The sequence below is a fragment of the Streptomyces cucumeris genome (assembly GCF_024295805.1).
In the GTDB taxonomy this organism is placed as follows: domain Bacteria; phylum Actinomycetota; class Actinomycetes; order Streptomycetales; family Streptomycetaceae; genus Streptomyces; species Streptomyces cucumeris.
This window is the reverse complement of the sequence record NZ_JANCLX010000012.1, coordinates 1-57,671: the sequence shown is the minus strand read 5'-3', so window position 1 is coordinate 57,671 and position 57,671 is coordinate 1. Positions and strand designations below refer to the sequence as shown.

The window sequence follows — 57,671 nt, the reverse complement described above, 5'->3', positions numbered from 1 at the left end:
CGTGCTGAAGAACGGGTCGCGGAGGGCGAAGACATTGTCGGCGGTGACCGCGAAGAACCACTCCCACTGGTTCTGGTCCTCCCCGCCGTCGACGAGATAGCGGTGCTGAGGGTCGCGCCACAGCCCGTGGAACAGCACTACGGACAGCAGCAGATAGCCCAGGCACACCAGCCGGTCGGCGGTCCGGACCCGCCGCCATCCGCCCGCCACCCGCAGCCGCACCAGTTCCAGCAGCACCCGGGCGTAGTCCGTGGCGCGGATCTTGGAGCCGGGCTGGTGGGCCCAGCGCACCGGCACCTCGGCGACCGGCCAGCGCGCGCCGTGGAACATCCGCAGGATCTCCACATCGATGCACCAGCCGTCGAGCCGGGAACGCCCGAAGACCGCCCGTGCCCGGTCGCCCTCGAAGAGCTTGAAGCCGCACTGGGTGTCGCGGACACCGGGTACCGCCACCGCCCGGATGATCCGGTTGCCCGCCTCGCCGAGCAGATGCCGCAGCGGATGGCGGCGCACCGCCCCGGCGGCCTCCGGAGGGTGGGCGCGGGAGCCGATGGCGGCGGCGTAGCCCTCGTCGAGCCGGTCGTGCAGGGCCGCCAGTTCCTCGATGGGGGTGGCCAGATCGGCGTCGGTGACCAGCACCCGGCGGCCGCGCGAGGCGAGCACACCGAGCCGTACCGCGTGGCCCTTGCCGTGGTTGCCGGTGACGGGGGTGGCGCGGAGGGTGCCCGGGGGCGGACCCAGCAGCCGGATCCGGGGCTCGGTGGCCGCGGCCGCGCGGACGGCGTCGGCGGTGCCGTCCGTGGAGCCGTCGTCGACGACCACGACCTCCCAGCCCGGGTGCCGGCCGGGCGAGGAGCGCAGATAGCGGCAGATCGCGTCGAGGGTCCGGGGCAGCCGGTGCTCCTCGTTGTACGCGGGGACGACGACCGTCAGATCGACGGTGTCCGGGGCGCGCGGAGGCGTCGGCGTCGGCCGGCGGCCCGCGGTGGGGGTGGGCGGAGAAGGTGGCACGCGTGGGGGACCACCTCGGACCCCCGTGGCGTTGCGTGTTCTGCGTCACACTCCGCCGCGGCAGTGTCCGGGGCGCCGGATCAGCGCGCTCCCGACTCCTCCGCCAGCCGCTCGATCAGGGTGCGGAAGTGGGTGTTGTACGCCTCTATCAACCGCTCGGAGGTGGCCGGATCGCCCCGGGTCACCGCCGCGGTGAGCTCGCAGTGGCCCGCCCACAGCAGTCCGCGCAGATCGGGCACCCGGCGCAGATACGGCACGGTGAACACCCAGGTCTGCACCCGCAGCCGCTGAAGGAAGTCCAGGATGTACGGGTTGCCGACCAGACCGCAGATCTCGCGCCAGAAGCGCAGGTCGTAGCCGATCAGGATGTCCAGGTCACCGGAACGGGCGGCCCGTTCGGCCTCCTCGGCCCGGCGCCGCACCGAGGCCAGCGCCGTCTGGTTCATGGTGCGCAGCGTCTGGTCGCCGTAGTGGCGGAACACCCCCTCGACGACCATGGTGCGGGCGGCGACCATATGCCGGAAGTCCTCGATGGTGTACTCGTGGACCTTGAAGCCGCGGTGCTCCTCCACTTCCAGCAGCCCCTGCGAACACAGGTCGAGCAGGGCCTCGCGGACTGGGGTGGCGGAGACGCCGTACTGGTCGGCGATCTCCTTGACGGTGAACTGCCGGCCGGCCGGGAGGCGGCCCGCGAGCACCTCGTCACACAGCGCCTCGGCGATCTGCTGCCGCAGGGTGTTCCGCTTGACCGGGCTGGTGCCGGGCACGGGCATCGAGGACCGTCTCCTTCCGCGGCCGTCATGATCACTGAAAAGCGGACGGCCCTCGCATCACGATATGCGAGGGCCGTTGCGGACAGTGCCCGGAGTGCGGCAGTGGTCTACACCGGATGCCCACACGAGGCCGTCCGGGGCCGCAGGGCGTCTGACTTGGTCAGACCGGGTGCGAGGGCGGTCAGACGGTGTGGGCGTCGGCCGCGGACAGCGCCTCGTCCAGCACGGCCAGACCCTCCTTGGCCTCGGTCTCGGTGACGGTGCACGGCGGCACCACATGGGTGCGGTTCATGTTCACGAAGGGCCACAGACCGCCGCGCTTGCAGGCGGCCGCGAAGTCGGCCATGGGCTGGTTGGCCGGGCCACCGGCGTTGTACGGCACCAGCGGCTCGCGGGTCTCCTTGTTCTTCACCAGGTCCAGTGCCCAGAAGACGCCCGTTCCGCGCACCTCGCCCACCGAGGGGTGGCGCTCGGCGATCTCGCGCAGCCCGGGGCCGATCACGTTCTCGCCGATGGCGGCGGCGTTCTCCACGATGCCCTCCTCGGCCATCGTGTTGATGGTCGCGACGGCGGAGGCGCAGGCCAGCGGGTGGCCGGAGTAGGTGAGACCGCCGGGGTAGGGCCGCTGGTCGAAGGTGGCGGCGATCTCGGCGGAGATCGCCACACCGCCCAGCGGCACATAGCCGGAGTTGACGCCCTTGGCGAAGGTCAGCAGGTCGGGCACGACGTCGAAGTGCTCGGCGGCGAACCAGCGGCCGGTGCGGCCGAAGCCCGCCATGACCTCGTCGAGGACGAAGACGATGCCGTGGCGGTCACAGATCTCGCGGACACCGGGCAGATAGCCGGGCGGCGGGATCATGATCCCGGCGGTGCCGGGGATGGTCTCCAGGACGATCGCGGCGATGGTCTGCGGACCCTCGAAGGCGATGGTGTCCTCGAGGTGGCGCAGGGCGCGCTCGCACTCCTGGGCCTCGTTCTCCGCGTGGAAGGGCGAGCGGTAGAGGAACGGCGCCCAGAAGTGCACCACTCCGGCCGAGGCGGAGTCCGACGGCCAGCGGCGCGGGTCACCGGTCAGGTTGATCGCGGTGGAGGTGGCGCCGTGGTACGAGCGGTAGGCGGAGAGCACCTTGGGGCGGCCGGTGTGCAGCCGGGCCATCCGGACCGCGTTCTCCACGGCCTCGGCACCGCCGTTGGTGAAGAAGATCTTGTCGAGGTCACCGGGGGTGCGCTCGGCGACCAGCCGGGCGGCCTCGGAACGCACGTCCACCGCGAAGCCCGGGGCGATGGTGCACAGCTTGGCGGCCTGCTCCTGGATCGCGGCCACGACCTTGGGGTGCTGGTGGCCGATGTTGGTGTTCACGAGCTGACAGGAGAAGTCGAGGTAGCGGTTGCCGTCGTAGTCCCAGAAGTACGCGCCCTCGGCGCCGGCGATGGCGAGCGGGTCGATCAGACCCTGCGCGGACCACGAGTGGAAGACATGCGCACGGTCCGCGGCCTTGACGGCGGCACCGGCGACGGGGTCGGGAGTGGGCTGCACGGACACGTTCGCTACCTCTGATCGCTCACGGGGCGGGGGTGCGACCAGCGTACGGACCGGGGTCCGGGCCCGTCACCGACATGCTGTCCGGCATTTCCCGTGGCTCTCGACACACTGCCGGGCGTGGTCGGCCGTCTTCCCACACCGGGCCCCCATTGACAGCACGCTGTCGATACGACAGTCTACTGTCATCGACGCGGGGCCGAACGGGGAGCCTCGCGCATCGGACCGAGGAGAGACCATGGGACGCCGTACCGTGCACGTGGCCGTCTACGACACGCTCGCCGACTGGGAGATCGGGCACATCACCGCCCACCTCCGCGAGACCACCTTCCACCGACCGCCCCGCGAGGGCTTCACCGTCGCGTATGTCGCGGCCCGGCCGGGTCCGGTGACCACGATGGGCGGGATGCGCATCCAGCCCGATCTGACACTGGCGGAGCTGCGGCCCGAGGACAGCGCGATGCTGATCCTCCCCGGCGCCACCGCCTGGGAGGGCGATCCGGAGATGTCGCGCTTCACCCGCGCCGCACGTGAGTTCCTGGAGGCGGGGGTACCGGTCGCGGCGATCTGCGGCGCCACGGCGGGGCTGGCGATGGAGGGGCTGCTGGACGAACGGGAACACACCAGCGCCGCCGCCGAGTTCCTGGCCGCCACCGGCTACAAGGGCGGTGACCACTACCGCGAGGCGGACGCGGTCACCGACGCGGAGAGCGGTCTGATCACGGCCGGGCCGACCGAGCCCGTCGCGTTCGCCCGGGAGATCCTGGCCCGGCTGGAGGCGTTCGAACCCGAGGTGCTGGACGCCTGGTTCCGGCTGTTCTCGGCATCCGACGCGACCGCGTACGGCGTCCTCGAGGCGGCGGCCACGCGATGACGGACGGCACCGGCGGGGGCGATGAGGTGCCCGCGTTGCTCAGCGGGACGGCGCTGTCGGTGTTCCGGCTGAACGGGCAGTTCCTCGCCGTCTCCGAACGGCTCTCCCGTCCGGCCGGACTGACCGCCGCCCGCTGGCAGGTGCTCGGCGCGGTCCTGGAGGAGCCGCTGCCGGTGGCCGGGATCGCCCGCGCCATGGGCATCACCCGGCAGAGCGTGCAGCGTGTCGCGGACCTGCTCGTCGACGCGGGGCTCGCGGTCTACCTCCCCAACCCCGCCCACCGCCGGGCCAAACTCCTCGCCCCCACCGAGGCGGGCCTCACCGCGGTGCGGGCGATCGTTCCCGGCCACCGGGAGTTCGCCGGACAGCTCGCCGAACAGCTCGGCGGGGCGGCCGGATTGGCGGAGGTGAGGGAGGCCCTGCGCCGGCTGACGGAGGCCCTCGACGCCCTGGAGCCCGGCGCCGCGGACACCCCCGGGACCTGACCGGCCGCCGTCGCGCGACAGGTCCCGGTCAGATACGGAACCGATAACGGATCCCATGCGTCGTCCATTTCGCTCCCAGCCCCCCTTTATTCTCTCGGGGGGCTGATCAGGGGGATCAGGGGAAGGGACGACGACGCATGGAAGACCTGGGGGCCGAGGACCCTCGCTGGATCGGCGACTACCGGCTGCTGCGGCGGCTGGGCGCGGGCGGTATGGGCCGGGTGTTCCTGGCCCACTCCTCCCGCGGCCGCACGGTGGCGGTGAAGCTGGTCCAGACGGAGCTCGCTCAGCAGGCCGAATTCAGACGGCGGTTCAAGCAGGAGGTGCGGGCCGCCCAGCGGGTCGGCGGGGAGTGGACCGCGCCGGTCCTCGACGCCGATACCGAGGCCGCCACTCCCTGGGTCGCCACCGGCTATATCGCCGGACCCTCGCTGCACACGATCGTCGCCGAATCGGGGCCCCTGCCCGAACGGACGGTACGCGTCCTCGGCAACGGACTCACCCGCGCGCTGCATGACATCCACACCGCCGGTCTGGTCCACCGCGATCTGAAGCCTTCCAACATCCTGGTCACCATCGACGGTCCGCGCGTCATCGACTTCGGTATCGCGCGGGCCCTGGAGACCGTGACGGACGGTCTGCTCACCCGCAGCGGCGCCGTGGTGGGCTCACCCGGCTTCATGTCGCCCGAGCAGGTGCGCGGTGAGCGGGTCACCCCGGCGAGCGATGTGTTCTGCCTGGGTTCGGTGCTGGCCTTCGCGGCCACCGGGCGCCAGCCGTTCGGCACCTCCGACAGCGGTGTGCACGCGGTGATGTACCGGATCGCACAGGAGGAGCCGGACCTCGGCGGTCTGCCCGAGAACCTGCGCGAGCTGGTCACCGACTGTCTGCGGAAGACGCCGGAGGACCGGCCAGGCCTGGACGCCCTGCTGGAACGCACCGGCGGGGACGCGCCGGACGTGGACGAGGACGGCACCGGGGCCGGTGAACCCTGGCTGCCCGGCACCCTCGTGGCACAGCTCGGCCGGCACGCGGTGCAGCTCCTCGAGGTCGAGACGCCCGCCGCGCCGCTGACCCCGGGGATGCCCGCCCCGCCGTCGGCGCCGCCGGTCGCCGGACCGGCGCGGCCCCCGCTCCCGGCACCGCCGTCGACCCCGCCGCCGCCCACCGCGCCGCCGTCGGCCACCTCCTTCCCGCTGGCACCGGCGGAGCCGCCGAAGCCTCCGCAGCCCGCCGCGCCGCCCATGCCCCCGGCCCCGGCCACTCCGCCGAAGCCGGACTCGGCACCGGCACCGGCACCGGCACCGGCACCGGCTCCGGAGAACGACGCACGGAACGCCGAGACGCCGGACGCGGCGGTACCGGGCCCGGACGCACACGCCGCCGACGCCCGGAACACCGACGCCCAGGACACCCCCGGCACCCCGGCCGCCGGGACACCGTCGGCTCAGCCATCCGCCCCGCGGGCCACATCCGACCCGCGCCGCCAGGACGGCGCACCCGCGCCCACTCCGGACGCACCGGACGCCCAGCGGGCGGAGCAGCCCGCGCCACGGCCGGCGGCGGCTGCCGCACCCACCCCGCCGCAGGCCTTCGGGCCGCCGGCGGTCACCTCGTTCGACACCCCGCCGCGGGGCGGCGGCTCCGGCGCCCCGCACCTCCACGGCTCCACCGGCTTCGGCCCCGCCGGTCCGGCGGGTCCGGGCGGGCCCCAGGGCCCGGGTGGCCCCGGCGGTCCGGCCGCGCCCCAGCCGCCCAAGCGCCGCCGCCGCAAGGCGCTGATCATCACCTCGGCCGCCGTGGCCACCGTGCTGATAGCCGGGGTGGCCGCCGTCGCCGTCCTCAAGGGCAACGACGGCAAGGGCGACAAGGCCGGGCCCGACCACGACAAGGCCACGCACACCGCCCCCGCCGATCCCGGTGGCGCCGACACCGGCGGCACGCCCGGTGGCGAGCCCGGCGGTTCGGGCTCCCCCGGCCCGTCCTCCACCAAACTGGGCTCCACCGGCGATGTGCCCAAGGAGTATCTGGGCGCCTGGGAGGGGGAGATCACGGAGAGCGGTGAGACCACCGGCAAGATCCGCCGGATCGTGCTCTCCCAGGGGCAGGTGGGCGCACCCGTCGCCGACACCCTGACCTCGACCGAGGACATGTTCTGCCAGACCTCGGCCACCCTGAAGTCCGCCGACAGCCTGCTGCTGATCGAGGACGAGGAGGTGGACACCAGCGTTCCCGACGACGCGTGCAGCGCGGTCGGTGAACAGACCCTGCGGCTGGGCAACGATGGGTCGATCGCCTGGAGCACCACCGACGGTTCGTCCGAGGCCACGCTGCGCCCCGCGAAGTCCGGCGGCAAGCCCGTCCCGGCCACCTACGAGGGCACCTGGCTGGCCAAGAGCGCGTTCGGGAAGGACGACGCCACCCTCAAGATCACCATCCGTCAGGGCGCGGTCGGCACCGCGGTGGCCGAGGAGGTCGGCGACAGCAAGAAGTACCACTGCGAGGGCAAGCGGATGCTGGCCTCGGTCTCCAAGGGAGTGGTGCTCAGCCCGACCAGGGTCACCGACGGCAACCCCAAGGATCTGTGCACACCGGGTGATTCGCTGACATTCACCGCCTCCGGCAAGGACAAACTCCGAGTGGAGTACGACGACCCGGATGACTACAGCGATGAGACGATGACCCAGACATTCACCCGACTCAACTGATCGGCCGATCGGCAGACGGACCGTCGGCACACGGACAGGAGCCACACCGCGATGGAGAACCTCGGGGCCCAGGACCCGCGGTGGATCGGCGAGTACCGGCTGCTCGGCAAGCTGGGCGAGGGCGGTATGGGCAAGGTCTTCCTCGCCCGTTCCGCCCGCGGCCGTACCGTCGCCGTCAAACTGGTACAGGCCGAACTCGCCCGCCAGGCCGACTTCCGCGGCCGCTTCCAGCGGGAGGTGGAGGCGGCGAGACGGGTCGGCGGGCAGTGGACCGCGCCCGTCCTGGACGCCGATACCAACGCCGAGGTGCCGTGGGTGGCCACCGGCTACATCGGCGGGCCCTCGCTGCACGATGTGGTGGCCGAGGGCTTCGGGGCACTGCCCGAGCATTCGGTGCGGGTGCTGGCCCACGGACTGTCCCTGGCGCTGCGTGACATCCACGGCGCCGGGCTGGTCCACCGGGACCTCAAACCGTCCAACATCCTCATCACCATCGACGGCCCGCGGGTCATCGACTTCGGGATCGCCCGCGCCCTGGACGCGGTGGACAGCACGGTGGGCGGCAATCTGACGATGACCGGCGCGGTCGTCGGCTCCCCCGGGTTCATGTCGCCCGAGCAGGTGCGCGGCGAAGTGGTCACCGCGGCCAGCGATGTGTTCTGTCTGGGCTCGGTGCTGGCCTTCGCGGCCACCGGGCGCCAGCCGTTCGGCAGTGTGGCCAGCGGTATCCACGCCCTGATGTACCGGATAGCCCAGGAGGAGCCCGATCTGACCGGGCTGCCCGAGGGGCTGCACGGCATCGTCTCCGCCTGTCTCAACAAGGACGCGGCGCTGCGGCCCTCGGTCGAGGACCTCGTGGCGTACACCGAGCGGACCGGTCCGGAGTCCGAGACCTGGCTGCCCGGTGAACTGCTCGCGCGGCTCGGCCGGGACGCGCTCCAACTGCTGGAGGTGGAGGCGGAGAACGCCCAGCAGGGCCCGGTGGGCCCGCATGCCACCGCCTACGCCCACCCGGCCGCCCCCTCGACGCCCACCCCTCCCACGGCCCACACCGGACACGCGCCCCACTCGGGGTACGCCACGCCCTCCGCGTACGGCTCACCCCCGCACGCCGGATCGCCCGGCTATCCGGTGACCGGGGTGGGCGCGCCCGCACCGCAGTACGGCCAGCCCTGGCCGGGCGGCCATCAGACGCCGTTCCCGTACCAGGGGCGGACGGCCGCGGTGCTGAAGTCGGCGCGGGGGCTGTGCACCGGGGTGCTGACGGTGTTCGGCATCTGGATCGTGCTGACCGTCATCCACCTGTATCTGAATCTGTCGCTGTTCGGCGCCTACCGCGATCTGCTCGACGGCAGCGGCACCAGGGCGGCGGTCGACCACCGCAAGGACGCGGTGGAACCCATGGATATGTTCCTGCTGTTCAGCGCGGTGGCGGTGCTGGTGATGTGGCTGGTCTGGTTCCGCCGCGTCTACCTCAACGCCACGGTGCTGGCACCGGGACGGCAGCGGTTCAGCAGCGGCTATGCCGTCGGCTCCTGGTTCATCCCGGTCGCCCAGCTATGGCAGCCGAAGCAGATCGCCAATGACATCTGGAACTCCAGCGTGGCCCCGGGCCCCGGACGGGTCTCCCGGTCGGTGCTGCACTGGTGGTGGACGCTGTTCGTGGCGATGTTCTGGATCGAGCCGATCACCGGACTCGTCGAGCTCGGGAGCGAGACCGACAAGGAGCTGCAGGTCGCCGCCGCCTTCCTGATCGTGGACGACATCGTCTCGCTGCTGTGCGCGGTGCTTGCCCTCACCGTGGTGGTGCGGATCACCAGGATGCAGGAGCAGCGGTCCCCGGGCCCGGCCGGGCGGCAGCCCGCGCCGCCCGCCGGGATGTTCGGTCCGCCCGCCGGGCACTGACCCGGACGGTCATATACGAAGTCCCCGGCCGTATCGCGGATACGGCCGGGGACTTCGTCGTCCTTGGACCCCTGGGCTCAGAGGAACGAGTTGATCTGGATCGTCTCGTCGCGGCCCGGACCGACACCGATCGCCGAGATCGGCGCGCCCGACATGTCCTCCAGCGCCTGGACATAACGCTGCGCGTTCTTCGGGAGGTCGTCGAAGGTCTTCGCCTTGCTGATGTCCTCCGTCCACCCCGGCAGCGTCTCGTAGATCGGCTTGGCGTGGTGGAAGTCGGTCTGGCTGTACGGCAGCTCCTCGACCCGCTTGCCGTCGATCTCGTACGCCACGCAGACCGGGATCCGCTCCCAGCCGGTGAGCACGTCCAGCTTGGTCAGGAAGAAGTCGGTGAGCCCGTTGACCCGGGTCGCGTAGCGCGCGATCACCGCGTCGAACCAGCCGCAGCGGCGGTCACGGCCGGTGGTCACACCGCGCTCACCGCCGATGGTGCGCAGCTTCTCGCCGTCCTCGTCGTGCAGCTCCGTCGGGAACGGACCCGCGCCGACGCGCGTGGTGTACGCCTTCAGGATGCCGATCACGCGGTTGATCTTCGTCGGGCCCACACCCGCGCCGGTGCAGGCACCGCCGGCGGTCGGGTTGGAGGAGGTGACGAAGGGGTACGTGCCGTGGTCCACGTCCAGCAGGGTGCCCTGGCCGCCCTCGAAGAGCACGACCTTGCCCTCGTCGATGGCGTCGTTGAGCACCAGGGTGGTGTCCGCGACGAAGCCCCGGAGCTCGTCCGCGTAGCCGAGCAGCTCCTCGACGACCTGGTCGACGGCGATGGCGCGCCGGTTGTAGAGCTTGGCGAGGACCTGGTTCTTCATGTCCAGGGCGGCTTCGACCTTCTGCCGCAGGATGGACTCGTCGAAGATGTCCTGCACCCGGATACCCACGCGGTTGATCTTGTCCGCGTAGGACGGTCCGATGCCCCGGCCGGTGGTGCCGATCTTGCGCTTCCCCAGGAAGCGCTCGGTCACCTTGTCGAGGGTGGTGTGGTACGGCGTGATCAGATGCGCGTTACCGCTGATCATCAGCTTGGACGTGTCGACGCCGCGTTCGTTCAGCCCGCTCAGCTCGGAGAGCAGGACCGCGGGGTCCACGACGACACCGTTGCCGATGACCGGGGTGCATCCGGGCGAGAGGATGCCGGACGGGAGAAGGTGCAGCGCGTACTTCTGGTCGCCGACGACGACCGTGTGGCCTGCGTTGTTGCCGCCCTGGTAGCGCACCACATAATCAACCGAGCCGCCGAGCAGGTCGGTGGCCTTTCCCTTGCCCTCGTCACCCCACTGAGCACCGAGCAGCACAAGTGCGGGCACAGGCGTACACCCCTTCCGGGCGGGGCATGTCCAACGTGCGTGGGTGGCGCGCGCCACCACCAGAGCCGTCGAACCGGTGCCCCGGATAGACGAAGCCCCTGGCGCAACAGCGACAGGGGCTCTTGCACCGAGAGATTACCTGAGGAAGGACCGAGGTGTCGGCTCCAGACCCCTGGCACTCTCCGCCGGACACCGTCCGGGAGCGCCCCCTGCTTGTGGTCATCGACCCCGCTGCCCGGCGAACGGACGGGGAGTCGGTGCGCATCGCGAAGGATGTGCTGTGCGCGGGCGCACAGACGAAAATCTGTCTCCCGGACGGCCCGGACGAAGTCGAGCGGGCCCTCGCCCGCCGTGGCGCCCGCCGTCCGGTGGTGGTCGGTGACGACCGCGCGCTGCTGCGCGTGGTCGAGGTGCTCCACCGCCGCCGGGAGCTGGCGGACGCCACGCTGTCGGTGGTCCCGGTCGGCGGACCGGCCACGGTCGCCCTGGCCCGGTCGCTGGGGGTGCCGACCGATCCGGTCACGGCCGCCCGTACCGTCCTCGACGGTGTCGCGCACCCGCGTGACCTGCTGGTGGACGACAGCGGCGGGGTGGTGCTCGGCGGACTGCGGATCCCGTCCGGGCCGCGGACCGACCCGGCGGTGCGGCCCGCGGGCCAGGAGCCGTACGACGCGGACGGGGCCGGGCCGGGCCCGGCGTCCGAGCCCGGTCCACCGGCGGGCCACGCATCCGGCCCTGGCCGGCTGAACGGCCACCGGGACCACCGCGAGAGCCCGGGCGCGGGCCCGCCGGGCGATGGCTCCCCGCCGTGGTGGACTCCGGCGGCGCGCACCGCGCGCACAGCGCTGACGCTGCTGTCGCTCCCGGTCATCGGCCTGACCGGGGGCACCCGCCGCCGTGTCCACCCGCCGCCCCCGCACCGACTGCGGGTCGAGGCGGACGGGGTCCTGCTGACCGATCTGGACCGGCCGGTCACCCGGGTCTCGGTGGCCACCGCGGCCGGCCCGGGCGACGGCGGACTGGCCGAGGTCGTGGTCCATCCGCACGCGGCCGGTGGTCCGGTGCGCGCGCTGGCGCGCGCGGTCACCGTCTCCGGCCAGGACTTCCGCTATCGCGCGGACGCCCTGGTCCGCGGTCCGGTCCGCAGCCGCACCTGGACCGTCCTCACCGAGGCCTGGACCCTGATCCTGCCGCACCGCACCTGACCGGCACCGGAGCCCTGCTCGACCGCATCGGGCGGAGACGCCCTAGAGGTCGGCGGACTCCCGGCGGGCGGCCTGGTGGGCCCGCCAGCGGTCGAGCATCTTGGGGAGTTCCTTCTGCATGAAGTCGAAGAAGTCGGCGGTCTCGGTGACCCGCAGCCCGGCCGGGGTGTCGGGTCCGAGCACCTCGGCGCCGTCCCGCATGGTGCCCTCCCAGCGGGCGAGGAGCTGGTCGCGGCGGGTGAGCGTCTCGTACCAGACCTCGTTGTACAGCCGGTAGCGGTCGCGGCGTGAGCCGGGCTCCCGCTCCCGCGCGACCATGTCCACCTGGGTGAGGTAGCGCACCGCCCCCGAGACCGCGGCCGGGCTGATCTGGAGCCGCTCCGCGAGCTCCGCGGAGGTGAGCTGTCCGGAGTCGGAGACGAGCAGGGCCGCGAACACCCGGGCGCCCATCCGCTGCATCCCGGCCTCGGCCAGATCCGCCGCGAACCGCTCGACGAACCGCGACACCGCCTCTTGGTCCCGCGAGACGTCCGTCGCGCGCTCCGGTTGCGTCGTCTCCCTCACCAGCTCATCATCTCCTCTCTCCGTCACATCATCATAAGTTTATACGGTTCCTTAACTTCACAAATTTCTGAAACTAGCGTAGCTTCGGAAACATGAAGACGGCAATCTCCGCGTCCGGCCTGCACAAGTCGTTCGGCCGGACCCACGCGTTGGACGGCCTCGACCTCGAAGTCGAGGCAGGTGAGGTCCATGGCTTCCTCGGGCCGAACGGTGCCGGGAAGTCCACCACCATCCGGGTCCTGCTGGGGCTGCTGCGGGCCGATGCCGGTGCGGTCCAGTTGCTCGGCAAGGACCCCTGGCACGACGCGGTCGACCTCCATCGGCACATCGCGTACGTCCCCGGAGACGTCACCCTGTGGCGCAACCTCAGCGGTGGCGAGGTCATCGACCTGTACGGGCGGCTGCGCGGCGGGCTGGACGCGGCCCGGCGTGCCGAGCTCCTGGACCGCTTCGAGCTCGACCCCACCAAGAAGGGGCGCACCTACTCCAAGGGCAACCGCCAGAAGGTCGCCCTGGTCGCCGCGTTCTCCTCGGATGTCGAGCTGCTGATCCTGGACGAACCCACCTCCGGGCTCGACCCGCTGATGGAAGAGGTCTTCCGGGAGTGCGTGGCCGAGGAGCGCGACCGCGGCCGCACGGTGCTGCTCTCCAGCCACATCCTCAGCGAGGTCGAGGCGCTGTGTGACCGCGTCAGCATCATCCGCAAGGGCGCGCGGGTGGAGTCGGGTTCGCTCGCCCAGCTCCGCCATCTGACCCGTACCTCGGTCACGGCCGAGCTGGCCGAACCGGTGAACGGTCTGTCCGAGCTCCCCGGCGTGCACAACCTGGACGTCCAGGACCGCCGGGTCAAGCTCCAGGTCGACAGCGACCATCTGGACGGGGTGCTGCGCCGGCTCACCCAGTCCGGGGTGCGCAGCCTCATCTCGACCCCGCCCACGCTGGAGGAGCTCTTCCTGCGGCACTACCAGGACGACGCGGCCCGCGCCGGCGAAGGGGCGGTCGCCCGATGACCGCCGTCGCCGACGCGCGGGTCCCGGCCCGCACCCGCGGCTCGTCCAAGGACCTGGCCGGCACCGGCACCCTGCTGCGGCTCGCGCTGCGCCGCGACCGGATCATGATGCCGGTCTGGGTGCTGTGCCTGGGGCTGACCGCGAGCAGCACCGTGGGCCGCCTCAAGGGCGCGTACGACACCCCCGAGGCCCGCTCCGACCTCGTCGCCGACATGAATGGGAACGGCTCGACCCGGGCCCTGTTCGGTGCCGCCTTCGACGATTCGCTCGGGGCGCTCACCGTGTGGCGGGTGGGCGCGTTCCTCTCCGTGTTCGCCGCGATCATGAGCCTGCTCATCGTGATCCGGCACACCCGCGAGGAGGAGGAGACCGGCCGTCAGGAGGCGCTGTCCGCCTGTATGGTCGGCCGCCGCGCGGGGCTGACCTCGGCCCTGCTGGCCGTGGGCATCGCCAACGCCGCGGTCACCGTTCTGATCGCGGGCAGTCTCGCGGGCCAGGGCGGCACCGGCGCGCTCGCGCTGGGGCTGGCCGTCGGCCTGTCCGGGATGGCCTTCGGCGGGCTCGCCGCCGTCGCCGCCCAGCTCACCGAGAACGCACGGCTGGCCCGCGGGCTGACCTCCGCGGCCGTCGGTGTCGCCTTCGTGCTGCGGATGGCGGGCGACGCCGCCGAGGACGGTTCGCGGGGCTCCGGCCATGTGCTGGTGTGGCTCTCGCCGCTGGGCTGGGCCGAGTACGCCCGGCCGTTCGCGGATGAGCGCTGGTGGCCGCTGCTGCTGATCGCCGTGCTCGCCGCCGCCTCCACCGCCCTGGCCTACTCGCTGGCGGGCCGTCGCGACGTGGGCGCCAGCTTCTACGCCACCCGCCCCGGCCCCCCGGCCGCCGGACCGTCCCTCAACGGGGTCTTCGGACTGGGCTGGCGGCTGCACCGCGGTGCGCTGCTCGGCTGGAGCGCGGGCTTCGTCTTCGCCGGTCTCATCTTCGGCGCCATCTCCGACGGGGCCGACGACTTCCTCGGCGACAGCGACCAGACCCGCGAGATCATCCAGCGGATGGGCGGCGCCCAGGGGCTGAACGACGCCTTCCTCGCCTCCATGGTCGGCATCCTCGGCACCATCCTCACCGTCTACACGGCCAGCGCGGTGCTGCGGCTGCGCAGTGAGGAGACCGACCAGCGCGCCGAACCCCTGCTGTCCAACGCGGTCAGCAGGCTGCGCTGGGCCGGGAGCCATCTGGTCATCGCCTATCTCGGCCCGGTCGTGGTGCTCGCCATCGGCGGACTCGCGCTGGGCGTGGGCTACGGTGTGGCCGCCGACGACATGGGCGGGGTCCCGCGCGCCGTGGGCGCCACCCTCGCCCAGGCCCCCGCGCTCTGGGTGGTCACCAGCGCCGCCGTCTTCCTGGTCGGTGTGGTGCCGAAGTACACCTCCGCGGCCTGGGCCGTGGTCGGCTGGGTGGTGGCCCTGGGCTGGATGGGCCCGGCGCTGAAGGTCTCCCAGTCGGTGATGAACACCTCGCCGTTCAGCCATCTGCCGAAGCTGCCCGGTGACGATGTCACAGCCGCGCCCTTCCTGTGGTCGCTGCTGCTCTCTGTCGTTCTGACCGCCGGAGGTCTGGTGGGACTGCGCCGTCGCGACATCGGCGGCTGACCCCCGTCAGCCCATCGCCCCCGGCCCTCTCGGCGCCGGCCCCGCGCTCCCCGCGGTGGTCGGCGCCGAGCGGCGTTCCGCCGCGCCGGGTCGTTCTCGCCGGGGCTTTCCACATGCTGTGGACGGACAGCGGGCGGCCGCTCAGACCTCGGCCACCAGCTCGGTCAGCCCCCGGATCACAAAGCCCGGCCGCCACTGCGGCTCCTCCACCAGCCGCAGCCGGGGCGCCTTGCGCAGCAGCGCCCCGAAGGACGCCTGGAGTTCCAGCCGGGCCAGCGGGGCGCCCAGGCAGTAGTGGATGCCCGCGCCGAAGCTCAGATGCGGATTGTCCGTCCGTGCGAGATCCAGGGTGTCGGGGTGGCCGAAGCGCGCCGGGTCGCGGTTGGCCGAGCCGAAGAGGATGGCCACCTCGCTGCCGCGCGGGATCACCGTGCCGTCCACCTCGATATCGTCCAGCACCCAGCGCTCGAAGAGCTGCAACGGGGTGTCGAACCGCAGCAGTTCGTCCACCGCGGTGGGCAGCAGCCCCTCCGGATCGGCCCGCAGCGCCGCAAGCTGGCCGGGGTGGCGGAAGAGGGTCCACCAGCCGTTGCCAGTGGAGTTGACCGTCGCCTCGTGGCCCGCGTTGAGCAGCAGCACACAGGTGGAGATCATCTCCTGTTCGGAGAGCCGGTCGCCCTCGTCATACGCCGCGATCAGCGCGCTGATCAGGTCCTCACCGGGATCCTTGCGACGGGCGGCGATCAACTCCCGCAGATAGGCGGAGAACTCCAGCGAGGCGCGCACCGCCCGGTCCGCGGTCTCCCCGTCCGGGTTGAGCTCGTACATCCCGCAGATGTCCGCCGACCACGGGCGCAGCGAGGACCGGTCGGCGGGCGGGATGCCGAGCATCTCCGCGATCACGGCCACCGGCAGCGGTTCGGCGACCGAGGCGATGAGGTCGCCGCCGCCCGCAGCGACGAAGGAGTCGACCAGCCCGTCCGCCAGCCGCCGGATCGTCGGGACCAGCGCCTCGACCGTCCGCGGGGTGAACGCCTTGGAGACCAGCCGCCGGATCCGGGTGTGGTCCGGTGCCTCCAGATCGAGCATCCCGTAGTCGTTGAGGGTGTGGAACGGCTCATGCTCGGGCGGCGGCGCGCTACGCCCGAACTCCTCGTGGCTGAACCGGTGCAGATAGGTGCGGCCGAGCCTGCGGTCGGCCAGCAGCGCGCGGGCGTCGTCGAAGTGCGGGATCAGCCACTGCCGGGACGGTGCGAACCAGTGCGCCCGCCCGCTCTCGCGCAGCTCGGCGTAGGCCGGGTACGGATCGGCGACGAACGAGGGCCGCCACGGGTCGAAGGCGGCGGGCGGCACAGTACTGGTCATGCCGGGACGCTACCCCTCGGCGGGCCCGGCCTCCAGGGGTCACCGGACGCGATGCGGGCGATCTCGGCGACGACCGTGCGCACGGCCGCGGCCGTGGGGTCGATCAGCGGGAAGTGCCCGGCCGCGGCAGCGCGTACGGTCCGCACCGGCTGCCCGGCGGCGGCCGCGGCCACCGCGAAGGAGTCCGCGACCTGCGGCGGGACATCGACGTCGGTACCGCCCTGGACGACCGTGGTGCGGACGCCGGTGGGCAGCAGCGCGGCGGGATCGGCGCACGGCAGCCGGGCGGCCCCCTCGTCACCGGTGCCGAGGAGCTGGTCCACCGCGTCGGAACAGACGTGCAGCGCACGGGCGGTGGTGAGGTCCGCGATCGGGGCGAGGGCCACCACTCCGTGGACACGGGGCGGCGCGGACAGCCGCCAGGGCGCGCCCGGCGGCAGCCGGTGCCGCGCCGCCGCCCACAGCGCGGCGTGTCCGCCCGCGGAGTGCCCGGCGAGCACCAGCCGTCCGGTGTCGACGCGGCCGGCGTGCCCCGACTCCCCCACGAGCCGGGGCACGGCGTCCATGACGGCGGCGATGTCGTCGAACGTCTCCGGCCACCGTCCCGCCAGGTGCCGCGCCCCTGGCGGGTGTTCCCGGTGAGCCTCACCGCCGGGTGCGGCGGCGCCGCTGGGGGCGGCGCCGCGGCGGTATTCGGCCGAGGCCACCGCGAAGCCCCGGGACGCCAGGTGGGCGGCGAACGGGGACAGATGCTGCCGGTCGTAGGGGGCGCGCCAGGCGCCGCCGTGGAAGAGCAGCACCAGCGGGGCGGCACCACCCACCGCCCCTCCGGGCGGCAGGTGGAAGTCCACGACCTGGTCCGGGTGTTCGCCGTACGCGCCGGTGGCGTCCGGTGCCACCGGGGCGAGGCCGAGGAGGGACGCCTCCTCGGCCGCCGTCACCGCGGCGGGGTCGCGGGGGCCGGTCACCCGGTCACGCCGTCCTCGCCCGGCTCCCCGGCCAGGACATCGGCCAGCACCCGCGCCGCGCGCTCCACGTCCGCGAACCCGGTGTACAGCGGGGTGAAGCCGAAGCGCAGCACATCGGGGCGGCGGAAGTCACCGACCACACCGCGCCGCACCAGCTCCGCCATCACCTCGCCCGCGTCCGCACAGCGCAGCGCGACCTGGCTGCCGCGCCGCCCGTGCTCGGCCGGGGTGATCGACTCGACCCGGCCCGCCGGAACGTACGCCCCCACGCAGCGCAGGAAGAAGTCGGTCAGGGCCAGGCTCTTGGTCCGCACCGCCTCGACCGTGACGTCGTCCCACACCTCCAGCGCGGTCTCCAGCGCCAGCATGGAGAGGATGTCCGGGGTGCCGACCCGGCCGCGGACCGCACCGTCGGCCGGGGCGTAGGCGGGGTCCATGGCGAACGGGTCGGCGTGCGAGTTCCAGCCCGGGAGCGGGGAGTCGAACCGGGGCTGGTGCTCGTTGGCGACGTACAGATACGCGGGCGAACCCGGCCCGCCGTTGAGGTACTTGTACGTACAGCCCACGGCGAGGTCGACGCCGTGCGCGTCCAGTCCGACCGGCAGCGCGCCCGCGCTGTGGCACAGGTCCCAGACGACGAGCGCACCCGCGGCGTGCACGGCGGCGGTGGTCCCGGGCAGGTCATGGAGCCGTCCGGTCCGGTAGTCGACATGGTTGACCAGTGCCACGGCGGTGCGCGGCCCGACCGCGGTGGGGACGTCGCCCGCCACCACCGGCCGCAGGGTGCAGCCGGTCATCCGGGCGGCGGACTCGGCGATGTAGCCGTCGGTCGGGAAGGTGGACTCGTCGACGAGGATCTGGTCGCGGTGGGCACCGCGCGCCTGCGCGATCCGCACCGCGCCGACGACCGCCTTGAAGACGTTCACGCTCGTCGAGTCGCCGACGACCACCTGGCCGGGGGCCGCCCCGATCAGCCGTCCCACCCGGTCGCCGATCCGCTCCGGCGCGGTCCACCAGCCGCTCTCCCCCCAGGAGCGGATGCGCAGCGCACCCCACTCCCGGGTGATGACATCGGCCAGCCGCCCGGGGACGGCGGTCGGCAGTGCGCCCAGTGAATTGCCGTCGAGGTAGACGGCGTCGTCGAGGGCGAAGGCGGCGCGCTTGGCGCGGAGTTCATCGGCCGCGTCGAGCCCCGCGGCCTCGTCGGTCAGTGCCCGCGCACCGGAGAGCGTGGTGTCAGACATGGCTGCGCGCCGTCCACAGCTCGGGGAAGACGTTCTTCGTGGCGCGCTTCTCCAGCCAGGCGACCCCGGCGGAACCGCCGGTGCCGGTCTTGGCGCCCATCGCCCGCCGGGTGGCCACGAGATGGTCGTTGCGCCAGCGCCACACCAGCTCGGCGACCTCGGTGAGGGCCTCGCCGAGCCGGGTCAGCTCGTCCTCCCGCGGTCCGGGGCCGGAGTAGATCTCCTGCCACACCCGCTCCACCCCCGGGTCCGGTGCGTAGCGCAGGGCGGGATCGCGCTCCAGGACGGCGGCCGGGACGGCGAAGCCGCGGCGGGCCAGGAAGCGCAGCACCTCGTCGTAGAGGCTGGGTTCGGTGAGCGCCTTCTCCAGCTCGGCGTGGACGCGCGGCGCGCCCCGGTGCGGCACCAGCATCGACGCGGACTTCTCACCGAGCAGGAACTCCATCCGCCGGTACATCGCGGACTGGAAACCGGAGCCGTCGCCGAGCGCGGAGCGGTAGGCGTTGAACTGGCCCGGGGTGAGGTGGGCGAGCGGCTTCCAGGAGCTGTTCAGCGACTCCAGCTCGTAGGTGGAGCGCTTCAGCGCCGCCATCGCGGTGGGCAGGTCGTCCTCGCGCAGCGCCTGGGCCGCGGTGTGCCACTCATGGACGATGACGGTGAACCACAGCTCCATGACCTGGGTGGTGACCAGGAAGACCATCTCGCCGGGGTCATCGGAGAGGGGGTGCTGGAGGTGGGTGAGGACCGACGCCTGGACGTAGTCCTCGTACGGGGTGGTGCCCTGGAAGTCGAGATGAGGCGCCTCGGCCTCGGCGTCCGGGGTCATGGACTCCGGCGGCGGGCCTTCCTTCGGGGCGGTGGCGTTCGGGGCAGGCTGCTGCGACATCGCGTCTCCTGGTACTGCGCGCTACCGGGTAGCGGTCCGCCCCTTCCCTTCGGTCTCGGAGCCCCGGTCCCCTCAGGGCCCGCACATCAGCGGGCCCTCTCCGCATCATGCGTGTCACGCGGATGTTCGGCAAGTACGGATCACCACGCGGATCGGGGCCCGCCGGAACGGATCACCGCCGACGGGCCCCGGCCCCGGGTCTCGTGCCCCGGCAACGGGGCGGCTGAGCGGGTTCGGCTCAGGAGAGCGTGTCCGCCGCGGTCGGGGAGCTCTCCCGGAGGAAGGTCGAGCAGCGCTCGTACTCCTCCTGCTCGCCGATGGACTGGGCGGCGCGGGCGAGCGCGTGCAGGGCGCGCAGGAAGCCCCGGTTGGGCTCGTGCTCGAACGGCACCGGGCCGTGGCCCTTCCAGCCGCTGCGGCGCAGGGCGTCGAGACCGCGGTGGTAGCCGGTGCGGGCGTACGCGTAGGACTCGACCACCCGGCCGGCCTCGAACGCCTCGTCGGCGAGCTGCGCCCAGGCGAGACAGGAGGCCGGGTACTTCGCGGCGACCTCGGAGGGGGCCGCGCCGGAGGCGAGCAGCTCCCGGGGCTCCGGGTCGTCGGGCAGATGGGTCGGGGGCGGTCCCCCGAGCAGGTTCTCGTGAATGGCCATGGGTTCCAGTCTGCCTGGTCCGCGGCCACCGCCGATACGCGGCGCGAAGGCTCCCCGGCGCCCGCACCACACCCACACGCCCCCGCCCGCGCCCGGGTTCGCGCCCGGCACGCCCGCGCACGTGGGCACGGGCGGCCCGCACCCCGCGAGCCCGCCCGGCCGGAGGTCAGTCCTGGCGTTCACCGGGGTCGAGGGGTGGAGCGACGACACCGCAGTGGTAGGCGCACTGGGGGCGACACGGGGCGCACGGGCCCTCCTCGCGCCCCGCGGCGGCCGCCGCCTCCGCGGGCACCCCGGCGCCCTCCCGCGGCGCCTCCGGCACCTTCAGCACATCCGATCGCACCATGGTCCAGGCGAGGAGGGCGCCCAGGACCAGCACCACCGCACAGATCGGCATCGCCCGCCGGAACGCCTCCGAGAAACGGTCCGCGGACCGGTACGCCTCCTCGCTCATCCCCGCCAGCAGCGGCAGCGCCGCCACCGCGACCAGGCCCGCCGCCCGCGCCGCCGCGTTGTTGATCCCGCTGGCCAGACCCGCCCGCGCGACGTCCACCGAGGCCAGCACGGTCGCGGTCAGCGGGGCGACCAGCACCACCATGCCCAGCCCCATCACCAGCAGCGCGGGCAGGATGTCCCGCCAGTAGACCGCGCCCACCCCCGCCCGGGTCATCAGCAGCATCCCGGCCGCGCACAGCAGCGGGCCGACGGTCAGCGGGATCCGCGGACCGATCCGCTTGCCGAGCTCGCCCGAGCGGGCCGAGAGCAGCAGCATCAGCACGGTGGTCGGCAGCAGCGCGGTGCCCGCCCCCAGGGCGGAGTAGCCCACGACCACCTGGAGGTTCAGCACGGACAGGAAGAAGAAGCCGCCGAAGGCCGCGTACACGCACAGCGTCACCGCGTTCACCGCGCTGAACTGGCGCGAGGAGAAGAGCGACAGCGGCAGCATCGGATCGGGGCGACGGCGTTCCACGACGATGAAGGCCACCCCCATCAGCACCCCGAGCACCGCCGGAACCACCACGGCGGGCGATCCGCCACCGCCCGGCGCGGCGATCAGCGCATAGGTCACCAGGGCCAGCGAGAGCGCGCCCAGGGCGGCGCCGAGGACGTCGAACCGGCCGTGCGCTGCCGGATCGCGGGTCTCGGGCACATGGCGCAGCGCGACCGGCACACACACCGCCGCCAGCGGCACATTGAGGAAGAACACCCAGCGCCAGCCCGGTCCGTCGACCAGCCAGCCGCCGAGGAACGGTCCGATCGCCGCGCCGACGCCGCCGAACCCGGACCACAGCCCGACCGCCCGCGCCCGGTCGTCGGGGTGGATCACGGACTGGATCAGGGCGAGCGAACCGGGGGTGAGCAGCGCCCCGCCGATGCCCTGGAGGGCGCGGGCGACGATCAGCACCCCGGCGTTCGGCGCCAGCCCGCACAGCAGGGACGCGAGGGCGAACCACACCACACCGAGCACGAAGATCCGCCGCCGTCCGAACCGGTCGCCGAGCGCCCCGCCCAGCAGGATCAGCCCGGCGAGGGTGAGCATGTAGGCGTTGACGGTCCACTGGAGGACGGCCAGGTCGGCATCGAGGTCGAGGCCGATCCGGGGCAGCGCCACATTGACCACGGTGCTGTCGAGCAGCGCCATCGCGGACCCGAGCACGGTGGTGAGCACCACCCAGCGTCCGGCGGGTTCGGAGAGCCGCAGCATCGGCTCCCGCCCGCCGGGCGGGCCGCCGTCCGCCGCCTCCCCGCGCGCCGCCGGGGGCCGGGGCGAGGATTCGCTCATACCTGGATCATCCTCGCGCCGCGCGGCCGGGGCCAGCCCACGGACGGGCACGGTGACACACCGGGGGCCGGAGCGCGAGCCGTGGAGACGGGCCGGGCCCGGGACTCCGCCGCGATGGCGGGGCCCCGGGCCCGGACGGCACGGCTGCGCCGGAGCGCGACCGTGTCAGGTGCTGAGCGTTACTTGCTGAGGCTGGTACCCGTGGAGCGCAGGTTGCCGCACGCCTGGGTGACGCGCTCGGCCATGCCCTTCTCGGCCAGCTTGCCCCAGCTACGCGGGTCGTAGGTCTTCTTGTTGCCGACCTCGCCGTCGACCTTGAGCACACCGTCGTAGTTACGGAACATGTGGTCCGCGACCGGGCGGGTGAAGGCGTACTGGGTGTCGGTGTCGAGGTTCATCTTCACGACACCGTTCTCCAGCGCGGTGAGGATCTCCTGCTCGGTGGAGCCGGAGCCGCCGTGGAAGACGAAGTCGAACGGGTCCTGCTGACCGGTCTTCGCGGCGATCCCGTCCTGGAGCTGGCGCAGCAGCTCCGGGCGGAGGACCACATTGCCCGGCTTGTAGACGCCGTGGACGTTGCCGAAGGACGCGGCCAGCAGGTAGCGGCCCTTCTCCCCCAGGCCCAGGGCCTCGGCGGTGCGCTCGACATCGGCGACGGTGGTGTACAGCTCGTCGTTGATCTCGTGCGTGACGCCGTCCTCCTCGCCACCGGTCGGGGTGATCTCGACCTCGAGGATGATCTTGGCCTTGACGGCCTCGGCGAGCAGCTCCTGCGCGATGGAGAGGTTGTCGTCCAGCTTCTCCGCGGAGCCGTCCCACATGTGGGACTGGAACAGCGGGCTCTGCCCGCCGGCCACCCGCTCCTGGGAGATCTTGAGCAGCGGACGGACATAGCCGTCCAGCTTGTCCTTGGGGCAGTGGTCGGTGTGCAGCGCGATGTTCACCGGGTACTTCTTGGCGACGACGTGCGCGAACTCGGCGAGCGCGACCGCGCCCGTGACCATGTCCTTGCTGTACTGGCCACCCAGGAACTCCGCACCACCGGTGGAGATCTGGACGATGCCGTCGCTTTCCGCCTCGGCGAAACCACGCAGGGCGGCGTGCAGGGTCTGGGTCGAGGTCACATTGATCGCCGGGTAGGCGAACTTGCCTGCCTTCGCCCGGTCGAGCATCTCGTTGTAGATCTCAGGGGATGCGATGGGCATCTGTCCGCTCCTTGTGATGTGCGGGTGAGGTTCTGGGCCCTGACCTAGAGGGGCGACGTCATCGTCGTGGCCATCCTTCCAGACTCCGCCGATTGCTCCACCCGGCGCACTCGGGGATGACACGGAAGGGGGCGGGTGGTTTCACGTGAAACCACCCATGTCGGCGAGTGTGCGACCGCTCGCGACGGACCGTCTCAGCTCAGGCCGAGATCGGCCAGCGAGTAGGCGGGGAGGTAGCGGAACCCGGCGTCGGCGATGGCCGGGGCGGCCCCGCGCTCGACGATCGTGGCGACCGCGACGACCTCGGCGCCCGCCTCACGCGCCGCCTCGACGGCGGTCAGCGGGGAGCCGCCGGTGGTGGAGGTGTCCTCGACGATCAGCACCCGGCGGCCCGCGATGTCCGGGCCCTCGATCCGCCGCTGCAGACCGTGGGTCTTCTGCGCCTTGCGGACCACGAACGCGTCGAGGCGGCGGCCCCGGGCCGCGGCCGCGTGCAGCATGGACGTGGCCACCGGGTCGGCACCCAGGGTGAGCCCGCCCACCGCGTCGTACTCCAGCTCGGCTGTCGCATCAAGCATGACCTGCCCGACCAGCGGCGCGGCCTCGGCGTCCAGGGTGATCCGGCGCAGGTCGATGTAGTAGTCGGCCTCCCGCCCGGAGGAGAGGGTCACCTTGCCGTGGACCACGGCCTTGTCCTTGATCTGCCGCAGCAGGGCGTCACGCGCATCGCTCATGCCGTCGAGCTTATGCGGTGTGCCGTGACGCCCCGCGACACCCTCCTGAGGGCCGGCTACGCCAGGCTCCGCCAACTCCAGACCATGGCCATCTCCAGCGGGTCGATGGGCGTGACCAGGCGCGGCAGGGTGTTGAGACCGTTGGGCGGACCGGACTGCGGCTCGACGCACACCGCCTCGGTCTGCTCGTCGTAGATCACCACCCACTCGCTGCGGCTGGTGACCTTCAGCTCCAGCCGCCCGGGCCAGGTGAGGGTGACGTCCACCCCGGCGGGCATACCGAAGCAGTCGTCCCACGGACCGGGCCGGGGCGGGATCCGGTTGCCGTTCGGGAGGTGGTCCGCACCGCGCTCCTCCTGCCACTCGGCGTCGAAACCGAGCCGGACCTCCTCACCGCCGTCCTCCAGGGTGCGCCGGAACCACGGGTGCCAGCCCGCCTGGGCCGGGAACGAGTCCCCCTCGGTCTCCACGCTCATCGTCGCGGTCAGCCCGTCCGGGGTCAGCTCGAAGGTCTGGGTGACCCGGCCCTGGTAGGGCCACGGGTCCGCGAGGTCATAGGTGAAGGCGGCGGAGGTGGGACCGGTGGCGACCGTGCGCCAGACGGTGTCCCGGCCGGTGCCGTGGATCGCGTGCGGCGGTGCGTTCACGGGCAGTTGATGCATCCGCCCACCGTTGCGGAACCGTCCGAGGTCGACCCGGCCGCACCACGGCACCATCGGGAAGGCGCCGTATCGCGGGCCCTGGCGCAGCAGTTCGGTACCGCCGACGCGCAACGAGGCCACGCGGCAGCCGTGGTCGGGCGAAACGGTCAGCTCGGCGTCACCGGCGGTCAGCCGGACGCCCTTGGTCTCCGTGGTCTCTTCGGTCACGCCCACGACCCTATGCGCAGCGGCTCGTCCGGCGGTCGCTCAGCGGCCACGGCTCACCGGCGGCGACTCACCGACGGCAGCTCACCGGCGGCGGCGGAGCACCCGGCGGCCGACGACGACGGCGGAGGCGAGCACCACGGCCGCGGCGGGCGCGGCCCAGCGCAGCGCGGCGCTGGTGGACACCGTCTCCGGCGCGGGGACCGGGGCGTAGCGGCCGCGGGGCGGGGCGTGGTCGACCTCCTCGGTGGAGCGGCCGATCATCGTCCGGCGGGCGTGGGCCGCCTCGGCCGGGGGCTCGTCCTCGGCCTCGCCCAGGCCGCTGGCCTCGTCCATCGATCCGACGCCGTTCACCCCGTCCACGTCGTCGAGGTCGCCGACGTCGTCCAGCTCGCCGAATCCGGCCTCGGCCGCCTCACGGGCCGCCTGGTCGTCGTCGAGGTCCGCGTGCGGATCGAGGGAGGAGGGCGGGATGTCGGTGTCGAAGACCGACCGCGGCCCGTCATCGGCGGCCTCCGACGTCGCCGGCGCGTCCTTGGCGTCGGACGCGTCCGGGGCGGCGGGGGTGACCGGGGATGTCTCCAGCCCGGAGGCCAGCGCCGCGGCGAAGCGGTCCAGCAGCCGTCGGGCGGCCGTCTCCACGGCCTCGTCGTCGAACTCGGCGAGCCGGCCCTCGCTGTGCACCGTTCCGGAACAGACCAGGGTGGTGCCGCCCTCGGCGGCCTTCGGGGTGATGGTCAGCGTGACCTTGACCGAGCCGCTGCCGCGGGCCTCGGTCCCCTCGCCCTCGGCCTCGAAGACGCCCTCACGCTCACCGACGCGCAGGGCACCGCGGTAGGTGATGGTGGATCCGCCGATGCGCAGCCGCAGCCGGCCTGCGAGCGGTCCCGCCGCCTCGTCGGCGTCCTGCTGGAGCCCGGGGACACAGCGGGCGATGCGATCGGGCTCCGCGAGTGCCAGCCGGACGGTGTCGACGGGAAACGGAACGAAAACCTCATGCTCCATGACTCCAGACACTACCCACCACGCGCGCCGTGAGACCCGTTCCGGCGCAACTTTCGATCCCGGCTCCCGCGAATTGCCGACCCGCCCCCGGTCCATGCGCTAGGCCGCGTCCTGTGGATCGTCGCCGGACCCGCGGACGGCCCGGGCGCTCCGGCGACCATCAGTACCGCGGTCGCATCAGTGTGGAGGCGGGCAGTCCGGGCTGTCGGTGGCGCTCGGCGTCACGGGCGGCGGCCCGGAGTCCGCCGGGGGTCAGGAAGTGCGGACGCGGACCGCCCGGGGACAGCCGCAGCGGCACCGGGGCACGGGCCGCGAGCAGGAAGCCCCAATCGCGCGGCGCCTCGTCGGTCCCCGGCACCGAGAACAGCGGCCGCCGGGCACCGATCACATACGGCACGGTCCGCAGCCCGGCGGACCGGATCGTGGCGTCGACCGTCCAGTAGGTGTGCGACCGGGGGCGCAGCGCGCCCGCATGGACGACCAGCCGCCCACCGGGCGCCAGCACCCGCTCGGCCAGTCCGTAGAACTCCTGGGAGTAGAACTTGGTGCTGGGGGTGAGCCGCGGATCCGGCAGATCGCTGACCACCACGTCATACGCGGCACGCCGCCGCAGCCAGTCGAAGGCGTCGGCGGTGACCACCCGCACCCGGGGGTCGCGGTAGGCGCGGCCGTTGAGCGCCGAGAGCTCGGGGTCACGGCGGGCCAGCCGCACCACCGCCGGATCACGCTCCACGACGGTGACCGACCGGACCCCGGCGTACCGCAGCACCTCACGGGCCGCGAGCCCGTCGCCGCCGCCCAGCACCAGGACGCGGCCGTGCCGTCCGGAGACCATGGCCGGGTGGACCAGCGCGTCGTGGTAGCGGACCTCGTCGCGCCCGGAGACCGCCAGCCGTCCGTCCAGGAAGAGCGCCAGCGGCCGCCCGCTGGTCCGGCCGCCCGCGAGCACCACCTCCTGGACACCGCTGCGCAGTGCCACGCGGACCCCGGGGCCGTAGACCGCCTGCCGGGCGGCCCGCTCGAAGGAGGGGGTGAACGCGACACCCGCGGCCAGCAGGGACAGCACCGTCACATTGGTGACGATCAGCGCCCAGTGCGCCCGGCGGCTCAGATCGCGGCGGAACAGCCACAGCACCAGCGCCGCGCCCGCCACCACGTTGACCGCGCCGGTGACCAGCGCGCCGGTCAACTGCCCGAAGGAGGGCAGCAGCAGAAAGGGAAAGGCGAGCCCGCCGACCAGCGCGCCCACATAGTCCGCCGCGAACAGATCGGCGACCGCGCCGCCCGCGTCCTGCCGCCGCACCCGCTGGATGAGGGTCATCAGCAGCGGTACTTCGGCACCGATGAGGACACCGATGGCCAGGGAGAAACCGACCAGCGCGGAGCGGGAGTGGCCGCACCACGCGAAACTCGCGTACAGCGCCATCGCCGAGCAGCCGCCGACCAGCGCGAGCATCGCCTCGACCGCGCCGAAGCCGACGGCCGCCCGGCAGCGCAGCCGCTTGGCCAGCAGGGAGCCCAGTCCCATGGCGAACACCATCACCGACAGCACCACGGATGCCTGGGTGACCGAATCGCCGGACAAGTACGAGGCCAGGGCGACGAGTTCGAGCTCGTAGACGAGACCGCAGGCGGCGCAGACGAAGACGGTGAGCAGGACGACGAAGCGGCCGAATCCGGCCCGGACGGGCAGTCGCACCGGAGGCTCGGACTCCGGCGACGGCGCATCCGAGACGGCGGACGTCGGCGCATCGATCACAAAGGGAACGTTACGTCACATAATGCTTACTGTTCGTCACCCACACGGGTGCATTGACGGGCATACATCCGTACGCCGCACGGACTCGCCTACGAGCCCATCCCCCGTCAGCCGCAGTGGACTTGGGCCGGAAGGCCGCCCTCCGGCGCCTGACCCGGCAGCGCCTCCGCGGCCGGTGGCCGCAGCCCGGCCGGACGCCGGGCCCCCACGAAGGTGCGGGTGGTCACCAGCCGCCCCTCCTGGGGATAGGCGTGCCAGGTCCGCCAGCCCACCGTGCCCTCGTGCCACTGTGCGAGCAGTGCGGTGAACGCGTGCGGGCTGCCCGGAAACGTGCCCGCCAGACCGTGCGGATGGTCGGCGACCAGGGCCAGCAGCTCCTGGGCGCGCCCGGCGAAGGACCCCTCCGACAACTCCTCGACCCGTGCCGCGAATTCGTACTCGCGGCCCTCGACGAGGGTGGAGACACCCAGGGGGAGCGGGGTGCTGCTGCCGGACATACAGGCGACGGTCTCCGAGCAGTGGCCGTCCGCACCGTCGAGCAGAACCTGGTGGGAGGCGCCGAGCAGCCTCAACTGCATCGAATAGCCGTGGAGTTGAAGATCGAGTACGGCCAGGGCGGGGAGTGGCTCGCGCCCCAGGCACCAGGCGAGATCAGCGGCGCGGGTATCGGTGTAAGCAGTCTTGAGGGTCGTGAGCATGGGTCGGCTCCGCAAGCACGCAGTGGAAAGGTGGGCCGGCTCGCCCCGCGGTGGACCAGGGGTATACGCATACGCCGGCTCGTGCCCACGTGGGGTCCGTTGGGTCGGTGGTGGTATACGGAATCATGAAATGCTCGGCGCCACATCGTTTTTACCCACCTTCACCAGGTTTCCACCCTCTAGGGCGCCCACCAGATCAAGTGTTCAACAACCGCGCGCCCGGCGCACGATGGCACGCCGGGCACGAGATATGAATTCTATGGGCCGTCAGTTGATCGTCCGAGCAGGGAAATCGGTGCAATTCCGGAGGATGCGGGACCGTACGGAACCCCCTCCGGCGCGGCCGTCAGCTACCGCCGCCGCCACCGCCACCGCAGCCACCCCCGCCTCCGCCGCCACCGCACGACGAGCCACCGCCGCAGGAGGAACCGCCTCCGCAGGATGAGCCCCCTCCGCACGATGAACCGCCGGAGCTTCCGCCGCCGGCCCACCAGCTACCCGAGGACCCGCCGTAGCCCCGCCGGGGCCGTGCCGAATGCCCCTTCGCGCGGCCCGCCCCCAGCGCGGCCAGCGCCACGACCGTGAAGGCCACCACGACGAAGACAATGACAGAAACCATGCGTCCTCACTCTCCTTCCACGCCCCCGTACAGCGAGGTACCGCGTCGTACCTGACCCGCTCATGCCCGTCGGCGCCACGGCCGAAAGCGGAGTTGAGGAAGTCCAGAGGTTCGACGGAGGATGGCGGCATGGGACGACCGCTGCTCAACCGCCGACTGGCCGCATTCGGCACCACGATCTTCGCGGAGATGTCCGCGCTCGCCGTCAGCACCGGCGCGATCAATCTGGGCCAGGGATTTCCCGACACCGACGGTCCGGAGGAGGTGCGGGAGGCCGCCGTGCGCGCACTGCGCGACGGCCGCGGCAATCAGTACCCGCCCGGCCCCGGTGTGCCCGAACTGCGCACCGCCATCGCCGAGCACCAGCTCCGCTGGTACGGACTGACCTTCGACCCGGACCGTGAGGTGCTGGTCACCGCGGGTGCCACCGAGGCGATCGCGGCCTCGCTGCTGGCACTGGTGGAGCCGGGCGACGAGGTGATCGCCCTGGAGCCGTACTACGACTCCTACGCCGCCAGCATCGCCATGGCGGGCGGCACCCGGGTCCCGGTCACCCTCCGGCCTCGGGGTGACGGCTTCGGTCTTGACCTGGACGAACTGCGGGCCGCCGTCACCGACCGCACCCGCCTCATCCTGCTCAACACCCCGCACAACCCCACCGGCACCGTGCTGACCACCGCCGAGCTGGCCGCCGTCGCCGAGCTGGCCGTGGAGCGCGATCTGCTGGTGGTGACCGACGAGGTCTATGAGCACCTGGTCTTCGACACCGGCCACACCCCGCTGGTCTCCTTCCCCGGTATGCGCGAGCGCACGGTGACCATCGGCAGCGCGGGCAAGACCTTCTCCTTCACCGGCTGGAAGGTCGGCTGGGTGACCGGCTCCCCCGAGCTGGTCACGGCGGTGCGCTCGGCCAAGCAGTATCTGACCTTCGTCTCCGCGGGGCCCTTCCAGTACGCGGTCGCCGAGGCGCTGCGGCTGCCGGACGAGTACTTCCACGGCATCCGCGAGGATCTGCGCGCCAAGCGCGATCTGCTGGCCGACGGGCTGGCCGACGCGGGCTTCCGGGTCTACCGCCCCTCGGGCACGTACTTCATCACCACCGACATCCGCCCGCTCGGCGAGAGCGACGGCTTCGCTTTCTGCCGCTCGCTGCCCGAGCGCTGCGGGGTGGTGGCCGTACCGAACGCGGTCTTCTACGACCACCAGGACCAGGGCGCGCCCTTCGTGCGGTTCGCCTTCTGCAAGCGCGCCAGTGTGCTCACCGAGGCGGTCGGACGGCTCAAGGGCCTGTCGGGCTGAACCCCGGGACCCGGGAGCCCGGAAAAAGCGTGAGCCCGGCCGTGCACCGCCGCCCTGCGGGGGCGGTGCCTCGACCGGGCTCCGCTGTGTCTCGCGGACCGGGGCCCCGGAAGGGGTCCCTCAGCTCTCGTCGTCCGGCTTCTCGCCGTCGGACTCGATGTCGGCCTCCAGGCCCAGCTGCTCGACCAGCCACTTGTCGAACTCGATGGAAGCCCGCACCCAGCTCACCGTGCTGGACACGAAGTGCTCCAGGCTGACGCCGGTGCCCGTCAGCATCTGCGCCTCACCGATCAGCCGGACCGCGCCGTCGTCGTTGGTGTGGGTGTAGACCTTCGGCCACAACGTACGGCGGTTCCAGTCGTCGATCGCCTCGAGCAGCCGCGGCTTCTCGTCGATGCCGTGCGGCCGGTCGTAGAACGTCCGGACGGAGAAGACCTGCTGCTCCTCCTCACCACGGAACATGAAGTACGTGCGGAACTGCTCCCACGGCGCGGCGAGGTCCCCCTCCTCGTCGACGACGTACTTCAGCTCCATCTGCTCCAGCAGCTGCTTGACCAGGTCCTGGTCGGGCAGCACGGGGCCACTCGGACCCGCCGGTTCGGGCTCGGGCTGGCCCCCGAAATTCGGAATCGAGGACGGGTCGATGCTCACCGTGGTTTCCCTTCGTATGGATACCGCCATCCTCCCTCACACCCGCCCCCGCATCGCAACCCCGGCCGTATTTTGCGTGATCTCCGTGCCGTGGGGTCCGCGTGATCATCCGCGGACCGGGCCGACCAGGAGGTCGTCACCGGCCCGGTCCACCCGGACCGTGTCACCGTCCCTGACCTCGCCGGACAGGATCTCCTTGGCCAGCCGGTCGCCGATCGCGGTCTGCACCAGACGGCGCAGCGGGCGGGCCCCGTACGCCGGGTCGTTGCCCTCCTCGGCCAGCCAGGCCAGGGCCGCGGGGGTGACATCGAGGGTGAGCCGCCGCTCGGCGAGCCGCCGGGCCAGCGCGCCGATCTGGAGCTCGGCGATCCGGGCCAGCTCCTCCTGGCTGAGCGCGGAGAACACCACCAGATCGTCCAGGCGGTTGAGGAACTCGGGCTTGAAGGAGGTCCGCACGGTCTCCAGGACGCGTCGCTTCTTCTCCTCCTCGCCCATCAGCGGATCCACCAGATACTGGCTGCCGAGGTTGGAGGTGAGTACGAGAATGGTGTTGCGGAAGTCCACCGTGCGGCCCTGGCCGTCGGTGAGCCGTCCGTCGTCGAGGACCTGGAGCAGGATGTCGAAGACCTCCGGGTGGGCCTTCTCCACCTCGTCCAGCAGCACCACGCTGTACGGACGGCGGCGCACGGCCTCGGTGAGCTGGCCGCCCTCCTCGTAGCCGACATAGCCGGGCGGGGCGCCGACCAGCCGGGCCACGCTGTGCTTCTCGCCGTACTCGCTCATGTCGATGCGGACCATGGCCCGCTCGTCGTCGAAGAGGAAGTCCGCGAGCGCCTTGGCCAGCTCGGTCTTGCCGACGCCGGTGGGGCCGAGGAAGAGGAACGAGCCGGTGGGACGGTCGGGGTCGGCGATCCCGGCGCGGGTCCTGCGCACCGCGTCCGAGACGGCACGGACGGCCTCGCTCTGGCCGATCAGCCGCCTGCCGAGCTCGTCCTCCATGCGCAGCAGCTTCCGGGACTCGCCCTCCAGCAGCCGTCCGGCCGGGATACCGGTCCAGGAGGCGACCACATCGGCCACGTCATCCGGGCCGACCTCCTCCTTGACCATGGTGCCGCGGTCCTCCCGCTGCACCTCCTCCTCGGCCGCGGACGCCTCGGCGAGCTCGCGCTCGACGGCCGGGATCTCCCCGTACAGCAGCTTGGAGGCGGTGTCGAAGTCGCCGTCCCGCTGGGCGCGCTCGGCCTGGCCGCGCAGCTCGTCGATCCGCTCCTTGAGCTCACCGACGCGGTTGAGGCCCTGCTTCTCCTTCTCCCATCGCGCCGTCAGCCCGCGCAGCTCCTCCTCCTTGTCGGCGAGGTCACGGCGGAGCTTGTCCAGGCGCTGCTTGCTGGCCGCGTCGGTCTCCCGGGCGAGCGCCATCTCCTCCATCTTCATCCGGTCCACCGAGCGCTGGAGTTCATCGATCTCCACGGGTGAGGAGTCGATCTCCATCCGGAGCCGGGAGGCGGCCTCGTCGACCAGGTCGATCGCCTTGTCGGGCAGGAAACGGGAGGTGATGTAGCGGTCGGAGAGGGCGGCGGCGGCCACCAGCGCGCCGTCCGCGATCTGCACCTTGTGGTGGGCCTCGTAGCGGCCCTTGAGCCCGCGCAGGATGGCGACGGTGTCCTCGACGGTCGGCTCGGAGACCAGCACCTGCTGGAAGCGGCGCTCCAGCGCGGCGTCCTTCTCGATCCGCTCGCGGTACTCGTCGAGGGTGGTGGCGCCGACCATGCGCAGCTCACCGCGGGCCAGCATGGGCTTGAGCATATTGCCCGCGTCCATCGAGGAGTCGCCGCCGGCGCCCGCGCCGACGACGGTGTGCAGCTCGTCGATGAAGGTGATGATCTGGCCGTCGCTGGACTTGATCTCGGCGAGAACGGTCTTCAGCCGCTCCTCGAACTCACCGCGGTACTTGGCGCCCGCGACCATCGCCCCGAGGTCCAGCGCCACCAGCCGCTTGTTCCGCAGGCTCTCGGGGACATCGCCCTTGACGATCCGCTGGGCGAGCCCCTCGACGACGGCGGTCTTGCCGACACCCGGCTCACCGATCAGCACCGGGTTGTTCTTGGTGCGGCGGGAGAGCACCTGCACCACCCGCCGGATCTCCTGGTCCCGGCCGATGACCGGGTCGAGCCGGCCCTCGCGCGCGGCGGCGGTGAAATCGGTGCCGAACTTCTCCAGGGCCTTGTAGGTGCCCTCCGGATCGGGCGTCGTCACCCGCTGTCCACCCCTGACGGTCTCGAACGCGGCGAGCAGCTTCCTGGCGCTCGCCCCCTGCTGGTCGAGCAGCTCCCCGGCCTGGCCGCCCTTGGCGGCGATACCGATGAGGAGGTGCTCGGTGGAGACATAGTCGTCCCCGAGTTCCTTGGCGCGCTGCGAGGCGTCCGCGACGACGGCCAGCAGCTCCCGGCTCGCCTGCGGCGGGGCCACGGTGGAGCCCTGGACGCTGGGCAGCGCGGCGAGCAGCCGCTCGGCGCCGCCGCGCACCTGGACCGCGTCCGCCTCGACGGCGGCCAGCAGGTCCAGCACGTTCTCGTTCTCCTGCCCCTGGAGCAGGGCGAGCAGCAGATGCGCGGGGGTCATGTCCGCATGTCCGGCGGTCACCGCACGGTCATTCGCGGCACTCAGCGCCGCCCGGCTCTTGTTGGTCAGCTCGGCATCCACGTCCCTGTGCTCCTCCTCGCTTCCATGACCCTACTCCTGAGGGTATTCAACCCTGCTCTACCTACCCTCCGTAAACTTGAGTCTATTCCACTCAACTGTGCTGCGCCACCCATCCCGGCCATAGGTTTTGCGCCATGGCCATCGATCCTCGCAATCCGGACCCCGGCTATCTCGCCTTCTGGCGGGAACGCCATGTATGCACCCTGACCACCCCGCGCCCGGACGGCACCCCGCACGTCGTCCCGGTCGGGGTCACCTACGACCCGGAGGGCGGGCTCGCCCGCGTCATCGCCAGCGGCCACAGCCGCAAGGTCGCCCACGTCCGGGCGGCGGGCGAGGCCGGTGCGCGGGTCGCCGTCTGCCAGATGGCGGGCAGGCGCTGGGCGACCCTGGAGGGGATCGCGGTGATCCGCGAGGAGCCCGGGCTGATCGCGGACGCCGAAGCCCGCTACACCGAGCGCTACCAGCGCACCCCGCGCCCCAACCCCGCGCGGGTGCTGATCGAGATCACCCTCACCCGCGCCATGGGCCGCCCCTAGGCCACGTGCGCGGCTCACTCGCCCGTGTGATGGCGCGTCCAGGGATGGCGGACCCGGATCCACACGTCGCGGGCCCGGCGGCCCGCCTCCGTACGGCTCTCGGCCACCGAGGTACGTGCCTGCTCCTCGGTCTCCACCATCGGCCCCGAGCCGCGCAGCGGCCTGCCCGCCGTCTCGTGCAGGAACAGCGTGGCGACCAGCCCCACGGCGCCCGCCGCCATCAGGTAGTACGCGGGCACCAGCGTGTCGTGGGTGGTGGCCACCAGCCAGGAGGCCAGCAGCGGGGTCGTACCGCCGAACAGCGACACGGAGATGTTGTACGAGATCGACAGCGCCCCGTAGCGCAGCCGGGTCGGGAACAGGGCGGGCAGCGTGGCCGCGCTGTTCCCGGCGAAGGTCACCAGCAGCAGCCCCAGCACCAGACAGCCCAGCGCGGGCAGCACGATCCCGCCCTCCTTGATCAGCAGCAGCGACGGCACGGCGAGCACGATCATCGCCACGCTCCCGGCCAGGAACAGCGGCCGCCGCCCCCAGCGGTCCGAACCGCGCCCCACCACGGTGATCGCCAGCGCCACGACCACCATGGTGCCCAGGACGAGCACCTGCGCGGTGGTGGCGTTCTGGCCGAGCGTGGAGGTCATGTACGTCGGGAGGTACGACGTGACCATGTAGTTGGTGACGTTGTAGAGCAGCACCAGACCCATACAGATCAGCACCGCCTGCCAGTGCCGGGTGAAGATCTCCTTCAGCCGCCCCTGGCCGGACTGGCGCGCCTCCTCCACCGGCCGCGGCTCACCGTGCGCCTCCGCCGCCGCGGCGGCCTCGGCCGCCCGCTCGGCCTCCTGCTGGAACGCCGGGGTCTCCTCCAGCCGCAGCCGCATGTACAGGCCGATCAGCCCCATCGGCCCGGCCACCAGGAACGGCACCCGCCAGCCCCAGTCCACCATCCCCTGCTCACCGAGGGCGGCGGTGAGCACCGTGACCAGCCCCGAGCCCAGCGCGTAGCCGATGAAGGTGCCGAAGTCGAGCCAGCTGCCCAGGAATCCGCGGCGGGTGTCCGGTGCGAACTCGGCGATGTACGTGGTGGCCCCGGCGTACTCACCGCCGGTGGAGAAGCCCTGCACCACCCGGCACAGCAGGAGCAGCAGCGGGGCGGTGAACCCGATGGTGTCGTACGACGGAAGCACCCCCACCGCGAAGGTGCCGATCGCCATCATGATCATGGTGGTGGACAGCACCCGCCGCCGTCCGATCCGGTCCCCCAGCGGCCCGAAGAGCAGCCCGCCCAGCGGACGCACCAGGAACGCCACCGCGAAGGTGGCGAAGGTGGCGACCACCTGCGTGGCCGGTTCATCGGCCGGGAAGAACACCTTGCCCAGGGTGACCGCGACATAGGCGTAGACGCCGAAGTCGAACCACTCCATGGTGTTGCCGACCGCCGTGGCCGCCACCGCCCGGCGCATCCGCGGCGGGTCGACCACCGTCACGTCCTTCCGGGACAGCGGCTGCTTGCGGCGGCGCAGCAGCGTCCGCACCATCCGTTCGGTGTGCTCGCTGCCGCCGCCCCGGGGCGGACCGCCCCGGCCCGGCCGCCCCCGGCGGTTCGGGCGGCGCGGCGGTCTCCGTCCGGGGCCGGTGCTCATCGCTCAGCCGCTCACCGCGTCGGCACCCTCAGTCCTCGGCCCGCTCGGCCCGCTCGGCCCGCTCGGCCTGCTCGGCCTGCTCGGCCTGTTCGGCCCGGGCGTAGGTCTCGGCCATCCCACCGGCGAAGTCGTACACCACGACCTGCTCGTCACCGACCACCCACGCGTCATGCCCCGGCGGACAGACGAAGACATCCCCCGGCCCCAGTTCGGCCTCCGCACCGTCCTCCATCCGCAGCCGCATCCGCCCCTGGACCACGAACCCCGTGTGGTGGACCTCGCACAGATGCGTACCGGCGATCGGCCGCAGCGACTCCTTCCACCGCCAGCCCGGTTCGAAGACGCCCACGGCGAAGTCCAGTCCCGTCAGATGCACGGTGTCGAGGTGGCCCCCGGGAAAGTCACGCCGCTCATCGGGCTTGTCGATCGTCTTGACTTCCAACATGGCGGTACCTCCTGCCGTACCTCCATGGTGCGCCTCCCCCGCCGCGCCGTCGCGCCCACCGGGAGCGCCCCGGGACGGGGGGAGACCGGCTCTACTCCGGCCGTCCGGGCCGGGGACGACCGGGCTGGAGGGTCCAGTGGCCGGAGTGACCGGGCGGAAGAGCCAAGTCGCGGCGGACGGCCGCGTAATACGCCTCGCGTGCGGTGCGCTGGCGGGTGAGCAACGCCGACCAGGTCTCCGGGGTCCCACCCCGAGATGGGAGGCGATCCGGTAGGCCAGCGTGACGGTGCGCTTCAGCGCCGTGGCGTAGTCGGCGTAGACCGCCAGCCGGCGTTCTTCCCAGCGGGCTCGGCGGGCGCCGGGGCGGAGCTCATCCGTATGCGGAAGGCCCGGCGGCCGAAGAACGGCCGCCGGGCCTGTCACCCGAAGATCAGGAGACGCTAGTCCTTGGGCTTGGGCCGCCAGACGACCAGTGCGCTGGTCTGCTGGACGTCCTGGTAGCGGACCAGGTCACGCCGGTAGGAGGCGTGGACCTGGGCCTCGCGCTGCTGCATGGCCGCCGCGGCGCCCTCGACCGCGGACTGGAGCTCGGCCACCCGGGCCTGGAGGGCCGCGACCTGGTTCTCCAGTTCGATGATGCGCTTGATCCCGGCGAGGTTGATCCCCTCGTCCTGGGACAGCGCCTGCACCTGGCGGAGCAGATCGATATCGCGCGCGGAGTACCGACGGCCGCGGCCGGGGGTGCGGTCGGGCGAGACCAGGCCGAGGCGGTCGTACTGACGAAGGGTCTGCGGGTGCAGACCGGAGAGCTGAGCTGCCACCGAGATGACGTACACCGGCGACTCGTCGGTCAGCTCGTAGGGATTGCGGGCCCGGCCCGCGCCCCTGCCTCCGATTCCTCCCCGGCCGTGCGGCTCCATGAGGGTCACGCTCCCTTCGCGGCCTTGAACAGCTCCGCCCGCGGGTCCTCGTCCGCGGTCGCCTCGCGATACGACTCCAGCGCTTCACGCGCCGCGTCGCTGAGGTCCTTCGGCACCGTGACCTCGACGGTGACCAGCAGATCACCCCGGGTGCCGTCCTTGCGCACCGCGCCCTTGCCGCGGGCCCGCATGGTCCGGCCGCCCGGCGTACCGGCCGGCAGCTTCAGGGTGACCGGCGGGCCGCCCAGCGTCGGAACCTTGATCTCGCCGCCGAGCGCCGCCTCCGGGAGGGAGACGGGCACGGTGACGGTCAGGTTGTCCCCCTTGCGGCCGAAGACCGGATGCGCGTCCACATGGACGATGACGTAGAGGTCACCGGCCGGACCGCCGGTCTCGCCCGGGGCGCCCTTGCCGCGCAGCCGGATCCGCTGGCCGTCACTGACGCCCGCGGGGATCCGGACCTGCATGGTGCGGGCGGAACGAGCCCGTCCGCTGCCCTTGCAGGTCTCGCACGGATTCTGTGCGATCAGCCCGCGGCCCCGGCACTCCACGCACGGATCGGTGAGCGAGAAACCGCCCCCGCCGCCGCGGCTGACCTGTCCGGTGCCGACGCAGGTCGGGCAGACCCTGGGGGTGCCGTTCTGGTCGCCGGTGCCGGAACACGCCTTGCACGGGGCCTGGCTGGACATCCGCAGGGGGACCGTGGCCCCCTCCACCGCCTCGGTGAAGCTCAGCGTCACCTCGGACTCGACGTCCTGACCGCGTCTGGGCTGGGTACGGGAGCCGCCGCCGCGGTTGAAGAGGCCGCCGAAGACGTCCCCCAGACCGCCGCCGAAACCACCCGCGCTCCCGCCGCCGCCCTGGGCACCGCCGAAGAGGTCGCCCAGGTCGAAGTTGAAGCTGCCGGTGGAGCCCGGACCGCCGGGACCGGGGCGGAAGCCGCCGTTCCCGAACAGTGCCCGGGCCTCGTCGTACTCCTTGCGCCGCTTGGGATCGCCGAGGATGTCATTGGCCTCGGAGATCTCCTTGAAGCGCTCCTCGGCCTTGGCATCGCCCTTGTTGGCGTCCGGGTGGAACTCGCGCGCGAGCTTCCGGTACGCCTTCTTGATCTCCGCCTCGGTCGCGTCCTTGGGGACGCCGAGAACCTTGTAGTAGTCCTTCTCGACGAAGTCCTTGGTGCTCATCCCCGACGTCCCTCCTCTCCTGCGCTGTCCGTCGTCACCGTCGCGTCAGCCCTCGTCCGGGCCACCGCTCTCCTCGTCCGCGGCCGGAGCCTCGCCCTCGCCGCCCTTGGCGGAGCCGGCGCCCGGCTGGGGCTCGGCGACCGCGACCCGGGCCGGTCGGATCGTACGCTCGCCGATTCGATACCCCGGCTGGAGAATCTGCACGCACGTCGTCTCGGTGACATCCGGTGCGTACGAGTGCATCAACGCCTCGTGCACCAGCGGGTCGAAGGGCTCGCCCTCCTTGCCGAACTGCTGCAGGCCCAGCTTCGCCGCCACCGTCTCCAGCGATTCGGCGACGGACTTGAAGCCGCCGACCAGCTCGCCGTGTTCACGGGCGCGGCCGACGTCGTCGAGCACGGGCAGCAGTTCGGACAGGAGGTTCGCCACGGCGACCTCCTTGACCGTGACCCGGTCCCGCTCGACCCGGCGCCGGTAGTTCTGGTACTCCGCCTGGAGCCGCTGGAGGTCGGCCGTCCGCTCGTTGAGCGCGGTACGGACCTGGTCCAGCTGCGCCTGAATGGCCACCTGTTCGATGTCCCCTGCGGGGGCCGGACCCGCCTTGTCGGCGGACCCGGCGCCCTTCGCCGCGTCGTCAGGGGTCTGCGCGGCTTCGGAGGGGACGTCGGGCTGCTCCTCGAAGCCCGGGGTCTCCTCCGTCACGCGGCACCACCCTGGCCCTTGTCGGCCTTCTCGTCGTCGACGATCTCGGCGTCCACCACGTCGTCGTCGGCCTTGGCCTGGCCCTCGGCGCCCGGCTCACCGGCGGCGGCACCGGCGGCCGCGCCCTCGCCCTGCGCGTACATGGCCTGGCCCAGCTTCTGGCTGACGGCGGCGACCTTCTCGGTGGCGGTGCGGATCTCGGCCGTGTCGTCGCCCTTGAGCTTCTCCTTGAGCTCGGTGAGCGACTCCTCGACCTCGGTCTTCACATCGCCGGGGACCTTGTCCTCGTTGTCCTTGAGGAACTTGTCCGTCTGGTAGACGAGCTGCTCGGCCTGGTTGCGGGTCTCGGCGGCCTCGCGGCGCTTGTGGTCCTCCTCCGCGTACTGCTCGGCCTCGCGCATCATGCGGTCGATGTCGTCCTTCGGCAGCGCGGAGCCACCGGTGACGGTCATCTTCTGCTCCTTGCCGGTGCCCAGGTCCTTCGCGCCGACGTGCATGATGCCGTTGGCGTCGATGTCGAAGGTGACCTCGATCTGCGGGACGCCGCGGGGCGCCGGGGGCAGACCGGTGAGCTCGAACATCCCGAGCTTCTTGTTGTACGCGGCGATCTCGCGCTCGCCCTGGTAGACCTGGATCTGCACGGACGGCTGGTTGTCCTCGGCCGTGGTGAAGATCTCCGAGCGCTTGGTCGGGATCTGGTGTTGCGCTCGATCAGCTTGGTCATGATGCCGCCCTTGGTCTCGATACCGAGGGACAGCGGGGTGACGTCCAGCAGCAGGACGTCCTTGACCTCACCCTTGAGCACACCGGCCTGGAGGGACGCGCCGATGGCGACGACCTCGTCCGGGTTCACACCCTTGTTGGCCTCCTTGCCGCCGGTCAGCTCCTTGACGAGCTCGGCGACGGCGGGCATCCGGGTGGAACCGCCGACCAGGACCACGTGGTCGATCTCGGACAGCGCGATACCGGCGTCCTTGATGACGTTGTGGAACGGGGTCTTGCAGCGCTCCAGCAGGTCGGAGGTGAGCTGCTGGAACTGGGCGCGGGTGAGCTTCTCGTCCAGGTGCAGCGGGCCCTCGGCGGAGGCCGTGATGTAGGGCAGGTTGATGGTGGTCTCGGACGAGCTGGAGAGCTCGATCTTCGCCTTCTCGGCGGCCTCGCGGAGGCGCTGGAGCGCCATCTTGTCCTTGGACAGGTCCACGCCGTGGCCGTTGTTGAACTGCTTGACCAGGTAGTCGACGACGCGCTGGTCCCAGTCGTCACCACCGAGGTGGTTGTCACCGTTGGTGGCCTTGACCTCCACCACGCCGTCGCCGATCTCCAGCAGCGAGACGTCGAAGGTGCCGCCGCCGAGGTCGAAGACCAGGATGGTCTGGTCGTCCTTCTCCAGGCCGTACGCGAGCGCGGCGGCGGTAGGCTCGTTGACGATACGCAGGACGTTGAGGCCCGCGATCTCACCGGCTTCCTTGGTCGCCTGGCGCTCGGCGTCGTTGAAGTACGCCGGGACGGTGATGACCGCGTCAGCGACCTTCTCGCCGAGGTACGACTCCGCATCCCGCTTGAGCTTCTGCAGGATGAAGGCGCTCATCTGCTGCGGGTTGAAGTCCTTGCCATCCAGGTTGACCTTCCAGTCGGTGCCCATGTGGCGCTTGACCGAGCGGATGGTCCGGTCCACGTTGGTGACCGCCTGGCGCTTGGCCACCTCGCCGACCAGCACCTCGCCGTTCTTCGCGAACGCGACGACGGACGGCGTGGTCCTGGCGCCCTCGGCGTTGGTGATGACGGTGGGCTCACCGCCTTCGAGAACACTGACGACGGAGTTCGTCGTACCCAGGTCGATGCCGACCGCACGAGCCATTTCGCAATCCTCCAGCTACCGCTTCGAGTACAGCATTGAGTGCAACAGACTCAAGCGTGCATGATCCGCTGCAGCCTGTCAACAGACCTGAGTCGCACCGACTCAACTTTTATATGACCCTTATGACCAAGGGGGCACACACCCGGACGCGGACCCGGGAACAGCGCCCGGAAAACGGCGCCACGGGGCGCCAGGAGAGGGCACCCTGAGCGACACAGATCACCGGCCGGTCGGCTACATGAGGTAGCACCCAGACGGGTAATGTCGGTCAGGACGAATTAAGTTACTGCTTAGTAAGCACCGCTCTCGCAGGTTCGAGGAGCCCCACATGCAACTCGCCGCGATCATCGTGTCGCTGGTCCTCATCGCGGTCGGCGTTGCCCTGCTAGGCCGCGCCGTCGTGCAGTTCGTGCGTTTCTTCATGCTCGGCGCGCCGGTCCCGGCGGGGCTGCGGACCGACAATCCCTGGCAGCGCTCGGTGACCCTGGTCCGGGAGTTCGTCGGGCACACCCGGATGAACAAGTGGGGCGTCGTCGGCGTCGCCCACTGGTTCGTCGCGGTCGGCTTCCTCAGCCTGCTCCTCACCATCGCCAACGCCTTCGGCCAGCTCTTCCAGGCCGACTGGCTGCTCCCGGTCATCGGTGAGTGGCTGCCGTGGGAGCTGCTGGTCGAGGTGATGGGGACCGGGACCACCCTGGGCATCCTCACCCTCATCGTCATCCGCCAGCTCAACCTGCCGTCGCGGGCCGGGCGCAAGTCCCGTTTCGCGGGCTCGACGAGCTGGCAGGCGTACTTCGTCGAGTACGTCATCCTCATCGTCGGCGTGTGCATCATGACGCTGCGCGGCCTCGAGGGCGCACTGCACCACGTGGAGAGCTACGAGCCGGGGTACCTGTTCTCGTACCCGCTGGTCCTGGCCTTCAAGGGGCTGAGCCTGACCACGCTGCAGAACCTCACCTACTTCGTCGCCATGGTGAAGATCGCCACGTCGTTCATCTGGATGATCACGGTCTCCCTGAACATCGACATGAGCATCGCCTGGCACCGCTTCCTCGCCTTCCCCAACATCTGGTTCAAGCGGAACGCGGACGGCGAGGTCGCCCTCGGCGCGCTGCTGCCGATGACCAGCGAGGGCAAGCCGATCGACTTCGAGGACCCGGGCGAGGACGACCAGTTCGGCGTCTCCCAGATCGAGCACTTCTCCTGGAAGGGCATCCTCGACTTCTCCACCTGCACCGAGTGCGGCCGCTGCCAGTCGCAGTGCCCGGCCTGGAACACCGGTAAGCCGCTCTCCCCCAAGCTGCTGATCATGGCGCTGCGGGACCACTCGCACGCCAAGGCCCCGTATCTGCTCGCGGGCGGCGGCACGTCCATGGAGGGCGAGGAGAAGGCCACCGAGGAGCAGCTCAAGGACGTGCCCGCGGCCGCCCTCGCGGAAGCCGAGCGCCCGCTGATCGGGACGCTGGAGGAGAACGGCGTCATCGACCCCGATGTGCTGTGGTCCTGCACCACCTGCGGCGCCTGTGTCGAGCAGTGCCCGGTGGACATCGAGCATGTCGACCACATCGTCGACATGCGCCGCTACCAGGTGATGATCGAGTCCAGCTTCCCCAGCGAGGCGGGCACGATGCTCAAGAACCTGGAGAAGAAGGGCAACCCCTGGGGCCTGGCCAAGAAGCAGCGGCTGGCATGGACCAAGGAAGTCGACTTCGAGGTGCCGGTCGTCGGCACGGACATCGAGGACCTCACCGAGGTCGAGTACCTCTACTGGGTCGGCTGTGCCGGTGCCCTGGAGGACCGCGCCAAGAAGACCACCAAGGCCTTCGCGGAGCTGCTGCACATCGCGGGCGTCAAGTTCGCGATCATGGGCGGCGACGAGAAGTGCACCGGTGACTCACCGCGCCGTCTGGGCAACGAGTTCCTCTTCCAGCAGCTCGGCGCGGAGAACGTGGCCACGCTGAACGCGGCCTTCGGTGAGTCCCTCGACGAGGACGGCGAGGTGGACGAGTCGACCAAGAAGCCGAAGTCCTCGAAGAAGATCGTCGCGACCTGCCCGCACTGCTTCAACACCATCGCGAACGAGTACCCCCAGCTCGGCGGCGAGTACGAGGTCATCCACCACACCCAGCTCCTCCAGCACCTCGTCGACGAGGGCAAGCTCACCCCCGTCACCCCGGTCGAGGGTCTGATCACCTACCACGACCCCTGCTACCTGGGCCGCCACAACAAGGTCTACACCCCGCCGCGCGAGATCATCGCCAAGGTGCCGGGCCTGCGGAACGAGGAGATGCACCGCCACAAGGAGCGCGGCTTCTGCTGTGGCGCGGGCGGTGCCCGGATGTGGATGGAAGAGCGGATCGGCAAGCGCATCAACAACGAGCGCGTGGACGAGGCGCTGTCGCTCAACCCCGACATCGTCTCGACCGCCTGCCCGTTCTGTCTGGTGATGCTGACCGACTCGGTCAACGGCAAGAAGAACGACGGCAAGGCGAAGGAGTCCGTCCAGGTCGTCGACGTCGCCCAGCTTCTGCTCGACTCGGTGAAGACGCCCGCCGACCCCGAGGGCGACGGCGAGACGGCCGAGGAGCCGGAGCCCGAGCCGGTGAAGTAGGGCCGGGAGCACTCCCGATATCGGACGGGGCCCGTCCGCGCGATGCGCGGGCGGGCCCCGTCCGTCGTATCCGGCCGCCGGTCCCTAGTGCCGCTTGCCGTTCTTCTGCTGGGGCAGCGCCAGTTCGGCCCAGATGACCTTGCCGTCCGGTGTGTAGCGGGTGCCCCAGCGGTCGGCGAACTGCGAGACCAGGAACAGCCCCCGGCCGCCCTCGTCCGTCGTGGCGGCGTAGCGCAGATGCGGTGAAGTACTGCTGGTGTCCGAGACCTCGCAGATCAGACTGCGGTCACAGAGCAGCCGCACCCGGATCGGACCGGTGGCGTAGCGGATCGCGTTGGTGATCAGCTCGCTGAGGATCAGCTCGGTGGTGAACGCGACGTCGCCCAGGTCCCATTCGGCCAGCTTCCGCGCCACCGCCGCCCGTACCTCGGCGACATGCGCCGGGTCGGAGGGCACCTCGCAGTCCGCGATCCGGCCCGGCTCCAGCACCCGGGTGCGCGCCACGATCAGCGCGATGTCATCGCTGGGGCGGTCGGGCAGCAACGCGTCCAGCACCGCCGTACAGGACTCCTCCGGGGTCCGGCCGGGGTGGGAGAGGGCGTCGCTCAGCAGCTCCAGGCCGATGTCGATGTCCCGGTCGCGCTTCTCGATCAACCCATCGGTGTAGAGCACCAGATGGCTGCCCTCCGCCAGCTCCAGCTCGGCGGTCTCGAACGGCAGCCCGCCCAGGCCCAGCGGCGGTCCCGCGGGCAGATCGGGGAACTCCACCGAACCGTCCGGGCTCACCACCGCGGGCGGCGGATGCCCGGCCCGCGCCATCGTGCAGCGGCGGGTCACCGGGTCGTAGATCGCGTACAGACAGGTGGCACCGGTGATCACTTCGGTCCCGGCGTCGGCGCTCTCGGCGCCCGCGCCGCGCTCGTCCTGGTCGATACGGGCGATCAGATCGTCCAGATGCGACAGGATCTCGTCCGGCGGCAGATCCAGCGTCGAGAAATTGTGCACCGCCGTCCGCAACCGACCCATCGTCGCCGCCGCATGCAGACCATGACCCACCACATCCCCCACCACCAGCGCCACCCGCGCACCCGGCAACGGGATCACATCGAACCAGTCGCCGCCGACGCCCGATTCTGCAGGCAGATAGCGGTACGCCACGTCCAGGGCGTCCTGTTCGGGCAGCACCCGGGGCAGCAGACTGCGCTGGAGCGTGACCGCCATGGTGTGCTCGCGGGTGTACCGGCGGGCGTTGTCAATGCTGACGGCGGCGCGGGTGACCAGCTCCTCGGCGAGGGAGACATCGTCCTCCTCGAACGGCTCCGGCTTCTCCGCCCGCATGAAGCTGGCCACGCCCAGCACCACGCCCCGGGCCCGCAGCGGGACCGTGATCATCGAGTGGATACCGAAGTCCACGATCTCCTGGGCGTGCTCGGGGTCCTGCGCCTGCCACCCCCCGAAGTCGCCCAGCACCGGTTCGACCGTCACCGCGCCGGTGCGGAACCCCCTGGCCTGCGGGGCGCCGGCACCGAACTGGATCAGCATCCCGACGGGGTAGAGCGGCACATCGTCGCGGATACCGCTGAGGGCCGTACGCCGCAGGGCGGTGGGCTGCCCCTCGTCGTTCGCCGTGAACGCGTCCGGCACGGTACCGGCGTCCGCCGGTACCGACTGGTGCGGTACGACCACGCCCTGGATCACCCCGGTGCCCCGGGTGGTGCCCGCCGCGTGGACCGTCCCCGCCCCGGCCGTCTCCCCGCCCGGGATCGTTCCTGCGCGGTGGGGCGTGCCGTCGGGGACCGCGCCCGGGACGGGCAGCCCCAGGGCGGGGCCCGTGGCGGTGCTGGTGCCCGTGCTGGTGCCCATGTCGCCGTCCTGCGGCTCCTCGCCGCGCAGCACCGAGTCCGCCAGGTCCACCGAGACGTAGTCGGCGAACCGCGCGACCGCGTACTCCGCCAGCTCCTGGGCGGTGCGCACCACGTCCAGGGTGGTGCCGATGGACACGCCCGCGTCGTACAGCAGCTTCAGCCGCTTGCGCGCGAGGTCGACCTTGCCGGACAGGGCGCGCAGCTCGGTGGTGTCCCGCAGGGTCGCGACGCTGCCGGGCGGGCCGCCGTTGCGGTCGGTGGGCCGGTGGCTGACGGACAGCAGCCGCTCACCGGCGGTGTGCACCTCGTCGGTGGCCGGGCGGCCGGAGGTCAGCAGCGCGGCCGTGTGCGGATCGAAGCCCAGCTCGGCCACCGGACGCCCCTCGGCGTCCGGCGGCAGGTCGAACAGCCGCCGCGCCTCGTCGTTGGCCAGCACCAGACGGCCGTCGCCGCCGACGATCAGCACGCCTTCGCGCACCGCGTGCAGCACCGCGTCATGGTGCTCGTACATCCGCGTCATCTCGGCCGGGTCAAGACCGTGGGTCTGACGCCGCAGCCGCCTGCTGACCAGTGCGGTACCGGCCGTGGCCAGCGCGAGCGCGGCCGCGGCGGCGCCGAAGAGCAGCGGTAGCTGGTGGTCGGCCGCCCCGCTGACCTTCTTGATCGTGATCCCGGCCGAGACCAGGCCGACGACCCTGCCCCGGTCGTCGAAGACGGGCACCACGGACCGCACGGAGAGACCTAGGGTGCCGGTGAAGGTCTCGGTGACCGTCCGGCCCTCCACCGCGGGCCCGATGCTGCCCATGAAGTGCTTCCCGATCCGGTGCGGATTGGGGTGGGTGTAGCGGATGCCGTCCGGCGACATGGCGACGATGAAGTCGACCCCGGAGCCCTCACGGGCCCGCTCGGCGAGCGGCTGGAGCTCACGGGTGGGGTCGGGGCCGCGCATCGCGGCGACGATGCCCGGGGCGCTGGCGAAGCTCTCGGCGACGGCCATCGAGCGGTTGCGCGCCTCGCGCTCGCTGTCGTAGCGGGCCTGGAGGACGAGCGCGACCACGGCGGCGACGACGAGCAGCAGCACGACGCCCACCTGGAGGACGAACACCTGGCCCGCGACCGTGCGCACAGCGCCGAGCGGGCCGCGGCGACGCCGCCGAGGCCCTCCGGGGCCGCGCGGCCCGACGGGGGCGTGCGGGAGCGCCGCTCCCATCCGCCGCTCACCGGGATCGCGCGGATCCCGGTCCCGGGGATCGAGCCGGTCCGGCTGATCCCGATGCTTCCGGCGCTCGGGCCTCACCTGCTCCGAGCGCGGCTCCTCACGCCGATTCCGTGGGCGCCAGTCGGTCATCGTGCGGGCCAACGGAACCCGTGATCGACCGAAAAGTCCGGCCATGTCGTTATTTCTAGCACCCTCGTCTCGCGGCGGGCGAGCGGCATCCGCCGCTGCCGGCCGGCCACTCCCGTCCGACATCGCGACTACACCCCGCCCGCTCCCTCCATCACCACTCTCGCCGCCTCACCGCTAACCCGCGCTCCGTGCGATACGCACATGGCTGCCCCCGCTCGCCCGCTTCCAACATGTACCGATCCTGGCCGTGAAGTATCCCTTCTCACAACAACGTTGCGAATCTCTACAGGATCATGCCCCAACCACCCATTGGTAAATGTCCTGGACAGACCTTGTGCTCCAAAGGTCATCTTTACTGCCAAGCGGATGGATCGGTCCGTGATCCGCCGGAAACAGCACAACTGCCACGTTGGTGTGCTGTAGTTGACGGTTCTACCAGCCCTCGATCCGGGCCCCGACGGGACCCGATCGACCGGCGACCGGCGGTCGACCCGCGGTCGACCGGAGCGCGCGGCGACCGATGGCCCGGCGGGCGCGAGCGGGCGGCCGGAGCAGGTCAGCGGGGCGCCGCACAGCCCGTGGCGGACGCGCGACCCCGCGTCGCCGAGCCGGAGCGGCACAGGGCCCGTACCGACGGCCGCGGCGGTCCGTGGTGCGCCCGCCTTCACGCCACCGGCACAGCACCCGCACACCCCCGGGGGCAACCATCCGCGCCCCCAGGGGGTCACACCGGGCGCCGACGCGCCCGGCCCCGCGCCCACACCCCTTTCGCGTGTCATATATCTGCCAATTCCAGACCCCCCCCCGTCCGCCGGTTCCAGACCCCTTACGCCCCAGCCCCTCCGGGCCCGCCCCGCCGACCTCCGGGAGCTCCTGTGCGCATACGGAACGTCGCCATCGCCACCGCCGTCACGGCCGCGGCGGCCGGAGCCATCGGTATCCCGGTGGTCCACGCCGCCCTCAGCGACGACGGGCGACCGGTGACGAGCCCGTCCGCACAGCGCCCCACCGCCGAGACCCTGCGCGACGACTTCAACGGCGACGGCTACGCGGACCTGGTCACCACCACCCCCGAGGCCCCCGTCGGCGGCGCGGCGGGCGCGGGCCAGGCCGTGGTGGTCTACGGCTCCGCGAACGGCGTCTCCCCCTCCCGCTCCACCACCCTCACCCAGGGCGCGGGCGGCGTCCCCGGCACCGCCGAGGCCGGTGACGCCTTCGGCGCCCGGGTCACCGGCGGCGACCTCGACGGCGACGGCTACGACGACCTCGTCGTCGCCGCGACGGGTGAGAGGGCGGACGACGGCGGCGACGGCTCGGATTCCGTCACGGGCTCCGTCACGGTGGTCTGGGGCGGTGCGCACGGCCTCACCGGCGGCACCGCCGTACCCACCAGGGCGGTGCCCGGCGGGCACCCCTTCGGCAGGGACATCGCCGTGGCCGACCTCGACGGCGACGGGGGCGAGAACCTGGTGGTGCTCGGCGGCGCCGGCCTGTGGACGTACGACGACGGCTTCACCCGCGCCCGCCCCGCCGCCGCCACGCTCGTCACCGACGGTCTCGCCGAGGAGCCCGCCGGTCTGGCCACCGGTGACTTCACCGGCTCGGGCAGCAGCGGTGTCGTCGTCTACGGCGAACAGGACGCGGACGAGGCGAGCCCCGCCTGGGCGGCCGTCTACACCGGCGGCCCGGACGGCGTCGCCCACCAGCGCCGGCTCACCGACGGCACCTCGGCCGTCCCGGAGACGGCCGCGGTCGGCGACCTCGACAAGGACGGCTTCGCCGACCTGGTCACCGGGGCGGGCACCACCTGCTGCCCGGACTCCGTGGACGACCCGTCCGCCTCCGGGGGCCAGATCACCGTCTACTACGGCACCGAGGACGGCCTGGGCGCCGGACGCCGCCGTGCACTCCTCCACCAGGACACCCCGGGCGTGCCCGGGGCGAGCGAGTGGGTGGACCACTTCGGCGCCGCCGTCTCCGTCGGCGACGCGGATGCCGACGGCTATGCGGACGTGGCCGTCGGCGTCCCCGGCGAGGAGATCGGCGGCCGGGCCGCCACCGGCTCCGTCGTCCTCCTCAAGGGCAGCGCGAGGGGCCTGACCGGCACCGGCGCCCAGATCGTCCACCAGGACACGGCGGGTGTCCCGGGCACCGGTGAGCGCAAGGACCACTTCGGCTCCGCCGTCCGCCTCGCCGACACCGACGCCGACGGCAGCTCGGACCTCGCCGCGAGCGCCGCCGGCGAGGACGTCACGGCCCGCGCCACCGCCGACGGCGCCGCCTGGGTCCTCCGAGGCTCCGCCTCGGGCCTCACCACCAAGGCGGCGACCTCCTTCAGCGCCCCGAAACTCGGCCTCCCCTACCGCGACGCGGCCTTCGCCTCGGTCCTCAACCACTGAGCCCGGCGGCGGGGCCCGGCGGGCGCCCACCCCGGCGCGGGGCGCGGACCAAGCGGCACCAGCGGCGCGGCCCTCGGGTGCGAGGCGCGCGGGACGGCCCGTCCGGGGCCGCCGCCGCACGCCCACGGGCCGTCCGCCGCCCGCGCAAGGCGTCACGGCAACGAGCGGACGAGGTACTTCGGTGCGGTGACACCTGCGGTGACACCGCACCGCGCCGAGTCCCGCCGAGGGCGGCTCCGACGCCGCCCGGTCGGACATCGGGCTTCCGCCGGGGCCGGGCGCGGCCCCGGCGCGCGGTGAGCCCCGGGGCGACGGGCACGGCCCGCGGCGGCGTGGGCGCCCGCCGGGGCCCCGTCCGCGTCGGTGTGGGCGGGTCTGCCGGGTGCCGTCCCGGTATCGCACCGGTAACGAATCGACCCCGTCCATTGGACAGGCCCCCACCCGATGGGTTGAGGTGGCTCGATGACGCCTGCGCCTCCCCCCACCGCACCACCGCCAGGACGCGTCCCGGGATCCCCGTACCGCACCTCCGCCGGAGCCGCCTGCGCGGCCGCGCTCGCGCTGCTGCTGACCGCCTGCGGGCTCGGCGGCGGCGACGAGGACTCCCCGGCCCCCTCCGACGCCGCGGCGGGAGGCGTCATCACCCCCAGCGCCTCCGCCCCCGTCCCGCACGGCAAGGGCAGCCGGCTGCCGGACGACCTCAACGGCGACGGCTACCCGGACCTCCAGCTCCCCGTCCCCTCCCGCAAGGAGGGCCTGCCGACCCGTACCGGCTTCGTCTACGGCTCCGCGAAGGGGCTGAACCCCGCCACCCGCACCGTCCTGCGGCGCCAGGACCTCGGGCTGCCCGCCGCAGACGTCACCGTCGCGGGCGCGAGCGAGGTCACCACGGCCGACTTCGACGGCGACGGCTACGCGGACGTGACCACGGCCGCGGGCGAACGGCTCAGCAAGCGCGAGGCCGAGCGCACCGGCGCCACCGTCCGGATCGTCCCCTACATCTCCTGGGGCTCGGCGGGCGGACCGCGCAAGACCCGGGCCGCCGCCCGCGTCCAGCTCACCGGCCCCGAGGACGGCGTGGACACCCAGCGCCCGACCGTGGGCGACTTCAACGGCGACGGCCACCACGACCTGGCACTGATCCGCGCCGACCGCCGCTCCCTGCTGGTGATGTACGGGCCGTTCAACAGGGCGGGCAAGGCCGCGAAGACCGTGCCGTACGCCAGCCCCCTGGACGACCACGGCCGGCGCGGCGAGATCGGCGAGCTCATCGCCGACGACATCGATGGCGACCGGCCCACCGACCTGGTCGTGCACGCGCTCAACGACGAGGAGCAGTCCGGCTCCACCCTCATGGCCGCGGGCCCCCGCGGCCTGCGCCCCACCGGGCTCGCGCTGCGCGAGGGCAACTCCGTGACCTTCGGCGACTTCGACGGCGACGGCAAGCGGGACGTCGCCGTCGGCGACAGCGGCAGCCGCAACGACGAACCCGGCAACGAGACCGAACGGCCGGACGTCGGCGAGACGGTCAGCGTCTATCCGCACGCGGCGAGCCGGACCGGGAACCACACCCCGCACTCGATCAAGGTGCCGAAGATGTCCGGCGTCCTGGCGTCCGCCGACACCAACGGCGACAAGATCGACGAGCTGGCCGTCTCGCTCGGCGCGGGCGGCGTGGAGCTGTTGACCCTGCGCCGCGAGTCCCCGGGCACGGTCACCGACCGCCGCACGCTGACCCGCGCCGCCCCGGCCCGGCTGGAGGGCAAGAAGGTCCGCAAGGGCGAGCGCGCGGCCCGGCTCTACCGGGTCACCGACTTCGACCACGACGGGAAGGACGAGGTGGTCCTCGCCTGGGGCCGCGGCATCACCTTCTCGCTCTACGGCGAACACCCCGAACGCTGGTGGATCACGGACGGCCGGAAGGACCTGACGGCGTTCACCAGCGATCCGTACGCGGACGACGACTGACACCGTTTGCCACCACCAGGTGGTGGCAACTCCACCGCCCGGCAGGGGGACAGCCCCTCCGGGTCCCCCTAAGGGATGTCACAGGTCGGCCGCAATGCCCCGGCTGTCCCACCACTCCGGCACTGTGCCCCGAACGACCGGGTACGTTCGAATGGTGGCTGGATTCAGGATCGGACGCGGACGGGACTCCCACTCCGCGCGACAAGGGCAGCAGCAGCGACCGCAGCAGCCGCCGTACGGGCAGCAGGACCCGTACGGCCAGCAGCAGCCGCAGTGGCAGCAGCCCTCTACACAGGGAGAGCCGGAGTACTTCGGCGGCGACCAGGACCCGTACTACGGTCCCGGTCCCGGCCCCGGACACGGGCCGGACCACGGCCCCAGAGGCTACGGCCCGGGGCCGGGCGGCCAGGGGCCGTACGGACCGGGGCAGGGGCACGGTTCCGCGCCCGGGGGCTCGTACGCCGACAACAACTCGGGCCATACACAGGCGTTCAGCGTGGGCGAGGCACCCGATGCCTATGACCCGTCGTACGACGACGGGTACGCCAACACCTACCGCGCCGGCTCCTCCACCGCGCCGCCCGCGGGCCCCCGTCTGCACTGGAAGGAACTGCTGAGCGGCATCGTGCTGCGCCCGGCGGCCACCTTCTACCAGATGCGTGACTACCCGGTCTGGGGCCCGGCGCTCGTCGTGACCTTCGTCTACGGCCTGCTGGCGGTGTTCGGTTTCGGAAAGGCCCGCGAGGACGTCCTCAACGCCTCGGTGTCCAACAGCATCCCGTGGGTGGTGTGCACGGGCATCGCGATGGTGCTCAGCGGTCTGGTGCTGGGCGCGGTGACGCACACCCTCGCCCGGCAGCTCGGCGGCGACGGGGCCTGGGCGCCCACCATCGGCCTGTCGATGCTGATCATGTCGCTCACGGACGCGCCGCGGCTGCTGTTCGCGCTCTTCCTGGGCGGTGACAGCTCGCTGGTGAAGGTGCTGGGCTGGGCGACCTGCCTGGCGGCGGGCGCGCTCTTCACCTCGATGGTGAGCAAGTCGCACGACCTGCCGTGGCCGAAGGCGCTGGGCGCGTCGGCGATCCAGCTCGTCGCGCTGCTGAGCCTGCTGAAGCTGGGCACGCTGTAGCCGTCACGCGGCGGCGGAAACGATTGAGGGGCCCGCACCAGCGGGCCCCGCACCCCTCACATCCACGTCCACGCCTGGGCCTTACGCCGCTCAGGCGTCGAGCACCTGTCCCGTGCGCCGCACGATCGGCGGTTCGACCGACCACGGGAAGTTGATCCACTCGTCGGTGCGCTTCCAGACGTACTCGCACTTCACCAGTGACTGCGACTTCTCGTAGATCACGGCACTGCGCACCTCGGCGACCGTGCCGAGGCAGAAGTCCCGCACCAGCTTCAGCGTCTTGCCGGTGTCCGCGACATCGTCCGCGATCAGCACCTTCTTGTCGGAGAAGTCGATCACGTTGGGGACCGGGGCCAGCATGACCGGCATCTCGAGGGTGGTGCCGACGCCGGTGTAGAACTCCACGTTGACCAGGTGGATGTTCTTGCAGTCCAGCGCGTACGCCAGCCCGCCCGCGACGAAGACGCCGCCCCGGGCTATGGAGAGCACGACGTCCGGCTCGTAGCCGTCGTCCGCGATCGTCTGCGCGAGCTCCCGGACGGCGGTGCCGAACCGCTCGTAGGTGAGGTTCTCCCGCTTCTCGCTCCCGCTCACGCTGTCACTCACCCCGGTCACACCTGCGTCCTGTGGAAGTTCTGGAACGACCGCGAGGGGGTCGGGCCGCGCTGCCCCTGGTAGCGGGAGCCGTAACGCGCCGAGCCGTAGGGGTGCTCGGCGGGCGAGGTCAGCCGGAACATGCACAGCTGCCCGATCTTCATCCCCGGCCACAGCATGATCGGCAGCGTCGCGACGTTCGACAGCTCGAGCGTCACATGCCCCGAGAAGCCCGGGTCGATGAACCCGGCTGTGGAGTGCGTCAGCAGCCCCAGCCGCCCCAGGCTCGATTTTCCCTCCAGCCGGGAGGCGATGTCATCCGGAAGGCTGACGACCTCAAGGGTCGACGCCAGGACGAACTCCCCGGGGTGCAGGATGAACGCGTCGTCGCCCTCGGGCTCCACCAGCCGCGTCAGATCGGGCTGCTCCACCGCCGGGTCGATATGCGGGTAGCGGTGGTTCTCGAACACCCGGAAGAACCGGTCCAGCCTGACGTCAATACTCGAGGGCTGCACCATCGTCGGGTCATACGGATCGATCCGCACCCGCCCGGCGTCGATCTCGGTCCGGATGTCCTTGTCTGAGAGAAGCACGCAATGAGGATACGCAAAACGGAATGACCCCTCATGGCCAGCCCCCGACCCCGGACCAGCCGCGACGACCGGAACGTCCGCCCCGCCGCCGGGTACCGGGTACGGCGGAGGGCCCGGCCCCAGTGGACCGGGCCCTCGCCCCCGAGCTCATCGGTTACCGCTTCTGGTGCCCCACGGGCACCGCATGCCGCAGCCGCGCACAACGCGGACACCGCAGCAGCCGCCCGGGTCCGATCCGGTCGGCGGTGAGGTGCTGCATCGGGAACGAGGCGGTGCTGAACACATGTCCTTCAGCACAACGGACGACGGTGCGCTCCATTGAGTCCCTTCCCCAAGAATGTGGACGACGTGGACGACAAAAGCCACATTAGGGGATCAACCGCCTGCCGCTCCACGCGGCACTCCGCGCCCCCACCGTACGCCCCAACTCCCGCACCCCAACAGCCGCTTCTCCCCCTCCCAAACCACCCCGAACAGCAAGAAGACCCCACGACAAATGCGCCGGGGGTCAGCCATGGGGTACAGTGAGCGACGATGCGGCGCCAGCCAATCGGGCGCCCTCGCGGGTGTAGTTTAATGGTAGAACATGAGCTTCCCAAGCTCAGAGCGCGGGTTCGATTCCCGTCACCCGCTCCACGACTAAGGCCCAGGTCAGCGACCCGGGCCTTGTTTGTTATCTAGACCTCTCTACGCCTCCCGTGCCCGTTGCGTGCCAGATCAGGCGCCGGGCATGCCGGCCGGTCCCCTCGCGTCGGCGTTCGCTCCCTGGTGCGCTCGGCTGTGTGATCAGCGCCGCCGAGAGACCACATCAGCCATGCTGAATTCATGAGCAGGTGTGCAGCGGCGAAGCCGTACGTACTGCCGGAGTCACTCGCCGAGTTGGACGGGCCGACAACCGGTGGCGTCACGCTGCTGCGCCACATCGACTGGGGACCGCCCTACATTTGCGACCTGGCCGACGAGGCAGACTTCCGGCTGATGTACGAGCGTGTCATCCGCCAGGCCCAGACTCGTGACGACCTCGACGCGTATCTGAACGCGACATCGCTGCGACAGGTGTGGTGTGGCCTGTTCCTCCCTGTCGTAGTCAAGATCGCTTGAGAATCCCGATTCCCTGAGCTTCATGAATACGGCACGACGGCAGCCGCGGCTGGTGGGCGAACTGCGCCCGTTGGCTGATCCTCCACGGTCTGGCCGCGCTGAGAACAGTCACTGGCAAGATCCGGACGTCGGCGGAGGACAGCCGCTGGCAACGTCGACGGCGCTCAGCAGCCCGCCGAGTGAACTTGAGCGGACGAGCGCATCTCCATGCGCACGAGCAGGACGAACACGTACCGTAGGGCGCACAGCGGACTTGCCGATCCTCACTGGAGACCGCGATGACCACGCAGCCCGAACATCCGATGCACGACATCGCCGACAGTGATCCGGAAACTCACCGCATCGCCCAGCCGGCGAGCACGCCTGAGGAACTGCGCGCTGCTCTTGCACTGATCGCCCCGGACGCACTGCCGACATTTGATGCCGAGCGCGCCGCGGCACTACGGCAGTCCCGAGAGCAGGTGAGCGCGGCACCCATGCGTCGCTTCGTCGGGCAGTGGGCCGTCTACGTAGCCGTCGAGCGCCACCCGGACCGGGCCGCCCGCCTGCGGGCGCTGGAAGCCCGTGCGGCCGAGACCGACGATATCCACGAGGCTCGCGAACTTGCAGCGGAGATCGGTCGCATCCTTGACAAAGCATGCACTGAAGCCGGCATCGACCAGGAGCAGGGAGCGGCGTGAGCGACCGGGACCCATGGCGTTGGGAATATGACCCGGACGCCGAGCACGTGGTGTCGGGTCTGCCTCCGCAGGTGGTTGCCGAGGTTGAACGCCTCGCGGGAGAGATGGTTGCACTGGCCGAGGTCGGCGTTGACGTCACGGATCTCGGTCAAGGACCGCGACGGGGCGTGCCGGGCGGGGTGCGGCGCATCCCCCTGCTCGTCGACGGCTGGTTCTACGCGCTGCCCCTCCCCCGTCTGCACCTCATCGCGATCACGCGAGTGATCCCCCCGTTCTCCGCTCTTTAGCGGGTGAACAGATCTCGCTATCACGGGACTGGACCCTGGAGCGGATTCGTCGGCAGTGCGCCGGGTTCCGCACCAGAAGCGCACCAGATAGCGCGGTAAACAGCGGTCAATGACGGATGCTGCGGCAAGCACGACAGCTTGCCGTCAGTGCTCGTTTGCGCTGGTCAGCGACCTGATCCGTGTCGACTACCCGGTGATTCCCAAGCTCAGAGCGCGGGTTCGATTCCCGTCACCCGCTCCACGACGAAGGCCCAGGTCACAGACCCGGGCCTTGTTTGTTGTCTAGACCGCGCTCAGCGTCGCGTGCCCGATTCGCCATCACTTGCCGAGTCCTCGGCGACGTCCTAGGTCGAGCGCTATCGTGACAGCAGAGACGGCCGACAGGGAGAGTCACGATGACTGCCGCCCATGACTACAGCGATCTACACGACATCATCGAGCGACTTGAACCTGAGCAAGTCGAAGAGCTGCGTCGGCACGCCCTGCGACTGGTGAAGACACCTCCGCCGAGCCGCTTCCGCGTCCTACGCAGCTTCGACGGACCGTCTGACGATCTTGGAGCCCGCGCCAAGAACATCGCTCGCGAGGAGCTCGGCGAGGCCGATGCTGATCGTTGACACGGGCCCCATCGTCTCCCTGCTGAACCGGAACGATCCCGACCACAAGAGCTGTGCCGAGCTGCTGGAGTCCCACGACGGTGAGCTACTGATCACGCCGTACGTACTCACCGAAGCCTGTTACCTGCTCGCCAAGTACGTGAGTCCCGACGCAGAGATCAATCTCATCGAAGCCGTTGCCGCAAAGGACCTCGTCCAGGTATCCACCGAGCGAGACGACCTTTCCCGCATGGCCGAACTCATGCGGGAGTACCGCGGATTCCCTCTTGGCGTTGCCGATGCCTCAGTGGTCGCCCTCGCAGAGCGCCTCAAGGCTCCCAGCGTCGCCACACTTGATCACCGCCACTTCCGTGCCATCAAGCCGCTCCACGTGCCAGCGCTGACACTCCTGCCGTGAGGCCACGGCGTGCCAGATGCGTGCCAGAACAGTCGGAGAACCGCAGTCAACAGCGGTCACCCGGGTGCCGACGTCGAAGTCGCCCGCGAAGGGGTTTCCCAGGCCACGGCCGTGGGACCGCCCGAGAGCTACGGTGATTCCCAAGCAGAGCGTGGGTTCGATTCCCGTCACCCGCTCCACGGCTGAGGCCCAGGTCAGCGACCCGGGCCTTCTGTGTTTTCACAGACACGACTGTCCGCGACCGATCCCCGACGCAGACGCATACTGGAGTATGCTGGCCTCATGTCCGCCACAACACGCATCACCGTCACCCTACCCACCGAGCAGGTCGCCGAGTTGAGGAAGCTCACGGACAACGTGTCTGGCTACGTGGCTGAAGCAGTAGCCCGGCAGATCCGGCACCAGCTCCTCGGCGACGATCTGCGACGCCACCAGGAGGAGCAGGGCGCCTTCACGGACGAAGAGCTGGCCGATGCCCGCGCCAAGATCTTCGGCCCCGCTGTGGGTACCGACCAGACGGACGCCGCGTGAGCACGCACCTTGAGACCGTCGTCCTGGACTCCCAGGGACTGTCCGCCTGGATTGCCCAGGACCGCAAAATCCTCGCGATGTTCCAGGTGTTCCACGAGATGGGAGCTGATCTCGTCGTCAGCGCCAACACCATCGTCGAAGTCAGCCATTCGCGAGTGAACCTCCCACGCCTGAACTGGGCCCTCTCACGGGTCAAGGTGGAACCTGTCACCGAACAGGCGGCCAAGGCTGCCGCCGAACTACTCAAGTCAGCGGGACTGCACGGGCACAAATACGCGATCGACGCCACCGTGGCTGAGGCAGCACTGCGCCAGCCGCCACCCGTCGCCGTACTCACCTCCGACACCGACGACATGGCCAGGCTCTGCAATGACCGCGTGCGATTGATTGGCCTATGAAACAGGCCTCTTAAGGGCAGGCAGATGCGCGGTGGACGACGCACCAGCTACGCGTCCCTCCCGCTCCTACGGGCTTCCCGGTCGAGCGCTGCGGCACGGGTGAGTCGGCGGGCGTGGAGAGACGCCCGCAAGGAACCGGGCGGTCCAGACGGTGAGCCGATGACGAGCGCCGCAACGGACTTGGCTTCAGCGCGAGGCGCCCGCCCGGAGCCCGCTGGCTAGCGCGTGTCTCTTTGATGGGTTGGTGAGTTGATCGGATGTGCCTGTCCGATTAGTGATCACCGATGCGATGTGGGACCGGATCGAGCCGCTGATGCCGGCGGATCCGGTCCGCGGGCGGCGA

At 71.5% G+C, this 57,671-nt stretch carries 47 protein-coding genes, 1 tRNA gene and 2 pseudogenes (1 of these 50 running past the window's edge); 21 read left to right on the top strand and 29 right to left on the bottom strand.

The window, feature by feature from the left end:
- The 3 genes from NMK44_RS19360 to NMK44_RS19350 all read right to left on the bottom strand — a co-directional run.
- A protein-coding gene (locus tag NMK44_RS19360; RefSeq protein ID WP_374215303.1) for a glycosyltransferase crosses the window boundary here: on the bottom strand, positions 1-1,011 show its start. It extends 1,533 nt beyond the left edge of the window; the window shows 1,011 of its 2,544 coding nt (coding positions 1-1,011); the start codon lies at positions 1,009-1,011; its stop codon lies off the left edge, out of view.
- Between the two features lie 80 nt (positions 1,012-1,091).
- Positions 1,092-1,784: a GntR family transcriptional regulator gene (locus tag NMK44_RS19355; RefSeq protein ID WP_254744761.1), complete on the bottom strand. Its 693-nt coding sequence runs from the start codon at positions 1,782-1,784 to the stop codon at positions 1,092-1,094.
- 181 nt (positions 1,785-1,965) lie between these two features.
- Positions 1,966-3,327 (bottom strand): aspartate aminotransferase family protein, encoded by a 1,362-nt coding sequence (locus tag NMK44_RS19350; RefSeq protein ID WP_254744759.1) that lies wholly within the window; start codon positions 3,325-3,327, stop codon positions 1,966-1,968.
- Positions 3,328-3,562: 235 nt separating this feature from the next.
- On the opposite strand from NMK44_RS19350, the gene NMK44_RS19345 reads away from it, so the two are divergent.
- The 4 genes from NMK44_RS19345 to NMK44_RS19330 all read left to right on the top strand — a co-directional run bounded on the left by NMK44_RS19345 (position 3,563) and on the right by NMK44_RS19330 (position 9,296).
- The gene (locus NMK44_RS19345; protein ID WP_254744757.1) at positions 3,563-4,198 is read left to right on the top strand and encodes a DJ-1/PfpI family protein; all 636 of its coding nucleotides are present in this window, start codon (positions 3,563-3,565) and stop codon (positions 4,196-4,198) included.
- Positions 4,195-4,683 carry a MarR family winged helix-turn-helix transcriptional regulator gene (locus NMK44_RS19340; protein ID WP_254744755.1) on the top strand — a complete coding sequence of 163 codons (489 nt, stop codon included), beginning with the start codon at positions 4,195-4,197 and terminating at the stop codon, positions 4,681-4,683. Before NMK44_RS19345 ends, NMK44_RS19340 begins: the two co-directional genes overlap by 4 nt.
- A 137-nt stretch (positions 4,684-4,820) precedes the next feature.
- A complete protein-coding gene (locus NMK44_RS19335) occupies positions 4,821-7,391 on the top strand; it encodes a serine/threonine-protein kinase (protein WP_254744753.1) in 2,571 nt (856 codons plus the stop codon).
- A 51-nt stretch (positions 7,392-7,442) separates the two neighbouring features.
- On the top strand, positions 7,443-9,296 hold the full coding sequence (locus tag NMK44_RS19330; RefSeq protein WP_254744751.1) for a protein kinase domain-containing protein: 1,854 nt from the start codon (positions 7,443-7,445) through the stop codon (positions 9,294-9,296).
- A gap of 77 nt (positions 9,297-9,373) precedes the next feature.
- Here the strand turns inward: NMK44_RS19330 and NMK44_RS19325 are convergent, their stop codons facing one another.
- The gene (locus NMK44_RS19325) at positions 9,374-10,657 is read right to left on the bottom strand and encodes an adenylosuccinate synthase (RefSeq protein WP_254744749.1); all 1,284 of its coding nucleotides are present in this window, start codon (positions 10,655-10,657) and stop codon (positions 9,374-9,376) included.
- 155 nt (positions 10,658-10,812) lie between these two features.
- Between NMK44_RS19325 and NMK44_RS19320 the strand changes: the two genes are divergently transcribed.
- Entirely contained in the window at positions 10,813-11,862 is a 1,050-nt protein-coding gene (locus tag NMK44_RS19320) for a diacylglycerol kinase family protein (protein WP_254744747.1), read from the top strand.
- A 42-nt stretch (positions 11,863-11,904) separates the two neighbouring features.
- Here NMK44_RS19320 and NMK44_RS19315 read toward each other — a convergent pair whose 3' ends face one another.
- On the bottom strand, positions 11,905-12,426 hold the full coding sequence (locus tag NMK44_RS19315) for a GbsR/MarR family transcriptional regulator (protein WP_254744745.1): 522 nt from the start codon (positions 12,424-12,426) through the stop codon (positions 11,905-11,907).
- A gap of 92 nt (positions 12,427-12,518) precedes the next feature.
- Here NMK44_RS19315 and NMK44_RS19310 point away from each other — a divergent pair, with 92 nt between their 5' ends.
- Both NMK44_RS19310 and NMK44_RS19305 read left to right on the top strand, forming a co-directional pair.
- Positions 12,519-13,436, top strand: coding sequence for an ABC transporter ATP-binding protein (locus tag NMK44_RS19310; RefSeq protein ID WP_254744743.1), 918 nt, complete (start codon positions 12,519-12,521; stop codon positions 13,434-13,436).
- Positions 13,433-15,082, top strand: a complete 1,650-nt coding sequence (locus NMK44_RS19305) for an ABC transporter permease (protein WP_254744741.1) — start codon at positions 13,433-13,435, stop codon at positions 15,080-15,082. The genes NMK44_RS19310 and NMK44_RS19305 overlap by 4 nt, the downstream gene beginning before the upstream one ends.
- Before the next feature lie 141 nt (positions 15,083-15,223).
- Here NMK44_RS19305 and NMK44_RS19300 read toward each other — a convergent pair whose 3' ends face one another.
- The 12 genes from NMK44_RS19300 to NMK44_RS19245 form a co-directional block, all read right to left on the bottom strand.
- Complete coding sequence (locus NMK44_RS19300; protein WP_254744739.1) at positions 15,224-16,447, bottom strand: cytochrome P450; 1,224 nt, start codon at positions 16,445-16,447, stop codon at positions 15,224-15,226.
- Positions 16,444-17,415, bottom strand: a complete 972-nt coding sequence (locus NMK44_RS19295; protein ID WP_254744737.1) for an alpha/beta hydrolase family protein — start codon at positions 17,413-17,415, stop codon at positions 16,444-16,446. Before NMK44_RS19295 ends, NMK44_RS19300 begins: the two co-directional genes overlap by 4 nt.
- A complete protein-coding gene (gene kynU, locus NMK44_RS19290; RefSeq protein WP_254744735.1) occupies positions 17,412-18,659 on the bottom strand; it encodes a kynureninase in 1,248 nt (415 codons plus the stop codon). The genes NMK44_RS19295 and kynU overlap by 4 nt, the downstream gene beginning before the upstream one ends.
- Positions 18,652-19,485, bottom strand: coding sequence for a tryptophan 2,3-dioxygenase family protein (locus NMK44_RS19285; RefSeq protein WP_254744980.1), 834 nt, complete (start codon positions 19,483-19,485; stop codon positions 18,652-18,654). Before NMK44_RS19285 ends, kynU begins: the two co-directional genes overlap by 8 nt.
- Positions 19,486-19,783: 298 nt before the next feature.
- The gene (locus tag NMK44_RS19280) at positions 19,784-20,197 is read right to left on the bottom strand and encodes a DUF3151 domain-containing protein (protein ID WP_254744733.1); all 414 of its coding nucleotides are present in this window, start codon (positions 20,195-20,197) and stop codon (positions 19,784-19,786) included.
- A 166-nt stretch (positions 20,198-20,363) separates the two neighbouring features.
- Positions 20,364-21,902 (bottom strand): MFS transporter, encoded by a 1,539-nt coding sequence (locus NMK44_RS19275; RefSeq protein ID WP_254744979.1) that lies wholly within the window; start codon positions 21,900-21,902, stop codon positions 20,364-20,366.
- A gap of 257 nt (positions 21,903-22,159) precedes the next feature.
- Positions 22,160-23,185 (bottom strand): class II fructose-bisphosphate aldolase, encoded by a 1,026-nt coding sequence (gene fbaA, locus NMK44_RS19270; RefSeq protein WP_254744731.1) that lies wholly within the window; start codon positions 23,183-23,185, stop codon positions 22,160-22,162.
- Positions 23,186-23,379: 194 nt separating this feature from the next.
- The gene (gene pyrE / locus NMK44_RS19265; RefSeq protein ID WP_254744729.1) at positions 23,380-23,919 is read right to left on the bottom strand and encodes an orotate phosphoribosyltransferase; all 540 of its coding nucleotides are present in this window, start codon (positions 23,917-23,919) and stop codon (positions 23,380-23,382) included.
- Between the two features lie 56 nt (positions 23,920-23,975).
- Positions 23,976-24,788, bottom strand: coding sequence for an aldose epimerase family protein (locus NMK44_RS19260; RefSeq protein ID WP_254744727.1), 813 nt, complete (start codon positions 24,786-24,788; stop codon positions 23,976-23,978).
- Positions 24,789-24,869: 81 nt separating this feature from the next.
- The gene (locus NMK44_RS19255; RefSeq protein ID WP_254744725.1) at positions 24,870-25,790 is read right to left on the bottom strand and encodes an SRPBCC family protein; all 921 of its coding nucleotides are present in this window, start codon (positions 25,788-25,790) and stop codon (positions 24,870-24,872) included.
- A 160-nt stretch (positions 25,791-25,950) separates the two neighbouring features.
- The gene (locus NMK44_RS19250) at positions 25,951-27,549 is read right to left on the bottom strand and encodes a polyamine aminopropyltransferase (RefSeq protein ID WP_374215302.1); all 1,599 of its coding nucleotides are present in this window, start codon (positions 27,547-27,549) and stop codon (positions 25,951-25,953) included.
- 107 nt (positions 27,550-27,656) lie between these two features.
- The gene (locus NMK44_RS19245) at positions 27,657-28,247 is read right to left on the bottom strand and encodes a DUF2617 family protein (RefSeq protein WP_254744723.1); all 591 of its coding nucleotides are present in this window, start codon (positions 28,245-28,247) and stop codon (positions 27,657-27,659) included.
- A gap of 748 nt (positions 28,248-28,995) precedes the next feature.
- Between NMK44_RS19245 and NMK44_RS19240 the strand changes: the two genes are divergently transcribed.
- On the top strand, positions 28,996-30,165 hold the full coding sequence (locus NMK44_RS19240) for a pyridoxal phosphate-dependent aminotransferase (RefSeq protein ID WP_254744721.1): 1,170 nt from the start codon (positions 28,996-28,998) through the stop codon (positions 30,163-30,165).
- Between the two features lie 120 nt (positions 30,166-30,285).
- Here the strand turns inward: NMK44_RS19240 and NMK44_RS19235 are convergent, their stop codons facing one another.
- Both NMK44_RS19235 and clpB read right to left on the bottom strand, forming a co-directional pair.
- Positions 30,286-30,816 (bottom strand): YbjN domain-containing protein, encoded by a 531-nt coding sequence (locus NMK44_RS19235; RefSeq protein ID WP_254744719.1) that lies wholly within the window; start codon positions 30,814-30,816, stop codon positions 30,286-30,288.
- 105 nt (positions 30,817-30,921) lie between these two features.
- Complete coding sequence (gene clpB, locus NMK44_RS19230) at positions 30,922-33,519, bottom strand: ATP-dependent chaperone ClpB (RefSeq protein WP_254744717.1); 2,598 nt, start codon at positions 33,517-33,519, stop codon at positions 30,922-30,924.
- A 134-nt stretch (positions 33,520-33,653) separates the two neighbouring features.
- Between clpB and NMK44_RS19225 the strand changes: the two genes are divergently transcribed.
- Positions 33,654-34,058: a pyridoxamine 5'-phosphate oxidase family protein gene (locus tag NMK44_RS19225; protein ID WP_254744715.1), complete on the top strand. Its 405-nt coding sequence runs from the start codon at positions 33,654-33,656 to the stop codon at positions 34,056-34,058.
- 14 nt (positions 34,059-34,072) lie between these two features.
- On the opposite strand, the gene proP is transcribed toward NMK44_RS19225, so the two are convergent.
- The 7 genes and pseudogenes from proP to dnaK all read right to left on the bottom strand — a co-directional run bounded on the left by proP (position 34,073) and on the right by dnaK (position 40,810).
- The gene (proP, locus tag NMK44_RS19220; protein WP_254744977.1) at positions 34,073-35,596 is read right to left on the bottom strand and encodes a glycine betaine/L-proline transporter ProP; all 1,524 of its coding nucleotides are present in this window, start codon (positions 35,594-35,596) and stop codon (positions 34,073-34,075) included.
- Positions 35,597-35,729: 133 nt separating this feature from the next.
- Positions 35,730-36,146 (bottom strand): cupin domain-containing protein, encoded by a 417-nt coding sequence (locus NMK44_RS19215; protein WP_254744713.1) that lies wholly within the window; start codon positions 36,144-36,146, stop codon positions 35,730-35,732.
- 91 nt (positions 36,147-36,237) lie between these two features.
- Positions 36,238-36,500: pseudogene (locus NMK44_RS19210) on the bottom strand (hypothetical protein); the annotation flags it as partial.
- An 86-nt stretch (positions 36,501-36,586) separates the two neighbouring features.
- Positions 36,587-37,066, bottom strand: a complete 480-nt coding sequence (locus NMK44_RS19205; protein WP_254744975.1) for a heat shock protein transcriptional repressor HspR — start codon at positions 37,064-37,066, stop codon at positions 36,587-36,589.
- Positions 37,067-37,071: 5 nt separating this feature from the next.
- Positions 37,072-38,250 (bottom strand): molecular chaperone DnaJ, encoded by a 1,179-nt coding sequence (gene dnaJ, locus NMK44_RS19200; protein ID WP_254744711.1) that lies wholly within the window; start codon positions 38,248-38,250, stop codon positions 37,072-37,074.
- A 45-nt stretch (positions 38,251-38,295) separates the two neighbouring features.
- Positions 38,296-38,952 carry a nucleotide exchange factor GrpE gene (gene grpE / locus NMK44_RS19195; RefSeq protein WP_254744709.1) on the bottom strand — a complete coding sequence of 219 codons (657 nt, stop codon included), beginning with the start codon at positions 38,950-38,952 and terminating at the stop codon, positions 38,296-38,298.
- Positions 38,949-40,810: pseudogene (gene dnaK / locus NMK44_RS19190) on the bottom strand (molecular chaperone DnaK). The gene grpE and the pseudogene dnaK overlap by 4 nt, the downstream one beginning before the upstream one ends.
- A gap of 328 nt (positions 40,811-41,138) precedes the next feature.
- Between dnaK and NMK44_RS19185 the strand changes: the two are divergent.
- The gene (locus NMK44_RS19185) at positions 41,139-43,421 is read left to right on the top strand and encodes a (Fe-S)-binding protein (protein ID WP_254744708.1); all 2,283 of its coding nucleotides are present in this window, start codon (positions 41,139-41,141) and stop codon (positions 43,419-43,421) included.
- An 84-nt stretch (positions 43,422-43,505) separates the two neighbouring features.
- On the opposite strand, the gene NMK44_RS19180 is transcribed toward NMK44_RS19185, so the two are convergent.
- Positions 43,506-46,496 (bottom strand): SpoIIE family protein phosphatase, encoded by a 2,991-nt coding sequence (locus tag NMK44_RS19180; protein WP_374215301.1) that lies wholly within the window; start codon positions 46,494-46,496, stop codon positions 43,506-43,508.
- Positions 46,497-47,509: 1,013 nt separating this feature from the next.
- Between NMK44_RS19180 and NMK44_RS19175 the strand changes: the two genes are divergently transcribed.
- From NMK44_RS19175 to NMK44_RS19165, 3 genes are all read left to right on the top strand, one after another.
- The gene (locus NMK44_RS19175) at positions 47,510-49,033 is read left to right on the top strand and encodes an FG-GAP repeat protein (protein ID WP_254744704.1); all 1,524 of its coding nucleotides are present in this window, start codon (positions 47,510-47,512) and stop codon (positions 49,031-49,033) included.
- 462 nt (positions 49,034-49,495) lie between these two features.
- Positions 49,496-51,001 (top strand): FG-GAP and VCBS repeat-containing protein, encoded by a 1,506-nt coding sequence (locus NMK44_RS19170; RefSeq protein WP_254744703.1) that lies wholly within the window; start codon positions 49,496-49,498, stop codon positions 50,999-51,001.
- A 151-nt stretch (positions 51,002-51,152) separates the two neighbouring features.
- Positions 51,153-52,130, top strand: coding sequence for a Yip1 family protein (locus tag NMK44_RS19165; protein WP_254744701.1), 978 nt, complete (start codon positions 51,153-51,155; stop codon positions 52,128-52,130).
- A 90-nt stretch (positions 52,131-52,220) separates the two neighbouring features.
- On the opposite strand, the gene NMK44_RS19160 is transcribed toward NMK44_RS19165, so the two are convergent.
- Together NMK44_RS19160 and dcd are read right to left on the bottom strand one after the other, a co-directional pair.
- Positions 52,221-52,736 (bottom strand): phosphoribosyltransferase, encoded by a 516-nt coding sequence (locus NMK44_RS19160; RefSeq protein WP_254744699.1) that lies wholly within the window; start codon positions 52,734-52,736, stop codon positions 52,221-52,223.
- Between the two features lie 5 nt (positions 52,737-52,741).
- Positions 52,742-53,317 carry a dCTP deaminase gene (dcd, locus tag NMK44_RS19155; protein WP_254744697.1) on the bottom strand — a complete coding sequence of 192 codons (576 nt, stop codon included), beginning with the start codon at positions 53,315-53,317 and terminating at the stop codon, positions 52,742-52,744.
- Positions 53,318-53,879: 562 nt separating this feature from the next.
- Here dcd and NMK44_RS19150 point away from each other — a divergent pair.
- The 8 genes from NMK44_RS19150 (at position 53,880) to NMK44_RS19115 (ending at position 57,328) form a co-directional block, all read left to right on the top strand.
- Positions 53,880-53,953, top strand: a tRNA-Gly gene (locus NMK44_RS19150).
- 189 nt (positions 53,954-54,142) lie between these two features.
- The gene (locus NMK44_RS19145; RefSeq protein WP_254744696.1) at positions 54,143-54,418 is read left to right on the top strand and encodes a hypothetical protein; all 276 of its coding nucleotides are present in this window, start codon (positions 54,143-54,145) and stop codon (positions 54,416-54,418) included.
- Positions 54,419-54,696: 278 nt separating this feature from the next.
- Positions 54,697-55,098 carry a DUF6247 family protein gene (locus NMK44_RS19140; protein WP_254744694.1) on the top strand — a complete coding sequence of 134 codons (402 nt, stop codon included), beginning with the start codon at positions 54,697-54,699 and terminating at the stop codon, positions 55,096-55,098.
- The gene (locus NMK44_RS19135) at positions 55,095-55,385 is read left to right on the top strand and encodes a hypothetical protein (protein ID WP_254744692.1); all 291 of its coding nucleotides are present in this window, start codon (positions 55,095-55,097) and stop codon (positions 55,383-55,385) included. The genes NMK44_RS19140 and NMK44_RS19135 overlap by 4 nt, the downstream gene beginning before the upstream one ends.
- Before the next feature lie 395 nt (positions 55,386-55,780).
- Positions 55,781-56,002: a hypothetical protein gene (locus NMK44_RS19130; protein ID WP_254744690.1), complete on the top strand. Its 222-nt coding sequence runs from the start codon at positions 55,781-55,783 to the stop codon at positions 56,000-56,002.
- On the top strand, positions 55,989-56,399 hold the full coding sequence (locus tag NMK44_RS19125) for a type II toxin-antitoxin system VapC family toxin (protein ID WP_254744688.1): 411 nt from the start codon (positions 55,989-55,991) through the stop codon (positions 56,397-56,399). The genes NMK44_RS19130 and NMK44_RS19125 overlap by 14 nt, the downstream gene beginning before the upstream one ends.
- A 282-nt stretch (positions 56,400-56,681) precedes the next feature.
- On the top strand, positions 56,682-56,930 hold the full coding sequence (locus tag NMK44_RS19120) for a type II toxin-antitoxin system CcdA family antitoxin (protein ID WP_254744686.1): 249 nt from the start codon (positions 56,682-56,684) through the stop codon (positions 56,928-56,930).
- Positions 56,927-57,328, top strand: a complete 402-nt coding sequence (locus tag NMK44_RS19115) for a PIN domain-containing protein (protein ID WP_254744684.1) — start codon at positions 56,927-56,929, stop codon at positions 57,326-57,328. Before NMK44_RS19120 ends, NMK44_RS19115 begins: the two co-directional genes overlap by 4 nt.
- Positions 57,329-57,671 lie beyond the last annotated feature (343 nt).

Coding starts and splice junctions, on each gene's coding strand:
- NMK44_RS19355 (WP_254744761.1), bottom strand. CDS start 1,784: ATGCCCGTGCCCGGCACCAGCCCGGTCAAGCGGAACACCCTGCGGCAG.
- NMK44_RS19345 (WP_254744757.1), top strand. CDS start 3,563: ATGGGACGCCGTACCGTGCACGTGGCCGTCTACGACACGCTCGCCGAC.
- NMK44_RS19340 (WP_254744755.1), top strand. CDS start 4,195: ATGACGGACGGCACCGGCGGGGGCGATGAGGTGCCCGCGTTGCTCAGC.
- NMK44_RS19335 (WP_254744753.1), top strand. CDS start 4,821: ATGGAAGACCTGGGGGCCGAGGACCCTCGCTGGATCGGCGACTACCGG.
- NMK44_RS19330 (WP_254744751.1), top strand. CDS start 7,443: ATGGAGAACCTCGGGGCCCAGGACCCGCGGTGGATCGGCGAGTACCGG.
- NMK44_RS19310 (WP_254744743.1), top strand. CDS start 12,519: ATGAAGACGGCAATCTCCGCGTCCGGCCTGCACAAGTCGTTCGGCCGG.
- NMK44_RS19305 (WP_254744741.1), top strand. CDS start 13,433: ATGACCGCCGTCGCCGACGCGCGGGTCCCGGCCCGCACCCGCGGCTCG.
- NMK44_RS19300 (WP_254744739.1), bottom strand. CDS start 16,447: ATGACCAGTACTGTGCCGCCCGCCGCCTTCGACCCGTGGCGGCCCTCG.
- kynU (WP_254744735.1), bottom strand. CDS start 18,659: ATGTCTGACACCACGCTCTCCGGTGCGCGGGCACTGACCGACGAGGCC.
- NMK44_RS19285 (WP_254744980.1), bottom strand. CDS start 19,485: ATGACCCCGGACGCCGAGGCCGAGGCGCCTCATCTCGACTTCCAGGGC.
- NMK44_RS19280 (WP_254744733.1), bottom strand. CDS start 20,197: ATGGCCATTCACGAGAACCTGCTCGGGGGACCGCCCCCGACCCATCTG.
- NMK44_RS19275 (WP_254744979.1), bottom strand. CDS start 21,902: ATGCTGCGGCTCTCCGAACCCGCCGGACGCTGGGTGGTGCTCACCACC.
- fbaA (WP_254744731.1), bottom strand. CDS start 23,185: ATGCCCATCGCATCCCCTGAGATCTACAACGAGATGCTCGACCGGGCG.
- pyrE (WP_254744729.1), bottom strand. CDS start 23,919: ATGAGCGATGCGCGTGACGCCCTGCTGCGGCAGATCAAGGACAAGGCC.
- NMK44_RS19255 (WP_254744725.1), bottom strand. CDS start 25,790: ATGGAGCATGAGGTTTTCGTTCCGTTTCCCGTCGACACCGTCCGGCTG.
- NMK44_RS19245 (WP_254744723.1), bottom strand. CDS start 28,247: ATGCTCACGACCCTCAAGACTGCTTACACCGATACCCGCGCCGCTGAT.
- NMK44_RS19240 (WP_254744721.1), top strand. CDS start 28,996: ATGGGACGACCGCTGCTCAACCGCCGACTGGCCGCATTCGGCACCACG.
- NMK44_RS19225 (WP_254744715.1), top strand. CDS start 33,654: ATGGCCATCGATCCTCGCAATCCGGACCCCGGCTATCTCGCCTTCTGG.
- proP (WP_254744977.1), bottom strand. CDS start 35,596: ATGGTGCGGACGCTGCTGCGCCGCCGCAAGCAGCCGCTGTCCCGGAAG.
- NMK44_RS19215 (WP_254744713.1), bottom strand. CDS start 36,146: ATGTTGGAAGTCAAGACGATCGACAAGCCCGATGAGCGGCGTGACTTT.
- NMK44_RS19205 (WP_254744975.1), bottom strand. CDS start 37,066: ATGGAGCCGCACGGCCGGGGAGGAATCGGAGGCAGGGGCGCGGGCCGG.
- dnaJ (WP_254744711.1), bottom strand. CDS start 38,250: ATGAGCACCAAGGACTTCGTCGAGAAGGACTACTACAAGGTTCTCGGC.
- NMK44_RS19185 (WP_254744708.1), top strand. CDS start 41,139: ATGCAACTCGCCGCGATCATCGTGTCGCTGGTCCTCATCGCGGTCGGC.
- NMK44_RS19180 (WP_374215301.1), bottom strand. CDS start 46,496: ATGGGAGCGGCGCTCCCGCACGCCCCCGTCGGGCCGCGCGGCCCCGGA.
- NMK44_RS19170 (WP_254744703.1), top strand. CDS start 49,496: ATGACGCCTGCGCCTCCCCCCACCGCACCACCGCCAGGACGCGTCCCG.
- NMK44_RS19165 (WP_254744701.1), top strand. CDS start 51,153: ATGGTGGCTGGATTCAGGATCGGACGCGGACGGGACTCCCACTCCGCG.
- NMK44_RS19145 (WP_254744696.1), top strand. CDS start 54,143: ATGAGCAGGTGTGCAGCGGCGAAGCCGTACGTACTGCCGGAGTCACTC.
- NMK44_RS19140 (WP_254744694.1), top strand. CDS start 54,697: ATGACCACGCAGCCCGAACATCCGATGCACGACATCGCCGACAGTGAT.
- NMK44_RS19130 (WP_254744690.1), top strand. CDS start 55,781: ATGACTGCCGCCCATGACTACAGCGATCTACACGACATCATCGAGCGA.
- NMK44_RS19125 (WP_254744688.1), top strand. CDS start 55,989: ATGCTGATCGTTGACACGGGCCCCATCGTCTCCCTGCTGAACCGGAAC.
- NMK44_RS19120 (WP_254744686.1), top strand. CDS start 56,682: ATGTCCGCCACAACACGCATCACCGTCACCCTACCCACCGAGCAGGTC.